The organism is Brevundimonas sp. (assembly GCF_047617075.1).
GTDB lineage: Bacteria > Pseudomonadota > Alphaproteobacteria > Caulobacterales > Caulobacteraceae > Brevundimonas.
This window is the reverse complement of the sequence record NZ_JBLGCI010000003.1, coordinates 1-55,391: the sequence shown is the minus strand read 5'-3', so window position 1 is coordinate 55,391 and position 55,391 is coordinate 1. Positions and strand designations below refer to the sequence as shown.

The following is a 55,391-nucleotide window of genomic DNA, read 5'->3' as shown; positions in this document are numbered from 1 at the left end:
CCGTGCTGTCCGGCCTCGACAAGGCGCTGAACGGACTAGAGGCCCAGGCCCGCTTCGCTCCGCGGGAGGCGCTGGACCGGCGCGTGATGCTGGCGCTGAAACGTCTGGCCGACGGGCGCCTGATCGGTCAGATGCACGACGCCACGGCCCAATATGCGCGAGAAGCGGCCCTGGACGCCGCCCGCGGCGAGGCCGAGGCGCGGGACAAGGGCAAGACCCGCTTCCTGGCCGCCATGAGCCACGAATTGCGCACGCCCCTGAACGCCGTGGTGGGTTTTTCTGACATCATGCGCCAGCGCCTGTTCGGCCCGCTGCCGGACAAGTACGCCGACTACGCCGTCTCCATCCACGAGGCGGGCGGGCACCTGCTGGCGGTCATCAATGACGTGCTGGACGTGTCCAAGATCGAGGCGGACCGATATGAACTGGCGCTGGAGCGGTTCGACGCTCGCGACGCCTTGTCCGAAGCGGTCGCCATGGTTCGCCTGAACGCCGACGAGAAGGGCGTGGATCTGAACAGCGTGCTGCCGCCTGAGGCCCTGACCGTCATGGCCGACCGCCGCGCCCTGAAGCAGATCACCCTGAACCTGCTGGCCAATGCGGTGAAGTTCACTCCGGCCCATGGGTCGGTGACCCTGACTGCCGAGGCGGTGGGGCCCTATCTGGAGATCGTGGTCGCCGACACGGGCGTGGGCATCGCCGCCGAAGACATCGCCCGGCTGGGCCGCCCGTTCGAACAGGCGGGGGACGCGGGCCAGAAAAAGATGGGCACGGGCCTGGGTCTGGCGCTGGTGCGGTCCCTGACCGAATTGCACGGCGGGCGGCTGATGGTGGACAGCACCCTAGGCGAAGGTTCGGCCTTCACCGTGCGCATGCCGGTGGCGGAACTGGCGCCGGCTGAAGGTCCGAAGGTCGAGGTTTAGGCCGACTGGCCTCCGCTCTCCTCCCCACTCAGTGGGGAGGGGGACCGCCCCGGCTGCTTGGCCGGGGTGGTGGAGGGGGTGGCGCTGACTGCAAAGAAATGGCGACCAGACGATAAACACCTGGCCGCCCCCTCCGTCACGGCGCGTATCCGCGCCGCGCCACCTCCCCATCGTTCCGACGGGGAGGAGATATTCAATCTTACTTGGCGCGGGCGCGGCGGGCCGGTTTGCGGCCGCCCTGGCCCAGGCCCATCTGCTTGGCCAGTTCCGAGCGCGCCTTGGCGTAGTTCGGAGCGACCATGGGATAGTCCTTGGGCAGGCCCCACTTGGCCCGATACTCTTCCGGGCTCATGTCATACTTGGTGCGCAGGTGGCGCTTCAGCGACTTGAACTTGCGGCCGTCCTCCAGGCAGATCAGGAAGTCCGGGGTGATCGACTTGCGGATCGAGACGGCGGGCTCCTGCGGCTCGGGCTCGGGCTGGGCGCCGCCGGCCTTGACCACCACCAGGGCGGCATGGACGCTCTGGATCACGCCCGGCAGGGCCTCGGCATCCACATTGTTGTTGCTGAGATAGGCCGACACGATGTCGGCGGTCATTTCGAGAAGTTCAGACGTTTCGTCCATGATCACGCTTCCGGTGTTCTGTTTGCTTTACGGGTCAGAAGCGGGCCGCCGCTCCCCATGCGGACTCGGCAATAAAGTCGTTTCGTTGGTTTATCAACAGCAATACGTCGCCGCGTAATCTACAGCGCTCGTCTTATCTTTACAGGCTGCGATGAGTTCAGCGTCCGAAGTTTTCAGCCAGGGCCAGCATGGCCGCGCGCTCGGGCGCGGAGTATTCGTCCAGCGCCTCTTCATCGCCTTCACGGATCGCCTGCATCAATTGCGGGGTCAGGGCCGAGGACAGGGACCAGTTCCAATAGCGCAGAACCGTCTGGGCCCGGTCGACGGCGAACATGTCATAGGTGATCATCACCCGCTCCCAGACCGGGTGGCAGTTTCCGTCCGGCGTGGTCTCGGGCCGGCGCATGGAGCGCCACAGGGCCTCCAGATAGCTCTTGGACAGGCCGGTCGCCTTGCACAGGATGGCCAGGGGCTCGCCGCCCGCGTCGCCCATGATCTTGGCGCCGGTCAGGGGTTTGATGCCCGACAGATAGGATATTTCCGCCGCGAGCTCGCGGTTCAGACCGCCTTGCGCCGCCACGCTTACGGCGTGCTCCAGGCTGTCATAGGGGCTTTTCTCGATGGCGGCCCGGTTCCGCTGGCGGCGCTCGATGAACTGCAACGCCTTGCGCGACACCGGGTCCTGCCAGCCTTCGGCCGCGGCCATGGCGAAGACGTCCTCCACCACCTCCTGCATCACTTCGCGCGATACGGCGAACCGTTGAAGGATGATGCGCCGCTCATCCGGTCCGGCCCACCAGAACATCACATAGGCCCCCGACGGCCGCATTTCGGGGCGCCGCAGCAGATGCTCGCACAACTGCGGGTGTGTCCGGCTCAGGCTGACCATGGCCTCGACCGCCGTCTGGGACAGGCGCGCGGTGGTGTTGCGCAGCACCGCCTCGATCACCGCCGGCTCATTGTGGACCAGCAAGGCGTCGGTGACCACTTCGGACAGGTTGCGTCGCGCGGCCAGCAGAAAACGGTGCTCCATCCCGGCCTCGGCGGCGCAGGCCATCAGGTCGGAATCCGAAAGGGCGGCGGATTGTTCGATCAGCACGCCCGCGATCTCGGGCTCATCGCGCAGCAGAAGGCGCGCCAGACTGTCGGGTATCTCGCCAAGCGGCGCCAGGCGTACGGCCACCCGGCGGCGGTCCTCGGGCGTGGCCAGACGCAGCATTTCGACCAGGAGATCGCCCACCACAGACCGCTCGAAGGCGTTCACCCGGCTGGCGGGCAAGGACACCACATCGGCCAGGCGCTTCAACAGCGCATGGCGCGCGCGCGGCCCCCGCGAGGGCGCGCCGTCGGCGGATGTGGCCGCTGGCTCGGACATGTCAGGCCAAGACTAGGCCGGAAGCGGTTAATCAGCGGTGATGAACGCGCCTTAAAGCCCCTCGAACAGCGCCGTGGACAGATACCGCTCGGCGAAGCTGGGGATGATGGCGACGATGGTCTTGCCGGCGTTCTCGTCCAGCGCCCCCTGGCGGAAGGCGGCGGTCAGGGCGGCGCCGGAGCTGATGCCCACCGGCAGGCCCTCGGTGCGGGCGGCGCGCCGGGCCATGTCGAAGGCGTCCTCGTTGGAGACCTGCTCTACGCCATCGATCATCGACTGGTCGACGATGGAGGGGATGAAGCCCGCGCCGATGCCCTGGATCTTGTGCGGGCCGGGCGCGCCGCCGGACAGCACCGGGCTGGCGGTGGGCTCAACCGCGATCATGCGCACCGAAGGCTTGCGCTGTTTCAGCGCCTGACCGACGCCGGTGATGGTGCCGCCAGTGCCCACGCCCGCGATGACCATGTCCACGGCGCCGGCGGTGTCGTTCCAGATCTCCTCGGCCGTGGAGACGCGGTGGATGGCGGGATTGGCCAGATTGTCGAACTGCTGCGGCTGCACCGCGCCGGGGGTGGCGGCCAGCAGTTCATTGGCCGTGGCGATAGCGCCCTTCATGCCTTTCTCGGCCGGGGTCAGCACCAGTTCGGCGCCCAGCAGGGCCAGCATCTTGCGCCGTTCGATGGACATGCTCTCGGGCATGACCAGGATCAGCTTGTAGCCCTTGGCGGCGGCCACGAAGGCCAGGGCGATGCCGGTGTTGCCGCTGGTGGGCTCGATGATCACGTCGCCGGGCTTTAGCTTTCCAGCCTGCTCCAGCGCCTCGATCATGGCCACCCCGATGCGGTCCTTCACCGAGGCGATGGGGTTGAAGAACTCCAGCTTGGCCAGCACGGTCGCCTTGGGCTTCAGCTCCGCCGACAGGCGCGGCAACCGGACCAGCGGCGTGTCGCCGATGGTGTCGACGATGGAGTCATAGACCTTGCCGCGCCCGGACTTCCTGTGGCGCGAGGCGTCGTAGGGTGTGTCGGTCATGGGGAAGGCTCCTGTCTGTCTTATCCGCGTGAGGGATAGATAGGCCCTTTGAGCGCGCATCAAAGGCAGAAATGCTGCGGTGGGCCGCCAGATCGGCTCAAACAGGGCGTCTCGGCCAGGCGTTCCTTCACCCCCGATTAACCGTTTCGCAGCATTTATTAACGGGTGAACGGCCGGGGGCTGTTCAGTGCTGAGGGGCAATCTTGCGCAATCTCGTCGCCGCTGTTGAGGCTGTGGATCCGCTGGTCGTGACCGGGAAGGTCGCGGGCGTGTCGGGCCTGCTGATCGAGGCGCGCGGCGGGCTGTCGCGGCTGGCGGTGGGCGCGCGGGCCGAGATCGGGCGCCGGGGCCACGCGGGCCTGCCGGCCGAGGTGGTGGGCTTCCGCGACTCCAAGGCCCTGCTGATGCCCTATGGCCCGGTAGAGGGCGTGGCGCCCGGCGCCGACATCCGCATTCTGGACGTGGCCGCCAGCGTGCGGCCGACCACGGCCTGGCTAGGCCGCATAATCGACGCTTTCGGCGATCCCATTGACGGCAAAGGGCCGCTGCCGCCCGGACCCGCGCCCTATCCCCTGCGCGCTGCGCCGCCCGCCGCCCATTCGCGCGGTCGGGTGGGCGAGCGGCTGGACCTGGGCGTGCGCTCCATGGACGTGTTCACCACCACCTGCCGAGGCCAGCGTCTGGGCATCTTCGCCGGATCGGGCGTGGGCAAGTCGGTGCTGCTGTCCATGCTGGCCCGTCAGGCTACCTGCGACGTAGTGGTGGTGGGGCTGATCGGCGAACGGGGCCGGGAGGTCCGCGAATTCGTCGAGGAGACCCTGGGCGAGGAAGGCCTGCGCCGCGCCGTGGTGGTGGTGGCCACTTCAGACGAGCCGGCCCTTAAGCGCCGTCAGGCCGCCTATATGACCATGGCCGTGGCCGAATATTTCCGGGATCAGGATCTGGAGGTCCTGTGCCTGATGGACTCTGTCACCCGCTTCGCCATGGCCCAGCGCGAGATCGGCCTGGCTGCGGGCGAGCCGCCCACCACCAAGGGCTACACGCCCACGGTCTTTTCTGAACTGCCCAAGCTGCTGGAGCGCGCCGGGCCGGGGCCGATCCGGCCGGACGGGACGCAAGCGGCGCCCATCACCGCCATGTTCACCGTTCTGGTGGACGGGGGCGACCATGACGAGCCCATCGCCGACGCCGTGCGCGGTATTCTGGACGGGCACATTGTCATGGACCGCAAGATCGCCGAGCGCGGCCGTTTCCCCGCCATCGACGTGCTGAAATCGGTCAGCCGGACCCTGCCGGACTGCCAGACCCTGCCCGAGCGCGAGCTGAACCGCCGGGCGCGCCAGTGTCTGAGCGCCTATTCGGACATGGAGGAGCTGATCCGCATCGGCGCCTACCGCGCCGGGGCCGATCCCGTGGTCGACCGGTCCATCGCCCTGAACCCCGCGCTTGAGGCGTTTCTGGGTCAGGACAAGGACGAGGTGACGCGCATGGCCGACTCGTTTGATCGTCTTGAAGCCATTCTGAACCAGGGCATGATCCCGCCGGAGACTAGCCAATGACCAGCTGGGCCCACTCGCTGATCCGCATTTCCAACTATGAGGTGGAGACGCTCCAGAAGCGCCTGGCCGAGATCACCGCGCGGCGCGCCTCCACGGAGATGCGTCTGGCGGTGCTGGACGCCGAGGCCGAGGTGGAGCGCGAGCGCAGCCGCAACGACACCCGGGCCGGCATGCTGCTGAGCGCCTATCTGGCCGGCTGGAAGGCCCGCAAGGCGGTCGCCGAAACCGATCTGGCCGCGCTGGACGCCGAGGAAGCCGGCGCCCGCGACGCCCTGACCTCCGCCTTCGAGGAACTGAAGAAGTTCGAACAGGTGGCCGAAGCCACCCGCCTCAACAAGCTGATCGCCGCCGCCAAGCGCGAGACGGCGGCGTTTGATGAGCTGGGACTGCGGCGGCGCGCAGGCTGAACACACCATACGCTCCCGACCGTGATTTGGGGGCTTTCCAGAAAAAGGCCGCCGGGGTTTCCCCCGACGGCCAGCACCTCCGTCCGGCCCGATCCCCGCGGGGTCGGCGGCGGGTCGCGGGGACCAGCCGGACGGAGTGTCTCGTGAAGCCGGGACCGGACTAGTCGTCCTGACCTTCCTCCGGCTCGGGCAGGCCCAGCATGTCCTCGGCGATCTGTCCGGCGTTGCCGCGCACCGCCTTCTCGATGGAGGCGGCGATGTCGGGGTTCTGCTTCAGGAATTCGCGCACGTTCTCGCGGCCCTGGCCGATGCGCTGGCTGTCATAGCTGAACCAGCTGCCGGACTTCTCGATCACCTCGGCCTTGACGCCCAGATCGATGATCTCGCCGATCTTGGAGATGCCCTCGCCGTACATGATGTCGAAGATCACCTCGCGGAACGGCGGGGCCACCTTGTTCTTGACCACCTTCACCCGGGTGGTGTTGCCCACCACCTCGTCGCGGTTCTTGATGGCGCCGGTGCGGCGGATGTCCAGGCGCACCGAGGCGTAGAATTTCAGGGCGTTGCCGCCGGTTGTGGTCTCGGGCGAGCCGTACATCACCCCGATCTTGTGCCGGATCTGGTTGATGAAGATGACGATGCAGTTGGTGCGCGAGATGGAGGCGGTCAGCTTGCGCAGCGCCTGGCTCATCAGACGCGCCTGAAGGCCCGGCAGGCTGTCGCCCATCTCGCCCTCGATCTCGGCGCGCGGGGTCAGGGCGGCGACGGAATCCACCACCACGATGTCCACGGCGCCTGAGCGCACCAGGGTGTCGGTGATCTCCAGCGCCTGTTCGCCGTTGTCCGGCTGGCTGACCAGCAGGTCGTCCAGATTGACGCCCAGCTTCTGGGCGTAGGTGGGGTCCAGGGCGTGCTCGGCGTCCACGAAGGCCGCAGTGCCGCCCGCCTTCTGGATCTCGGCCACGGTGTGCAGGGCCAGGGTGGTCTTGCCGGAGGATTCAGGGCCGAAGATCTCGATGACCCGCCCATAGGGCAGGCCGCCGATTCCCAGCGCCATGTCCAGGCCCAGCGAGCCGGTCGAGACGCTGGCGATCTCCGCCACCACCCCGCCCTTGCCCAGCTTCATCACCGAGCCCTTGCCGAACGCCCGGTCGATCTGCGCCAGCGCCGCTTCCAGCGCCTTGGTCTTTTCGCCGTCTTCCTTGCCCACCAGTTTCAATGCCGCCTGCGCCATGTTGCGAATCCTCTCCTACTGCCACGATTCCCGTCGCATCCCGGAGAGACCCCGCCTAAGGACCGCCCCCGTTCGACGTCCAGACTATGTGCATGGTTTGTTCTCGTTCGCAATATGTTCTTGTTTCGGAGGGCGACCGATTTTGACGCATGGACGTCAAGTGGCTCAAACAGCTTGGGTTTCGCGTATTTCTTCGCGACCGGCCAAGGCGGCGCCCATGGCTTCGAACAGGCCCGCCAGGGTGATGGGCTTGGCCAGGTGGCCGTCGGCGCCCGCCTCGCGGCCGGCCTGAACGTGCTCATCTAGGGCGTTGGCCGTCAGCATCAGGATCGGGGTCCGGGTCCGGCCCCGCTCCATCTCCAGGGCACGGATCTCACGCGTGGCGGTCAGACCGTCCATGACCGGCATCTGCATGTCCATGAGGACCAGGTCCCAGTCCTCGTCGCCATAGGCCTGCACCGCCTCGGCGCCGTCCACCACCGCCGTCAGCGCCATGGCCGTCTGCGACAGCATCACCTCGATCACCTTGCGGTTGGCGGGATGATCGTCGGCCAGCAGCACTTTCAGGGGCATGGACGCCAGATCGGCGCGTTCCACCGGCGCTGGTGCGGCCTCAGCCGTTTCCGCCTCGGCGGGCGGCAGGGGGATCTCGAACCAGAACACCGACCCTTCGCCCGGCGTGCTGTCGCAGTCCAGCGTCCCGCCCATCAGCCGGGCCAGGTCGCGCGAGATGGCCAGGCCCAGGCCCGTGCCGCCGAACCGGCGGGTGATGGAGCCGTCCGCCTGCTGGAAGCGGGTGAAGATGCGCGCCTTCTGCTCGGCGTCGAAGCCGATGCCGGTGTCGCGCACCTCGAACCGCACCCGGTCGCCTGCCGACGTCGCCACGGTCAGGGTGATGCGGCCATGGCTGGTGAATTTCAGCGCGTTGGAGACGAGATTGGCCAGAATCTGGCGCACCCGCACCGCGTCCCCGTCCACCACCCGGTTCAACGCCGGGTCGATTCGCTCCTCCAGCAGGACGTCCTTTTCCTCGGCGCGCAGCCGCCACAGGGTGGTGATGTCGTGGACCGCCTCACCCAGATGGAACGGCGCGCGCTCCACGGTGATCTGGCCGGACTCGATCTTGGCGCTGTCCAGGATGTCCGACAGCAGCCGTTCCAGCGTCTTGCCCGATGAACGGATGACCTCGGCCATCTCGTGCTCCCGGGGGCGCAGGTCCGCCCGCGCCAGGGCGTCGGCCATGGCCACCACGCCGTTCAGCGGCGTGCGGATCTCGTGGCTCATGTTGGCCAGGAAGGCGGACTTGGCCTGGTTCGCCTCCTGCGCCCGGCGGCGGGATTCGCGCAGTCGTCCGCTCTGACGCACCTGCCAGACCAGAACCACGCCCGCGCAAATCAGGAACACCACCGCGATGCCGACGATCCAGCGCTGTGACTGGATCACGTCGTCCTGAAGTCCGGCGTTGGTCTGGATCATTTCCAGCTGACGGCGGCGTTCGTCCAGCTGCGCCTGCATGTCGCCGGTGACCTGATTGATCCCGGCGGCGAAGCGCACGGCCGTGGCCGTTTCGTTGTTCAGGAAGTGGTCGCGCAGGACGCGGTAGGCCTCGGCGTCGCGGCCCTGTGCGAACAGCAGTTCGGCGCGGGCCAGGGGAACGCGCGAGACGCCTTCCTCGCGGAACTCGCCCGCCGCCTGCAGCCGCTCGATCCGCGCCAGGTCCCGCGCCGCACCCTCGGCCATGCCCAGCCGCGCCCGGGCGATGGCGCGCCGGGGCAGCATCTGCGCCGCCAGGAAATCGGCGGCGCCCAGGGTCTCTCCATAAGGCTCCAGACACGCCAGCACGTCACGCCACGCCCGGCGCGCCTCGGCCGTCATGGCGCACAGATTGGCGTCATAGACGATCAGGCTCTGCATGCCGGTGCGCTCTGCCAGACGATTGTGGGCCAGATAGAGGGCGTGGGCGGTTTCGGTCTGGCCGATCTGGGTCGACAGGCGGGCCAGATTGTACAGGCTGTCGAAATCAGGCCGCGGATAGTCGGGCTTGTTGTAGTCGATCTCGAAGCGGCCGAAGGCGGCCGTGGCGCCGGCCACGTCGTTCAGCTTCATCAGCCCGATGCCGGTCATCTCCCAAAGGCCGCCGTGAGCCGTGCGGGCATAGGGCGCATCATCCGGAACGCGGCTGTCCATGTCGGCCAGCAGCTCCAGGCCCTCGCCGATGCGGTCCTGATCCATGAGGGCCAGGGCGTAGATGCGCACCGCGTGCGTCTGGACGAACCAGTCCTCGGCCGTCTGCGAGATGCGTTCCATTTCGGCGGCTGCGGCTGTGTCACCCTCGTCATAGCGGATGGTCAGGGCGTTCAGGTTGGCGATCGCCTGATAGCGTTCGTCGCCGAGCCTGTTCGCGGCCTCGGCCAGCCGGCCGTTCCACAGCCGCGCCTGTTCGAACTCGCCCTGGTTCAGGCTGATCCATGTCACGTGATAAAGGCGGTTCAGGCCCTCGCGGTCATTCCGCGTCATGGCCTCGCGGCCGAAGGCGTACAGCGCGTCGAAGCTGGTCGCGCCCGCTCGCGCCTCCACCGCCTCAGCCAGCTCCATGGCTGTGCGAGCCGGCGTTTCGGCCCTGGTGGGGAAAGCGCCCGTGACGATCAGAATGAGGGCCGCAATAAACGCGGCGCGTACAACATGCATGCTACTAACCGTCCTGGGACGTTTCGCAGTATGCCCATCAATCCTTGATAAAGGGCTAGCGAAGTCGCCGCGGGGTCAAAAAACGTCGCGCGTCACTTGACGCTTGTCGCCCTTGCGAGCACATTGCCGGGGTGGAGATCAAAAGCGTCCGGCATAAGGCTCTGCGATCCTTCGCCGAGACCGGCAAGGCCAAGGGCCTGCCCGGCGATCTGGTCGAGCGTGTACGCAATATGCTGGCCTATCTGGATGCCGCCGCCTCAGCCGAGGAACTGCTGATCCCGCCTAATTACGGCGCCCACCGGCTAACGGGCGACCGGGCCGGGGTCTGGGCGCTGACCCTGACCCGAAACTGGCGCATGACGTTCCGGATCACCGATGATCGCGTGATCGAGGACATGGATCTGGAGGATTATCACTGATGGCCATTCGTCTTCACGGCTCCTTCGCGGTTCATCCGGGCTCCTGGCTGAAGACCGAGATTGTTACGCCGGCAGGCCTCAACGTCACCCAGTTGGCCCATGCCCTCGGCGTCACCCGCCAGGCGACCAGCACACTGCTGAACGGTCACACCGGGCTGTCGGCGGAAATGGCCATTCGCTTCGAAAAGCTGTTCGGGATCAGCGCCGACACCCTGGTCCGCATGCAGGCCGCCCATGACCTGGCCCAGGCCCGGACGGGAGAACGGTCCATCAAGGTGCATCCGCTGGCCGCATAGGCCTATGCGGCGAACGCCTGTTCCAGCGCCTGAAGCATCGGCTTGGGCCGGCCCAGCCAGTCGAACATCAGGGGCTCGTCGCGGCCGTCGTCCCAGTCGCCGCGGCGCAGCACGCTGTCCCGGTCGCGCAGGCCCCAGACGGTGAAGGCGAAGCGCTGACGCTCGGGCAGGGCCATGAAGGCGTCGGCCACCTCGCGCACCCGCTCGGCCTGCAACTCGCGGCGTCGCTCGATACGGGTCATGTCGGTGCGCGAGCGGCCCATGGACATGTCCAGCTCGGACACATGGATTGGCAGGCCGAACTGGGCCATCTCGCGGATGAACGCCGCCGTGCGGCCCGGCTCGATGTCGTAGTCGATGTGAGACTGGGTCCCCAGACCGCCGATGGGCGCGCCCTGGCTCAGGAGACGTTCCACCATCCGCAGGAAGGTGGCGCCCTTTCGGGGGTTATGCTCCAGATTGTAGTCGTTGATGAACAGAACCGCGTCCGGATCCGCCTCCGCCGCCACCTCGAAGGCGCGGCGGATGTAGCCGTCTTGCCCGAACCGCGCCGACCAGTGACAGTCGCGCAGGCCGTTTCCGTCCTCGGCCACCGCCTCATTGACCACGTCCCAGCCGGTCACCCGGCCCCGGTAGCGGCCCATGACCTCGCGGATGTAGCGGTCGTGTTCGGCGGCGAAGCGGGTCTCGTCCAGACCCTCGAAATACGAACGGCCCTGCGAGTACCAGATCAGGGCGTGGCCAAAGAGGCTCATGCCGTGCTGCTGCGCGAAGTCGGCGATGGCGTCGGGCGCGTCGAAGCGCAGGCGCCCGCCCGGCCCCAGGATGTATTCCATCTTCATCTCCCACTCGGGCGTGAGCTGGGAGAAGTGGGTGGAGGCCAGCTGGGTCCACTGGGGATCGCGGAAATGGTCGGTCATGGCGGCGACCCCGACAGGGAAGGACGCCACATCCCGCAGCGGCCGGATCGGCCCCTCAATCCCCTGCGACGCCGCTGGGCGCCCGTCACAGGCGGCCAGCGCCAGGGTGGAGGCCAGAAGCGTGCGGCGGTTGAACAGGGGCTGGGTCATGGCCGGTGCGGTGCAAGGAGCGGGCCAGCGTCCGCGGCGGTGGGAATGCGGTCTCAGCCCGCCAGTTCGGCCTTTTTCTCTTCCAGTTCCAGCCATTCGGTTTCGGCGGCGTCGAGCTGGTCGCGCAGGGCCTGCAGTTCGCCCGTGAGGCGCTGGAAGGCGGCGGGGTCGCGAGAGTAGAGGTCCGGGTCCGCCAACTTCGCCTCCGCGGCGGTTATGGCGGCGGGCGCCTCCGCCATGAGGCGCTCGACTTCCTCCAGCCGCCGGGCGTCCTTGTAGGACAGCTTGCGGGCCGGCGCGGAGGGGGCCGGTTTGGCGGCCGCAGCTTTCACCGGAGAGGAAGGCGCTGCGGCCGATGCCTTGTCCTCGGTCAGGAACCCCGGGTTCTGGCGCACGAAGTCGGTCCAGCCGCCCGGCGTCTCCACCACGTCGCCGCGGCCGTTCAGGGCGATGGTGGAGGTGGCGAGACGGTCCACGAAATCCCGGTCGTGGCTGACCAGGATCAGGGTGCCGTCATAGCTGTCCAGCAGATCCTCCAGCCGGTCCAGGGTGTCCATGTCCAGGTCGTTGGTGGGCTCGTCCAGAATCAGCAGATTGGCGGGCTGGGCCAGGGCCCGGGCCAGCAGCAGCCGATTGCGCTCGCCGCCCGACAGGGTCGAGACCGGCTGGCGCAGCTGGGCCTCGGTGAACAGGAAGTCCTTGGCGTAGGCGGCCACGTGCTTCGGCGTCCCGCGCACCATGATGGAGTCGCCGCCGCCGGGCGTCAGGGCGTCGCGCAGGGTCATGTCGCCGGTCAGCTCGGCCCGGGCCTGATCCAGATAGACCGGCTCCAGCCCCACGCCCAGCTTGACTGAACCGGCGTCCGGCTCCAGCTCGCCCAGCATGATCTTGACCAGGGTGGTCTTGCCCGCGCCATTGGGGCCGACGATGGCGATGCGGTCGCCGCGCAGCACGCGGGTGGTGAACGGCTTCACGATGATCCGCTCGCCGAACGCCTTGGTCACGCCGCGAAGCTCGGCCACCCGCTTGCCCGAATGACCGCCGGAATCCACGTCCAGCGACAGCTCGCGCGGCTGGTCGCGCAGGCGCTCGGACCGGTCGGCGCGCATGGCGCGCAGCTGGCGGGCGCGGCCTTCGTTGCGGGTCCGGCGACCGGTGATGGAGCGATAGAAGGCGTGGGTCTCGGACTCGATGGCCTTGCTGAGGCGGCGCAGGGATTCCGCCTCCTCCGCCGTGACCTGATCGGCCCAGGCGTCGAAATGTTCGAAGCCCCGGTTCAGGGTGCGGACCTGACGCCCCTCCAGCCAGTAGCAGGTGTTGGTGACCTTGTTCAGAAAGGCGCGGTCGTGGCTGACGGTCAGCACGGCCATGCGGGACGCGGCCAGCTCCTGCTCCAGCCGCTCGATGGCCAGGATGTCCAGGTGGTTGGTGGGCTCGTCCAGCAGCAGGACGTCAGGCTCCTCGGCAAAGGCCCTGGCCAGGGCGGCGCGACGGATTTCGCCGCCGGACAGGCCCTTCGCCGGTTTGGCCGGGGACAGGCCGAAGGTCTCCAGCCAGCTTTCAGCCGTCCACGGCTGGGCGCCGCCGGCTACGGCGTAGTCCAGCAGGGTCTCGCCGGTGATGACCGGCTCCTGCGGCACATAGGCGAAGCGGGCGCCCGTCTGGACCGTGCGGTCGCCGGAGTCCGGCTCGATCATGCCCATGACCATGCGCATCAGTGTGGACTTGCCCGCCCCGTTGCGACCCACCAGACAGCCGCGCATGCGCGGCTCGATGGCCAGATCCACCCCCTCGAACAGGGGGCGGGGTCCGTCCTGCAGGCGGATGTCCTTGAGCGCGATGAGGGGCGGGCGAGCAGCCATGATGTTCCGTCAGATGGGGAGGCGCGCCCTATACGTCATCCGGGGCGGCCATGGCCACCGTCGCGACGGGTTGAGACCAGACCGTCCAGCCGGTATGGAGGTTCATGATTCCCGTTCCCCGCCGCACCGCCGAACAGACCCGCCAGCTGATCCTGGACACCGCCATCGCCGTGGCCGCCGAGGGCGGGTCGCTGGCCCTGACGCTGGATGCCGTGGTCGAGCGTCTGCCTGTCAGCAAGGGGGCCCTGCTGCATCACTTCCCCACCAAGGCCGCGCTGCTGGAAGGCATGATCGACGAACTGGCCCGCCAGCATGTGGACGAAGTGCGGGCCGAAGCGGCGAAAGACCCGGAGCCCTACAACCGCAACGCCCGCGCCGCCATGCGGGTCAGCGTCAACAATCCGGGAGACCAGAAGGATCTGGTGCTGGGCCGCGCGGCGCTGGTGGCCTGCGCCATCGACCCGTCGCTGGCGCGGCGCTGGCGGGCGGGCACGGACGTGCTGGCCGAGGATGACCCGGCCGATCCGGCAGGGCGGGACGACGCCCTGATGCTGCGCCTGCTGGCCAACGGGCTGTGGATGTCGGACCTGTTCGGCCTGTTCGATGTGACGCCGGAACAGCGCCGGGCCATCGGCGCCCTGCTGACCGGGCCGGACGCCCCATGAGTCCGATCACCTGGCTGGCGCTGGGCGCCGCGATCCTGCTGGAGGTGGTCGGCACCAGCCTTTTGCAGGCGTCGCAGCAGTTCACCCGGCCTGTGCCGACCGTCGGCATGGCGGCGTGCTATCTGGCCGCGTTCTACCTGTTGTCCGTGGCGCTCAGGGAGATTCCCGTGGGCCTGGCCTACGCCATCTGGAGCGGCATGGGCGTGGTGCTGATCGCCACCATCGGCTGGGTGGTGTTCAAGCAGCGGCTGGACGCCCCGGCCATCCTCGGCCTGGCCATGATCGTCGGCGGCGTCGTCGTCATCAATGTCTTCTCGAAGACCGTCAGCCACTGAGGCCCGGGGTCACCGGGTGTAGGACGGCCCCCGGAACACGGCGTTCAGGAACAGCACGTCCAGACCCCGCATGAAGCCGCGCGCGGTGGGATCGTGGGCGAAGCCGATCAACTGGCCCCCGCCCAGCGACTGGGCGACCACGGCGGGCTTGTAGGCCAGCTGGGCCCGGTTCTCGTCCCAGATATAGCCGGCGGCCAGCAGGTCGTCCGGTCCGGCGAAGCTGACCACGTTCGCGCCCTGGTCCAGCCGCAGGGGGGCGTAGATGTCCGCGCCAGAGACCAGAATGCTCAGCTCGGGCGCCACCCCGGCGGATAGCCAGTGGTCGCTGTTGGTGGCGGCGCGCAGCAGCACGCCGGGGATCGAGTCCGGCGATCCCCCGGCGGGGCGGATGGCGTCCCGCAGGGCGGCCGGGTCGGTGATGATCGCGCCGGGCACGGTGGACTCGCCCTCGGCCGGTTCGGCGGGGGCGCTGGCTTCTTCCGTCACGGCGCCGCCCTCGCGGCGGACGGCCAGCAGGTTCGAGGACGGCTCAGCCATGAAGCGCATGGCGCCGCCCAGGCCGATCAGCACGCCGCCGCGCCGGGTCCAGTCGCGCAGGGCCGTGACGCCGCCCTGGCCCAGCACGCCGCCATAGCCGCCGCCGTCGGGCAGGATGATGACGTCATAGGCGGACAGGTCGGCGCCGCCCAGATCGCGGGTGCGGATGATGGTGACCGGATAGCCGTAGGCCCGCTCGATCAGCCAGCGGACGCCGCCGGCGGAGGTGGGGCTGGTGGGCGTGTCCCAGGCCAGGACGATGCGCGGGGCCCGGGCGGGGGCGGCGCGGTCCGAGCCGAGGCTGGGCCCGGCGGTGACCCAGGTGTCGGTGACGCCCTGAACGGTCGCGCCGGTATCGGCGGCGATGCGGGCGATGCGGGCCGAAGCGTCATCGGGATTGGCGCCGCGCGTCAACACCAGCGACCCGGCGGGCCAGTCGCGGCCGTCCAGGGTGAAGGGGGCCTCGAGGCTGCGCACGTTCAGGCCGTCGCGCAGGGCGGCGGTCAGGAAGCGCATGCCGGACAGGCCGGGCCGCACGATCCAGGCGGCGGCGCTCTGGCCGTCGATGACGCCGCCGGTCAGCGGAGTGTCGCCGGACAGGGGCGTGACGGCCACGCCGGGGCGCGATCCGCACTGGATCGCCGGGGTGTTGTAGGCCAGCGGCAGGGCCCAGGCGGCGATGTCATACAGCTGGTGATCCAGCCCTTGCGCGCGCCGGCGCTCCTGCTCGGCGGTGAATTCTTCGGGCAGGCTGAGGTCCGGATCCATGAGCACGCGGGCCAGGCGCCCGGCGGGTTGGGCCAGGTCGATCACATAGGTTCCGGCGCCGTGCGATCCGCAGGCCGAGAAGCCGTCCTGCGCCACGCCCACCTCGATGCCCTGCGAGGCCAGGGAGCGGGCCAGACGGTCGGCCGCGCCGGGGTCGAACCCGGTGCGCGGCAGGATGATGGCGCCCAGACGGCGGCCCTCCTCGATGGCCGAGGCGTGATAGGCATGGAAATCGCTCATCAGCTGCTGCCGGTTCACGGCGGCGGCGTCGATGGTGGACAGCGAGATCAGGAACTGGCTGCGCACCGTCTCGAACAGGGTCAGCAGACTGCCGTCCGAGCGGCGGCGCACGTCGCCCCGGGCCGAGCCCTGTTCGTAGGTCATGGCGATGGCGCCGGAATAGCCGGGCCAGTTGTCGCCGTAGCCGGGATAGAAGGCGTCGAAATACTCGCGGGTGAAATAGTCGATGCCCGCCTGATCGAAGACCTGGCCGTGGGCCCGGCCGATGACCTCGCGCATGGCCAGCTGGCTGGGGGTGAACAGGGGATTGAAGGGGTCGGCTTCCGGCGGGAAGAAATAGGTCTGGTCGGTGCCCATCTCATGGATGTCGGCCACCACCTGGGGTTTCCACTGCATCTGCAGGGCGGCATGGCCCACGGTCTCAGGCTGGGTCTGGGCGAACCAGTCGCGGTTCAGGTCGAACAGATAGTGGTTGAACCTCCCGCTGGGCCACGGCTCGTCCCCCTGCACCGACTGGGGGTCGGGGTCGGACACCAGCCCCTGACCAGCGCGGTAGGTGGTGATGAAGCGGTCGCGGCCGTCGGGATTCTGGGTAGGAATCAGCACCACCACGGTGTTTTCCAGCATGCGCTGGATGCGGGGGTCGCCCCGGGCCGCCAGCACGTGGCGGGCCACGGCCATGGAGGCCTCGGCCGGCCCGACCTCGTTGCCGTGGACCGAGTAGCCCAGCCAGACGATGGCGGGGGTCTCGGCGATCAGCCTTTGGGCCGTGGCGGCGTCGGTGCTGCGCGGGTCAGCCAGGGCGCGGGAAGCGGCGCGGATCTGGTCCAGCCGGGCGATGTTCTCCGGCGAGGAGATGGCCGCCCAGATCAGGCGGCGTCCCTGCCACGTGCGGCCGTACTCGCCGGTGACCATGCGGTCCGGCGCCGCCTCGGCCAGGGTCTCAAGATAGCGGTGGATGTCGGACACCGGCGTCAGGCGCTCGCCCACCGGATGGCCGATGACGCTCTCCGGCGCGGGGATGGCGGCGTCCAGATTCGCGCCGGGGAACAGGTCCTGCGCCTGAGCAGCCGGGGCCAGAAACAGGCCGCAGACCAGCGCGACGACAGACAGCAGACGGATCATGAAACAGCCCCCGGAGAACAGCCTGACAGGCTTAGCGGAAAGGAGGCGCGCGACAAGGGCGAACGAAGCGGCTAGAAGCCGCGCCCATGCGACCCTTCTGGGAAACCAAGTCTCTGGAGCAGATGACCGCCGCTGAGTGGGAGAGCCTGTGCGACGGGTGCGGGCTGTGCTGTCTGGTGCGGTTCGAGGACGAGGACAGCGGGGAGGTGATCCCCACGCGGGTGCACTGCAAGCTGTTCGACGGAGCGGCGTGCGCCTGTTCGGACTATGCGAACCGGCAGGCGCAGGTGCCGGACTGTGTGAAGCTGAGCCCCGGCAACATCGGGGGGCTGAAGTGGATTCCGAAGTCGTGCGCCTATCGGCGGCTGCACGAGGGGCGGCGGCTGGCGGACTGGCATCCGCTGATCTCGGGGGATTCGGAGAGCGTGCACCGGGCGGGGGTGTCGATCCGTGGACAGACCGTCAACGAGATGACGCTGGACGAGCCGGAGGACGCGCTGGACTTCGAGGCGCCCGAGTGGATGGCCGAGCGCGGCCTGCCGGGACGGAAAAACGCCGGTCGCTAACGAAGCCTTTGTCTAATTGAAGCACCGTTCGCCCCAAGGGGAGGACGACGCTTGTCGGACGCAGAAAACAACAGGGCGGCGGCGGACGAGACCTCGCCGTTCGACCAGCTGACCAGCCTGGCGGCGACGCTGTTCGAGGCGCCGGCGGCGCTGGTGTCCATCACCGAGGGTGAGCGCCAATTGATCCGGTCGCGCCTGGGCATCGGCGTGGTGGAGGTGGATCGCGAGAACGCCTTCACACCCCATGCCGTGGCGCTGGGCGAGGGCGGCGTGCTGGTGGTGGAGGACGCCAGCGCGGACCCGCGGTTCAGGGACAGCCTGTATGTGGCCGGCGAGGCCCATATCCGCTTCTACGCCGGGGCGGTCATCACGACGCGTGACGGACGCGATGTGGGCGCGCTGTGCGTCCTGGACCAGAAGGCGCGCCCCCGGCCGGACGAGGCGAAACTGGAAACCCTGAAAAGCATGGCGCGGCTGGCGGCCGACATGCTGGAGAAGCGGCGGGAGGCGGCGTCCGCGCGCGAGAGTCTGGAAATGCTGGATCTGGCCGAGGCCATGTCCGGCGTCGGCCATTGGCGGGTGGATGCTCTGAGCGGGGCGCTGACCTGGTCCGAGCAGGTCTATCACGTACACGGGGTGGACCCGGACAGCTTCGAGCTGACCGTGGAGAACGCTCTGGATCTCTATCACCCGGACGACCGGGCCGAGGTGGAGGCGAAGGTCCGCGGGAGCCTGGAAAGCGGTGAGCCCTACGCCTTCAAGCTGAGGATCGTGCGACCGGACGGCGAGGTGCGGCTGGTGCAGTCCCAGGCCGTCACCCAGTCGGATACGCAAGGGCGAGTGACGGCCTTGTTCGGTGTCTATCAGGATATCACCGACAGGGATTCGGCGTTGCGGCGGGCGCAGAAGAACGAGCAGAGATACCGCCTGCTGGCCGACAACATCAGCGACGTGATCACCCGGGTGAAGCCGGACGGCGGCAGCAACTACATCTCCCCGGCGGTAGAGCGGGTGATCGGCTGGAAGCCCGAGGACATGGCGGGAAAGAAGGCTGAGGACTTCCTGCTGGAGGAGGACCGGCCGATCCTGCAGCGGGCCATGGCCAGGGTGCTGGAGACCGGAGAGCCGCAACGGGTTCAGTACCGCGCAGTGCATCGCAACGGCGACATCCGCTGGGCCGAGAACAGCATGCAGCGGGTGGAGAACAGTCGGGGCGGTTACGAGGTGGTCTGCTGCATTCGCAATATCGACGACCGCAAGGCGCTGGAGGCCGAGTTGGTCGAGACGCTGGAGAAGAGCCGCCGCCAGAGCCGCCGCTATCGCCTGCTGGCCGAGAACATGGCGGACGTGATCTGCCGCATCCGGCCGGACGGATCGTGCCCCTACATTTCGCCCGCCGCCGAGCAAATCCTGGGCATGAGCCGCGAGGACATGGCGGGGCAAAAGGCCATGGACTTCCTGGTGGAAGCCGACCGTTCGCGCCTGATGGAGGTCATGCAGCGGGTGCACAGGACCGGCGAGAGCGCCACCCTGGAGTACCGGGTGCAGCCCAAGGATGGAGACCCGGTCTGGGTTGAGGGCAGTTTCCGCAAGGTGGCGGACGAGGACCCCGAAGGCGAGCTGATCGCGGTGATCCGGGAGATCGGTGCGCGCAAGGCCATGGAGGCCGAGCTGACCGCCGCCAAGGAACGGGCGGAGGCCGCCGCCAGCGCCAAGAGCGAGTTCCTGGCCAATATGAGCCATGAGCTGCGCACGCCCCTGACCAGCGTGGTCGGGTTCGCGGGGCTGCTGGGCCAGAGCCGGACGCTGGGCGACGAGGAGCGACGCTATGTGGAGCGGATCGCGGCGGGCAGCGAGGCCCTGCTGGCGGTCATCAACGACATTCTGGATTACTCCAAGCTGGAGGCGGGGGCGGTGGAGCTGGATCCGCACCGTTTCGATCCGCTGGCGCTGGCCCAGGCGGGCGTGGAGCTGATGGAGGGGCAGTGCCGGGCCAAGGGGCTGGAGCTGCGGCTGGAGGCCGACCCGGACATGCCGGCGGGGCTGATCGGGGATTCGGCGAGGTTGCGTCAGGTTCTGCTGAATTTCCTGTCCAATGCGGTGAAGTTCACGGCTGAGGGCGCGGTGACGGTGAACGCATCGTGTGAGCCGGGGACGGACGGGCGGGTGTGGCTGTCCCTGTCGGTGAAGGACACCGGGGTGGGCGTTTCGGACGCGCAGGTGGAACAGCTGTTTGACCGGTTCACCCAGGCGGACGCCTCGACCACGCGGACGTTTGGCGGCACAGGCCTGGGGTTGGCCATCTCGCGCCAGCTGGTGGAGATGATGGGCGGCGAGATCGGCGCGTTCGGAACGCCGGGGAAGGGGTCGACCTTCTGGTTCCAGGTTCCGTTGCCGCTAGCGGATGGGGCGGAGGATCAGGCCGAAGGCGAGGTGGCGCAGGCCATCGGCGCGGCCCGCATCCTGATGGCTGATGACGCCCCGGCGAACCGGGAGCTGGTCAGCGTGCTGCTGGGCGGCATGGGGCTGACCGTGGACACGGTGGAGAACGGCGCAGAGGCCGTGGAGGCGGTGCGCCACGAGGCCTATGACCTGGTGCTGATGGACGTGCACATGCCGGTGATGGACGGGCTGGACGCGGCGCGGGCCATACGGGCGCTGGGCGGGGCGGTGGGGAACATTCCCATAATCGCCCTGACCGCCAATGTGGGTCGGGATCAGGTGCAGGCCTGTCTGGAGGCCGGGATGAACGGCCACCTGGCCAAGCCCATCGACGTGAGCCAGATGGCGCGGACCCTGTCGGACTGGCTGAACGCGGACGAGGGGGCGCAGGCGACGGGGTAGGGAGTCCAAGCCCGGAGCCGGCGCCCCCTCCACCACGCCCTTGAGGGCGCGGTCCCCCTCCCCCGGCGGGGGAGGATAGGGGCGATAGGCGTCGGTTCGTCCCGCATTTTTCAGAGCCAATGCCAAGGCGGACAAGGGATGGGCGATTAGTTTTGTCCGTTTTCGCGACCGTGGACGCTGGTCCCGTACACTTTGGGCATGACGGGAAAAAGCGAAGAGCGCGGGGCGGACGGGGCCGGGTGGCTGGCGGCCGTTCAGGCGCGATTGATCCAGGAAGTCGAGGCGGTGGTCGGGGCTTTGTGCGAGGCGCGCCCGAAGACGGGCGCCGACAGCGCGGCGCTGGACCGCCATGCGCGCGCGATCGTCAATGTGGCGCGGGCCGCCAGTGCGGCGGCCGGACTGACGGAGACGCCGGGGCGCGGACGCTCCAAGGCCGATGGAGAGGACATGAGCAAGAAAGCCGATGACTTCAGTCCAGAGCGAATACAGCGCGTCTGCGAGGACATTATCGCGAGCAGCGGTCGCCTGCTGGACGCATATGAGCGCAAGCGAGTTGCAGACGGCGTATTCGCCGGAGGTGCTGCTGGAGATGGACGCGGCGCTGAAACGGACGCCGGAGCAGGGGCAGATTGAGCCGCAGATTCCCTGGACCACCTGGCTGATGCTGGGCGGGCGGGGGTCGGGGAAGACCTTCGCCGGGGCGTGGTGGATCAATGAACTGGCGCGAGCCAATGACGGGGTGACCCTGGCGCTGGTGGGACCGGCGCTGCACGACGTGCGCGAGGTGATGGTCGAGGGGCCGTCGGGCATCAAATCCCTGAACGGGCCGGGCGACCGGCCACGGTGGGAGGCGGGACGGCGAAGGCTGGTCTGGGAGAACGACAGCGTGGCCTACGCCTTTTCGGCGGAGGATCCGGAGAGCCTGCGCGGACCGCAGTTTCACGGCGCCTGGGCGGATGAATTCTGCGCCTGGCGCGAGCCGGACAAGGTGCTGTCGAACCTGCGGATGGGATTGCGGTTGGGCGATGCGCCCAAGCTGATGGTGACGACCACGCCCCGGCCGATTCCGGCCCTGAGGCGGCTGATGACCGAGGCGGTGACGGTGCGGCGCGGCACGGCGGAGAACGCGGCCAATCTGTCGCCCGGATTTCTGGAGCATCTGACGGCGCTTTACGGCGGCACGCGGCTGGCGGCGCAGGAGCTGGAGGGTCTGGTCACGGAGGGCGAGGGCGCCCTGTTCCGGGCCGAGGATCTGGCCCGGGCGCGGGCGGCGTTCACCGGCGAAGTTCCAGAGCGGTTCGAGCGGGTGGTGGTGGCGGTGGACCCGCCGATCACCACCGGCGGCGACGCCTGCGGGATCGTGGCGGCCGGGCGGCTGGAGCAGCGTGTGTATGTGCTGGCGGACCGGTCCGTGCGGGGGCTGACGCCGGGCGGATGGGCGGCGCGCGTGGCGGAGACGGCGCGGGCGTTCGGGGCCGACCGGGTGCTGGCCGAGGCCAACCAGGGCGGGGAGATGGTGTCCGCCGTGCTGAAGCAGGCGGGGTGTCCGGTGCGGGTGGAGCTGGTGCACGCCAGCCGGGCCAAGCGGGCGCGGGCCGAGCCCGCAGCCATGCTCTACGAACAGGGCCGGGCGGTCCACTGCGGCGTCTTCACCGAGCTGGAGGAAGAGCTGATGGCGCTGGGGTCCGAGGAAGGGACGAAACACTCGCCGGATCGGGCCGATGCGCTGGTCTGGGCGGTGACGGATCTGATGCTGAGAGAGCGGGCGAAGGGGCCGAGGGTGCGGGTGGTTTGAAACCGGCCGACGGCGGCCCCCTCACCCTGGTCGCGAGAAGCGATCCGCCGAGCGGATCGCTGCGACTCAGGCCTCTCCCACAAGGGGAGAGGCGAAAGGAGAATGATGTTCGGATTTCTGAAACGGCGGGCGCCGGAGGTGAAGGACTCGGGCGTGGGGCGGGTGATCGCCTGGACGCAGCAGGGGCGGGCGGTGTGGACGCCGCGGGATTATGAGAGCCTGGCGCGGGAGGGGTTCGGCAAGAACCCGGTGGCTTACCGGTGTGTGCGGATGATCGCCGAGGCGGCGGCGTCGGTGCCGCTGACGGTGTTCCGCGGCGGCGAGCGGGCGGGGGCGGATCATCCGCTGGTCCGCGTGCTGGCGCGGCCCAATCCGGAGCAGGGACGGGCCGAACTTTTCGAGGCGCTGTATGCGAACCTGCAGACGGCGGGCAACGCCTATCTGGAGGCGGCGGGAGACGGCATCGAGGAGGTGTACGGCCTGCGCCCGGATCGGGTGAAGGTGGTTCCGGGGCCGAGCGGGTGGCCGGCGGCCTATGACTACACCGTGGCGGGGCGGACCGTGCGGCTGGGCCGGGCGGCGGACGGGTTTTCGCCGGTGCTGCATCTGAAGCTGCATAATCCGGTGGACGACTGGTACGGGTTTTCGCCGCTGGAGGCGGCGGCCTTCGCCATCGATGTGCACAATGCCTCGGGCGCCTGGAACAAGGCGCTGCTGGACAACGGGGCGCGGCCGTCGGGGGCGCTGGTTTACGGCGCCAAGGACGGCGAGCGGCTGACCGACGAGCAGTTCGCGGCGCTGAAGGCGGAGCTGGGCGAGCGGCATCAGGGGGCGGCGAACGCCGGGCGGCCGCTGTTGCTGGAAGGCGGGCTGGAGTGGAAGCCCATGTCGTGGACGCCGGCGGACATGGACTTCATCGCCGGCAAGCACGCGGCGGCGCGGGAGATCGCCCTGGCGTTCGGGGTTCCGCCGCAGCTGCTGGGGATTCCCGGGGACGCCACCTATTCCAACTATCGCGAGGCCAACGCCGCGTTCTGGCGCGGGACGGTGGTTCCGCTGGTCACCAAGACGGCGGGGGCCATGACGGCCTGGCTGGCGCCCCGGTTCGCGGACTGCCGCATCGAGGCGGATCTGGATCATGTGCCGGCGTTGCAGCCGGAGCGCGACGCCCTGTGGGCGCGGCTGGAGGCGGCGAGCTTCTTGAGCGAGGACGAGCGGCGGGAGATGGCTGGCGTGGGCCGATGAGCGAACGGAAAATGCCCTGGGCCGTGATCGCAGCGGTGGCGGTGCAGACGGCGGCGGGGCTGATCTGGGCCGGGGGCGCGGCGGCGCGGATCGAGACGCTGGAGAGTCGGGTGGCGGAGCAGCGTCTGGTGGCCGAGCGGCTGGCGCGACTGGAGGAGCAGGCCGTGGCGACAAGGGCGTCGCTGGAGCGGATTGAGGCGGGGCTGGAGATGCGGCGGTGAGGGATGATGTTGAGACCGAGGCGCGGACAGACCCCCTCCCCCGAGGGGGTAGGATTGGCCGTGTCTGGCTATGCGTCGTTGTGGGGCGTGGCGGATCTGAACGGGGACGTGGTGGCGAAGGGGGCGTTCGCGGAGAGCCTCGCGCGCGGCGGCGCGGCAGGGGTGAAGATGCTGCACCAGCATGAGGCGCGGGCGCTGGTGGGCGTTTGGGATGAAGTGGCGGAGGACGCGCGCGGGCTGTTCGTGGCCGGGCGCATCCTGGACTGGTCGCCGGAGGCGCGCTTCGCCGGGGCCCTGGCGCGGGCCGGGGCGCTGGACGGGCTGTCCATCGGGTTTCGTGCGGTGCGGGCGCGCAAGGACGGGCGCCTGCGGGTGCTGAGCGAGGTGGACCTGTGGGAGGTGTCGCTGGTGACGTTCCCGATGCTGCCGGGGGCGCGGTTCGCTACAACTGGGACGGCGTCGTTCGTTCGACCGTGACGCTGAGGGGTTTGCGGAGGCGGTAGAGGGCGGCTCCGGCCGTGGCGAAGGCGCCGAAGATCACGGCCTGGAGGGCGAAGATGATCGGAAGGAGGATGAGCAGGGGCAGCATGGCGACCAGGACCGATCCACGTCCCTGCACCATATCGCCATTCACCACCATCGACCCGGACGCCACACCGATCAGAAGCAACAGCAGGAACAGACCGCCGAACACGACGACGCCGAAACACAGCCAGCTGATAGCAACCAGCTTGAAAACGCTGCCGAGGGTGAGCTGGCCGTCGCGAATCGTGAGGTTCATTGCATGGCTCCGCTAGCTGAAGCGCAACCATGCTTGGCTGTGGTCGCGCTGGCAATCGCGAATAGCCGGCCAGTCAGCCGTCGGCCACGGCCTTGGCGCGGCGCAGGAGCGACCAGCGCAGCAGGGTGAGGCTGAGCATGACCGCGACGAGGATGGCGATGGCGAAATCCGTGCTCAGGCCGGAGAGCGCCGTGGCGAGGATCGGGACCTGTTCGTGCAGGCCGAGGAAGAAGGCGACGAAGGCGCCGACCACGGCGAACTCCAGGACCATCAGCAGGATGTGCAGGGGGAAGGGCAGGCGCTCGTTTTGGAGGCGCTCCAGTTCCGCTGACGAATAACGCTCGCCCCATGGGTGGGCGAAGAAGTCCTTCGGTCGGTAAGGCTCAGGTTCGGGCGGCAACGGATAGGTTTCCTGCTGGATGCGGTGCAAGGGACTTTGTGCCCGAAGGGCCGCCGACGGAGGCGTGATCGCGACGGACTCGCCCTCGGGCGTGATTCGGAACAGGCCGCTGAAGGGCGCGGTGGTGAAGTCGATGGCGGAGGCGTCATGGCCGTAGGTTTCGGTTTCGAGGGCGCTCAGGCGGCCGTGCTCGATGACGGCGCGGAAGCCGACGGGATCGGCGAGGCCGGCGATGTCGGCGTGGATGGTGCCCAGATGTGCGGGGGCGGACTCGATGGGCGCGGTGCGGGCGGGATCGATCTGGATGTGGGTGATGAAGCCCGAGGCTGTGTGGGTGCGGTCCACGACGCGGGCGTCGGCGATCTGGCCCGGCAGCTCGGGCGCCTGATCGGTGGTCTCGTCGGCGATGGCGTCGAGGACCGCCAGTTCGAGTTTTGTGAAATCCGACACGGGCGCCCCCAAAGCGTCTGAACGGGACCGGCGGCGAGCCGGATGACGAGGGTGCGGCGAAGCCGGCCCGTTTTCAACTGGAGACATGATGAGAGAGACCAAACAGGCCGCCGCCTCGCCTGAGGCGCGGGCGGCGATGCATGAGCTGATGGCGGCGTTCGAGGCGTTCAAGGGCGCCAATGACGCGCGGCTGGCGGAGATCGAGAAGAAGGCGAGCGCCGACACGCTGCTGGAGGAGAAGGTGGCGCGGATCGACGCGGCGGTGGCGGGCGCCCAGGCGCGGCTGGACCGGGTGGTGAGCGAGGCGCGGCGGCCGGCGATGGAGGGCGCCGTGGTCGCTGCGCCGGAGGCGAAGGCGGCGTGGGACGCGTATCTGAGGAGCGGAACGACCCCCTCCACCACTTCGTGGTCCCCCTCCCCCAGAGGGGGAGGATTGGTGGTGAAGGCCGGGCTGGACAGCGGGTCGGGGTCGGGCGGGCTGATCGCGCCGGCGGAGACGGAGCGTCTGGTGGAGCGGCGCCTGATGGCGGCCTCGCCCATGCGCGAGATCGCCACGGTGCGGACGGTGGCCTCGGGCGTGTTCAGGAAGCCGGTGTCCACCGATGGGATCGAGGCCGGTTGGGCGGCCGAGACGGCGGTCCGGCCCGAAACCGAGGGCGCGAACCTGAGCCTGCTGGAGTTCCCGTCGGCGGAACTGTACGCCAGTCCGGCGGCGACCCAGACCCTGCTGGACGATGCGTTCATGAGCCTGGACGAATGGCTGGCGGGGGAGATCGAGGACGCCTTCGCGGCGCAGGAGACGGAAGCCTTCGTCAACGGCGACGGGACCAATAAGCCGAGGGGCTTCCTGACCTACCCGACCGCCGCCGACAATGCATGGGGCCAGATCGGCCATGTGCTGACCGGCGCGGACGGCGCGTTCGGGGAGGCGCCGGTGGATCGGCTGATCGACCTGATCTATGCGCCGAAGGCCAAGTACCGGGCGAACGGGCGCTTCGTCATGAACCGCCGCACGGCCAGCGCGATCAGGAAGTTCAAGGATGCGGACGGCAACTATGTCTGGAGCCCGGCGACCCAGCCGGGGGCCACGTCCAGCCTGCTGGGCTACCCCGTCACCGAGATCGAGGAGACGCCGAACATCGGTGCGGACGCCCTGGCGGTGGCGTTCGGGGACTTCCGGCGCGGCTATCTGATCGTGGACCGGGCGGGGCTGAGCGTGCTGCGCGATCCGTATTCAGCCAAGCCCTATGTGCTGTTCTACACCACCAAGCGCGTGGGCGGCGGGGTGCAGGACTTTGATGCGATCAAGGTGCTGAAGTTCGCGGAGAGCTGACGCTGACGGCGGGCGCCTCTCCCCTTGTGGGAGAGGCCTGAGTCGCAGTGATGCGCGTCAGCGCATCGCTCCTTGCGACCAGGGTGAGGGGAATGCCAGAGAGGCTTGCCCCCTCACCCTCCGCGCGCAGGACGGCCGCTTTCGGCTATGGGTAGCAAACACACCTTGACAACCGAGACCGTGGGAACCCCTGCCTTTATGGTGAGGGCATGGCAAGTTCGATCATCCCTTTCGGCACCGAGCATTCTGTCGCCCTTCACACCCTGGTCCGCAAACGCGCCGAGCTGGACGGTGAGTTGGAGCAACATCAAGGGCTCATCCGCGACCTTCAGAAGACGATCCAAAACCTGGACGCGGTCCTTGTCCTGCTCAAACCGGACATCGACATCGGTGAAATCGCGCCGAAGCGAGCCCGGCCAATTTACGCTGCTGCGCCGGGAGAGATCACCAGCATCGTCGTTGATTGCTTGAGAGAAGCCGAAGGACCGCTCACGTCGAGAGGGCTGGCGCAGGCGGTCGTCGAGAGGCGAGAGCTCGATCCCGCAGACGTCGAGCTGGAAATCACGATGGCCAAGCGGGTTCGAGCCTGTCTGAGGCCCTTGCGACTGGCCGGACGAGTGCGCGCTGTGCCGATGGCGTCGGGACCGCAGGGCTGGGTTCTGGCGACTAAGCACCTCCAGCAGCCTGGTGCTGTCTCGCTGGAGCTGGCTCGATGAGCAGCTTGTCCTTCTTCCACGGAAGCCAGCTCTGCCAGGTCACGCCTGAGCGCGATGGCCGAGGCTTCATTGGACTGCGAAACGGCCGAATTGTCGCGACCGCGCCTGATCGCGCCAGTGTGGCTCGGGCGCTGATCAAGGCGGCGCGTTGGCGAAAGGACCTGACGGATGAAGCGGTGGGCGCGCCTAGAACGTGAATCGCCAAACGCGGAGCAAAGACGTCGCGAACGCCATAGGCTGTAGCGTCGGCGCTCGCGTTGCGACCTACCGTCCGTTGCTGTTGCCGCAAACCGTGCTAAAGGGCGGCATGGTCCGATCAGAGAACAGACACGGCATCATGGCGGCGCTCTTGGCGCTGTTCGTCGCTGTGTTCGTTCTGATCCCGACTGTCGATGCTGCGGCCTGTGCTGTGGAACTGGAACCCGCTCATGCGGCGGCGTCAGTCGCCGACGACGGTGGCGATCTGCCGTCTGATCCCGACGACCATGCGATCTGCTCGCACGGCCACTGTCACCATGGCGGTGCCGTGGTGGTCGGCAACGGTGACGTGTCCCCGGCGACTGCGTCTGGAGAGCCGAGGGTTCTGCTGCCCAGCGAACCGCTGGCGTCCCGCACGCCGGCCGGACCGGAACGCCCTCCCCGAGGCTGACGGGATCGCGCGCATCCGCGCGCCCTCCACGTCAACCACTCGGGAAATGAAACATGTCACCCCCCTATCGTCGCCGTCCGCCCCTCGTGGCGGGCTGCGCGCTGGTCGCGATAGCGGCCGGCTTTCTCGGCGGACCCGCCTGGGCCGACCCTGCTCCCTCATTCGAGGTCCTGCTCGCTCGCCTGGGCGAAACGCCCGCGACCATGGAAGCCGACGCGCTTCTTGAAGCCGCCGAGGCGCGCGTCCGGCAGGCGCGCGTCCGGCCCAATCCGGAGTTGGGGCTGGAGGCCGAGAACGCCTTCGGCACCGGCCCCTTCCAGGGCTACGACAACGCCGAGACCACCCTCTCCCTAAGTCAGGACCTCGAACTGTGGGGCCGCCGCAGCGCTCGTGTCGGCGTCGCCCACGCCGAAGTCGGGACCGCCGCCCTGCGTCGGGACCTCGCCGACGTCGAGGCGGCGAGCCGACTGGCGCTCGTCTACGCCGAGGCCGAAGCGGCCGAGCGCCGGTTCCAACTGGCCGAAGAGGCGCTGACCGTCACCATCGCCGACACCCGCGCCGCCCTAATCCTCGTAGAGGAAGGACGCGAGCCGCTTCTGCGCGGCATCCAGGGCGAGACGGAAGCGGCGGCGGCGCGCGCGACGCTGGACGAGGCGCAGGCGGAACGGGACGCGGCCTTCGCCCGTCTGACCGTCGTGGCCATGCTGCCGACGCCGGTCACCTCGATCGATGCGAGTCTGCTGGATAGAACCCCGGCCGGCGTGACCGCCGCCGTCGTGGCGGCTCCCGAGGTGCTGGTCGCCGAGGCGGAACGCGCTGCCGCAGAGAGCCGCATCGAGGTCGAACGGGTTCGCGCCCGCCCCGATATCACCGCCTCGGTGGGCATCCGGCGCTACGAAGCTGAGGACGCTACGGCCCTGACCTTTGGCGTCAGCATGCCGTTGCCGCTGTTCGACCGGAACCGGGGCGCCATCGATGCGGCCCGCGCCGAGTTCCGGGCCGCCGAGGCCCGGCTGATCGGCGCGCGTCAGGAGGCCGAGGCAGACCGCAACGCCGCCGAGGCCCGACTTCGGGCTTCGGCCAGCCGGGTCGCCGCCGCCGATGCGGGGATCAGGGCGGCTGAGGAAGCCTACCGCCTTTCCCGGATCGGCTTCGAGGCCGGCCGCATCTCACAGCTTGAACTGCGATCGTCGCGGGCCGCCCTCATCAATGCCCGCAGCGCCGCCGTGGATGCCCGCCTCGCCCGCGTCCGCGCTGAAATCGATCTCGCGCGTCTGCAAGGCCGCGCCCCTTTTGGAATATCGCAATGAACCGATTCACACAGATCAACCGGACCTGGCTGATGGCCGGGGCCGCCGTTCTGGTCGTCCTCGGTGCGGGTGGCATATACGCACTGACGCGAACCCCTTCTGAGCCGCCCGCCGACACTCATGCCGAAGGCGCGCCGGCCGACGACCACACGGCTGAAGCTGAAGGCGCTCACGTCACGCTGGCGCCGGCCCAGATCGAGGCGGCGGGCATCACAATCGTGGGCGTAACGGGCGGAGGCGGTGGGGAAACGCGCCTGTCGGGACGTGTCGAGCCCATGATCGACGCCAGGGCCGCCGTGGCGACGAGCGTTGGGGGCCGTGTTGAGCGCGTGCTGGTGGCCTCAGGCCAATCCGTTCGCGCCGGCCAGCCTCTGGCCGTTTTGGTCAGCGGCGACGCAGCAAGTTTGCGCGCGGACGTCGAAGCCGCTGAAGCCAATGCAGTGGCTGCGCAGCAGGCGCACCGACGCGAGGAAAGTCTCGCCGATCAGGGCGTGGTCGCGCGACGCGATGCGGAGGTCGCCCACGCGGAGGCGTTGAGCGCGGAGGCCGCTGCCGACGCGGCCCGGGCTCGGGCCGCCGCAGCAGGCTCCCCCAGCACTGCCGGCCGGGTGAACGTGACCAGTCCCATTCAGGGGGTGGTCACCAACGTCCTCGTCGGCCCAGGCGGCTATGCGCCTCAAGGCGGCGTCATCGCCGAGGTGACCAATCCGGCGCGGGTCGAGATCGTGTTCAACGCCCCGCCGGCGCTTGCCTCGCAGGTGCGTGCGGGAACGCCGGTCCGCGTCCAGGGACCGGGCGGTGAGTTCGACGTGGTCGTCACTGGCGTGGCCGCAGGCGCAGGAGCGGAAACCGGCGCGACAGTGATCCGCGCCCGACCGACAGGCGGAAATCTTCCGCCGGCGGGATCAGCCGTGACGGGCGCTGTGGTCACTGGCGAGTCCTCTGGAGGTCTGACCGTGCCGTCCGAGGCCGTCCAGACCGTGGAAGGTAGGAGTGTGGTCTTCGTGCGCACTGAAGACGGCTTTGCGCCCGTGCGGGTGCTGGTTGGCCGCCAGGCCGGTGGTCGCACCGAAATCCTGCAAGGCCTCAGCGGATCAGAACGCATCGCCGGCGCCAACGCCTTCCTTCTGAAAGCCGAACTCGCCAAGGGCGAGGCCGAGCACGGTCACTAGGGGCGACGCACATGTTCAACACCATCATTTCCGCCTCTGTCCGCTTCCGCTGGTTCGTCGTGATCGCCGTCGTGATCGTCGCCGGTTTCGGGCTGTATCAGTTGACCAGACTGCCGATCGACGCGGTCCCTGACATCACCAACCGACAGGTGCAGATCACCACGGTCGCGCCCGCGCTGGCCCCGGAGCAGATCGAGCGACAGGTCACCTATCCGCTGGAGACCGCCCTGGCGGGCATCCCCGGCCTGACCAGCACACGCTCGCTCTCGCGCAACGGCTTCAGCCAGATCACGGCCATCTTCACGGACAGCACCGACATCTACTTCGCCCGACAGCAGGTCTCCGAGCGACTTGCGGCTGCCCGTGAAGGGTTGCCGGACGGCGTGGAGCCGGCGATGTCGCCGGTCACCACGGGTCTCGGCGAGGTGCTGATGTGGACGGTCGACTACGTCCCCTTCAATGCCCAGACATTGTCCGAGCCCGGGCAGCCGGGGTGGCAGGCCGGGGGCGTTTATCTGACGCCGGAGGGCGAGAGACTGACTACGCCGGAGCAGCAGGCGACCTATCTTCGGACGGTTCAGGACTGGATTATCGCACCGCAGATGCGCGGTGCGGACGGTCTCGCCGGGGTCGATACCGTCGGCGGCTACGTCAAGGAATACGCCGTGCGCCCCGACATCGCACGGCTCTCCAGCTATGGGCTGAGCCTGGGCGATCTGGTCGAGGCCCTAGAACGCGCCAACACCCAGGCCGGGGCCGGATACATCCAACGGGCCGGCGAGGCGCTAGTCGTCCGCACCGACGCCCTGGCGAGCACGGTCGAGGATCTGGCGCAGGCGCCTGTGGTCAACCAGAACGGTCTGGTCGTGCGCGTCGCCGACGTCGCCACTGTCGAGATCGGTCACGCGCCACGCCTCGGCGGGGCCAGCCGGGACGGCCACGAGGCCGTTCTGGGCACCGCCCTGATGATCGCCGGCGGCAACAGCCGCACTGTGGCTCAGTCGGCTGCTGACCGCCTGGCTGAAGTGGATGACAGCCTGCCGCCCGGCATCGTCGCCACGACGGTCCTGAACCGGAGCGAACTCGTCAATTCGACCATCGCCACAGTGGCCCGCAATCTCACCGAAGGCGCCTTGCTGGTGATCGTGGTGCTGTTCCTGCTGCTGGGCAACATCAGGGCCGCTACGATCACGGCGCTAATGATCCCGCTCAGCTTTCTGTTCGCCGTTATCGGCATGAACCGTTTCGGCATCAGCGGCAATCTGATGAGCCTGGGCGCCCTGGACTTCGGCCTGATGGTCGATGGCGGGGTTGTGGTGATCGAAAACACCCTGTTCCAGCTGACGCAGCGCCGCGCTCAGCTCGGCAGGATGCTCACCCGCCACGAACGTCTGGGCGTCGCTGTCCAATCCGCACGCCAGATGGTCAAGCCGGCGGCGTTCGGGCAGTTGATCATTCTGCTGGTGTTCGCGCCTCTGTTGATGCTCGAAGGGGTGGAGGGCAAGACGTTCCAGCCGATGGGCGCCACGGTGATGCTGGCGCTGGTGGGCGCATTCATCTTCTCCTTCACCTTCGTGCCGGCGATGACCGCCCTGCTGGTGCGTGACCCCAAGACCGTTCCGATCGGGCCGGACGGCCGCGTCGCCGAGCACGAGACGCGCATCCTGCGCTTCGCCCGTCGCTACATCGAGCCGGCGATCAAGGCGGCTGTGGCCCGTCCGAAGTTCGTGCTCGCCTCGGCGCTGGCGGCGCTCGCCGTCGGAGCGGTCTCCTTCACCGCCTTGGGGCGGGAGTTCATTCCCACCCTCGACGAGGGCGACGTCGCCATGCAGGCGCTGCGCGTGCCGTCCGCCTCACTGGAACAGTCGCTGGCCATGCAGATGGCGCTGGAGCGGGCCATTACGGCCCAGCCGGAAGTAGAGACCATGTTCTCGCGCACCGGCACCGCCGAGGCGGCCGTTGATCCCATGCCGCCGAACATCTCGGACAGCGTCATCGTCCTGAAGGACCGCCGCGATTGGCCCGACCCCAGCCTGGAGAAGGAGGTGTTGATCGAGCGCATCGAAGAGGTCGCGAGTCAGCAGATCGGCAACAATTTTGAGTTCAGCCAGCCCATCGAACTCCGCTTCAACGAACTCATCTCCGGCGTGCGGACCGATCTGGCCGTCATGGTCTACGGCGATGATTTCGACACACTCCAACGGGTCGCAGAACAGGTCGCGGGCGAACTGCGCGAGACGACCGGATCGGCCGACGTGCGGGTGGAACAGGCCTCCGGCCTGCCGACCCTGACCGTCACCGTCGATCGCATCGCTGCGGCCAGCTATGGCCTGACCGCCGCCGACGTCAGCGAAGCGGTATCGACCGGTATTGGCGGCACGGAGGCCGGAGTCATATTCGAAGGCGATCGCCGTTTCGACGTGGTGGTGCGCCTGCCCAATGCGGATCGGAATGATCCGGCGGCGCTGGCGGCCTTGCCCGTCGTATCGGAAACAGGGGCTGTCGTGCCCTTGTCCTCGGTCGCTCGAATCCAGACCGCAGAAGGACCCAACCAGATCAGCCGCGAGAACGGCAGCCGCCGTATGGTGGTCCAGGCCAATGTTCGCGGCCGCGATCTGGGCGGCTTCGTCGATGCCGCCCAGGACCGGGTGGCGGAGATCGAACTGCCCGCCGGCGTCTATCTGGACTGGGGCGGGCAGTTCGAAAATCTGAAGCGCGCCGAACAGCGGTTCAGTCTCGTCATTCCGGTCGTCTTCGTGCTGATCGGGGTGCTGCTGTTCCTGGCTCTGGGTTCGTTCGCCGAGGCCGGGCTGGTGTTCGTCTGTGTGCCTCTCGCTCTCGTCGGCGGCGCGCTTGCTCTGTTGCTGAGGGGGATGCCTTTCTCGGTCTCGGCCGCCGTCGGCTTCATCGCGGTTTCAGGCGTCGCGACCCTGAACGGTCTGGTCCTGATGCAAGCCATCCGGCAGAGGCTCACCGAGGGACTGCCGCCCATTCAGGCCGCTGTCGAAGGCGCCGCCAGCCGGCTCCGCGCAGTGCTGACCACGGCCCTGGTCGCCATTGTCGGCTTCATCCCCATGGCGCTGGCGCACGGCGCCGGGGCGGAGGTGCAGAAACCGCTCGCAACCGTCGTCATCGGAGGGCTGTTGACGGCGACGGCGCTGACTCTGCTTGTGCTGCCGACCTTCGCCGCCAGGGCCGTCCGCCACCGTGTTTCGGAAGGATTGGAAGATTGACCAAACTGACCTCTGCGAACGATCAGCAGCGGCGCACGCTGCTGATCGTCCTGATCCTCAACGCCCTGCTGTTTCTGGGGCTCGGTGCGGGCGGCATTCTCGCCGATTCCAGCGCTCTGCTGGCCAACGCCGTCGACAACGCCTCGGACTCAGTCGTCTATCTGATCAGCTTCGTGGCGATTGGCCGCGCCGCCTCGTGGAAACGCGGCGCGGCGCGCCTGTCGGGCATCCTGTTGCTGGTGTTCGCAGCGGGGGTGCTGATCGACGTCGGCCGACGCTGGTGGTTCGGCACCGAGCCGGTCGGCTGGACGATGATGGGTCTGGCGCTCGTCGCTGCGATTGTGAACCTCGTCTGCCTGATGCTCTTGCGGCGGGACACTTCCGGCGACGTCAACATGGAAGCGGCGGAGACATTCAGTCTCAACGATTTCGCGTCCAATGGCGGCATCCTCGTCGCCGGCGCCCTGGTTATGTGGCTGGACCAGTCATGGCCCGACTTGGTCGTGGGCATGCTGGTCGCGGCGATCGCCGTGAAGGGCGGTATCGAAATCCTGCGCAGCGCGTCTGACGAAGGCAAGGACGGGTCGCCGTGACGATGGTCTCGCCACCGCAGCACCTCCAGAAGCAGCGGCTACCTACCGACCTGGCGGAAGTGGGGGCGTGAAGGTCTGGCTCTACTACAGCCTGGCCGCTGTCGCCGAGATCGCCGGCTGCTTCACGTTCTGGATGTGGCTGCGGCAGGACCGCTCGATCTGGTGGCTGGCGCCGGGGCTGCTCTGTTTGGCCGCCTTCGCCTTCTTCCTCACCCGCGTGGACGTCGATGCCGCCGGCCGCACCTACGCCATCTACGGCGGCGTCTACATAGCCGCGTCGCTTCTCTGGCTGTGGCTGGTCGAGCGCCAACCGCCCGACCGCTGGGACCTGCTGGGGGCGGTCGTGTGCTTGGTGGGCTCCGGGATTATTCTGTTCTCGCACCGCCCGGCATAAAGGGTGTCGGGGCAACAGAGAACGCCGACTCGATGACCTCCAGCTGGTCACGCGGTTCGCCGAAGGCCCATCGGTCCGTTGGTAGGTCTCTGGCGAAGGCTGCACGGATTGCATCCGGCGGAAACCGCCGAAACATGGGTCAACCCTTCTTTGTAGCTCCCACCAAGGCTGCGATCAGCTCCGGCGTCATTCGAGTCTGCGGAAGATTGCCGAGCAGCTCGGGCGGCAGCGTGAATTCCCCGGTCAACTGAGGCTTGAAGGGGATCAGGTCGATCCCAAGCACGTGCATGAATTGCAGCATGAAGGTCGCCGGGAATGTCCCTCGGCTGATCTTGTTGCGGACGCTGACCTCAGTTTCTTCGATCCCTATGGCCTGCATGCGCTCGGCGATGTCGGCGTAGGTGAGATTCTGGCGACGCTGCTCGACCCGCAAAAGCGTTCGCGCCTTCTCCCGCCAAGCGTTTTCGGGATCATCAACATCGGTGGGGGTTCCGGCGCGCTTAGCCATGACCGTTCATGCCACCACTTCGCCGGGTGATCAACCGACGCGACGTATCGCTCGCTGAAGCGATAAAACGCGCACATATGCGACAAACTTCTTGACACGCTACGACGCGATCAGTATCGCACATACGCGATAAACCTCCCGTATGTGCGTTGACATCATTGGCTCTCCTACAAGGCCCGGCACATGCCGCGACGCCAACCGAGGTCGCCGAACTCTCGGAGGAAGAGGCGCGTGCTCTGTTTCGCCGTTATCGATTCGCTGAAAATGGTGGGGAGCCGTTCTGCAACCGCTGTGGATGCCCGGCGGCGTGGGCCTACCAAGATGGCAAGCTCTTCAAGTGCAAGCAGTGCTTGAAGCAGTTCACCCTGACCACCAACACGCCGTTCGCTTCTCACAAGCTGCCCTTCAAGACGATCCTGCTGATCATCGCGCAGTTCAATCTCGCGTATCAGGGACGCAGCGCCTCGGAGATCAAACGCGACCTCCGCGCCAAGGTGAAGAACTACAAGACGATCTTCGTCTGGCTCCACAAAATCAGATGCGCAATGCAAGCCTTCGAGCGACGCACGATCCTGCGCGACGAGATCGAAATCGACGGCAAGGAGCTCAAAGGCTACATCCGCCCCAAGAACGTGCGTGGTGACAAGGACCACTACCGTTTCCCATATGGGGCGCCGGACCGGACGTTGCGGGTGACGCTGGCCCGCCAGCGCGGTGGTCCCGCCCGCGCGTGGGTCGCCAAGCAGGAGCATCACCCGATCCCGCCGTTTATCGACGCGGTCGACCCGAACGCTGTCGTATTCGCTGACGGCGGACATTGGGGCCAGATTCGCGAGCATTGCGCGCTGAAGCGGGTCATCCACGACCACCACTTCTACACGCCGGAGGGCTGCACCAACTGGGCCGAGAGCGGGTTCCGCGTCCTTGAGGGCATGCGGATGATCTATCGTCGCATCCTCGGCAACTACCTGGACCTCTACACCGCTCAGCTCACCTGGCGGTTGAGCCACACCGCCAGCGGTCCGGACGACAGCTTCGCGGCGCTCCTGGAAACGATGATGACCCCAGGCCGCTCGCCGATGGCGGGCTATTTCCTCAAGAAGAAAGCGGGCGGTTCCAAGCGCCGCTGCGAGATCATCAACCAGGACGGCGCGCCGATCGAGTGGAGTCCGCCGAGCGCCGAGGAGCGGCGGCGGGCGCGCAAGGAGGCGAAGCGCGCCAGCGGAGAAGCTGAGACGCCGCGCGTCGCCGACGCCCGATCCGCTAAGCGTTGGCGTAAGGGCTTCGAGTTCATGTCGGCGGGCGAGTTCATGGACGATCCCAAGCGGATGCCCCTGAGCCCGGGTGTTTACGGCTTGTTCCTGCGGAGTGGCGAACGGCTCTTTAACCTTGCGGGCTATTTCCCTGATCCGCAGTTTCCGGCGTGGGACCATGGGGTGTGGCGCAACGGCTACATCGGCGAAAGCTATTCTCTACGCGAAAGGCTCACCGCTCACCTGCTCGGAAGCATGGGGGAGTCGCCGTTCCGTCAATCGATCTTCGCCACCCACTGGGTGGCGGGGACCGGCGAACTGGGCGACCTGAAGAGCCGTCAGGCGAGCGAAGCGGCCCTGAGCGAGTGGCTGCGTGGCGAAGTGGTGATCGGTTACAAGGTCTGCGGTTACCACAAGACGGTGGAGAAGGAGATGCTGAAGCGCACCGCCGCGCCGTTGAACATCCGGGATCGCGATCCATCGCCGTTCAGTCGCCTGCTTTCGAGCCTGCGCCAACGCTTCCGCGAGGCTGTGGTCGCCGCGTGGGAGCCGCCGCCGCCTAGCAGTCGTCCTCGCCAGCGACGCTAGCCGGCTCATTGCGGCGCTGTCGCGATTCAAGCGCCCATCGCGGCGGTTGCCCCCCGTCGTTCACCAATCCGCGCTGCGCGCGCTGCAACGCCGCGTTGATGGCGCCGTATGCCTGAACATAGGCGGGACCGTCATCCACGCTGAGGTCGTGGCGCTCGACCACGCGGTCCAGCATCTCCCGCACCGTCAGCCAGTCGCCGTTCTCTCGCAACACGTCGTAGGCCGCGTCCGCCCATCCATGCGGCGGACGGTTCGGCCCCCGGCGTAGCGGCCTGATCAGCTTTTCTTGGTCGGGGTCCCATTCCGGATCGAACATCTGGACCACGTAAACGATGTGCGGAAGCGCCTCCCTGATCTCTTCAGCCCTCGTTTCGCGCTCGGCGGCCTCGGCTGCGAACGCCTCGCCGCCCCGCCACTTCTTCTGCCTCAGCTTCGGCGGGTTCTCTATCCAGCGCAGTTCGCCGCCCAGCCGGCCATAAAGGCGCTTCAGATGGCTGGTCAGTTGCTTCCCGCTGTTCTTTCGCCCCAGCGCCACGTAAGCCCCCCAAAACGACGAGCTAACGACTTATTCGAGCGTAGGTGTGTTTGCTACCCATAGCCGGCCGCTTTGCGCCCGTGCGCGGAGCCGCCCTCTCCCACAAGGGGAGAGGGGATTTTTTGGAGAATTTGAAGATGACCGCACCCGTTTCCATGGCGGAGGCGAAGGCGTTTTTGCGCGTCACGCACGACGCGGAGGACGATCTGATCGCCCTGCTGATCGATGCGGCCCGCAGGCGGGTGGAGGGGGAGGTGGGCGTGAGCCTGACCTCCACCTCGCCGGCGGCCCTGAGGCTGGCGGTGCTGATGCTGACGCTGCGGGCCTATGAGCGCGGCGAGGAGGAGATGCCCATCGCGCCCGTGGAGGGCTGGATCGCGCCGTACCGGCAGGTGCGGCTGTGAGGAAGCTGGCGGAGCTGCTGGAGCGGGTCGAGGGCGTGACGCCCCAGGGCGGACGGGCGGTGAGTTACGCGCCGCTGGGCTTCGTCTGGATCGCGCCGGGAGCCGTGCGGCGGGGCGTGCGCACGGGCGGAGAGGGCGTGGCGGAGGCCCTGACCCTGACCGCCGAATGCCGGGCCGACGGGCGGCTGACCGACGGACGGCTGCTGCGGTGGGACGGGGCGGACTGGCGCATCGCGCTGGTGGACGAGGGGACGCCGGGACGGGCGCGCCTGATGCTGGAGCGGGATCGATGATCAATCATGAAGCGGCGCTGCAGGCGGCGCTGATCGCGCGCCTGCGCGCCGACGACGCGCTGGATGCGCTGACAGGCGGGCGGATCTGGGACGGGGAGCCGGCGAAGCGTGTGTTTCCCTATGTGACCGTGACGCGGGTTGAGAGCCGGCCGGTGCGGGCGGACGGCGGCGGGGCGGAGCAGGTGCTGACCCTGACCGGCCATTCGCGGTTCGAAGGGCTGGAGGAGGCGCGGGCGATCTCGGCCGCGATCCGGGCGGCCCTGCATGAGGCGGATCTGACGGCGGAGGGGGTGCGGGTGGTCAATCCGCGCGTGACCTTCGCCGATGTGTTCGGAAGCCCGGAAGGGCGGCGCAGCCACGCGGTGGTGCGGGTGCGGGCGGTGACGGAGGAGATCGAGGCATGAGCGTGCAGGCGGGCAAGGACATACTGCTGAAGATCGGCGATGGCGGGGCGCCGGAGGGGTTCACGACGGTGGCGGGGCTGAGGGCGCGGACCATCGCGCTGAACGCGCGCACGGTGGATGTGACCGACGGGGACAGCGCCGGGCGCTGGCGCGAGCTGCTGGCGGGGGCGGGGGTGCGCTCGGCGGCGGTGAGCGGGCAGGGGATCTTTCGGGACGCCGCATCGGACGCGGCGATCCGGGAGGCGTTCTTTGACCAGAGCGCGCGGACCTGGCGGTTGATCGTGCCGGACTTCGGGGTGCTGGAGGGGCCATTCCTGGTGGCGGCGCTGGAGTACGCCGGCGAGCACGAGGGCGAGGCCAGCTTTGCGCTGAGCCTGGCCAGCGCGGGCGAAGTGACGTTCGAGGCGGTTTGATGGGTGGCGATCAGACCTTCTCCCGATGGGAGAAGGGGGAACCCGCGCACCGGAGCGATAGCGGAGGTTCTGGCGCGGGGGATGAGGGGCGTATGGCGAGACCCGACCCTCACCCTGCGCGCGAAGAACGGATGCATGCGCATCCGTGCGCGCAGCCCTCTCCCACCGGGAGAGGGAGCAACGCCGCGCGTGGCGAGGTGACGGCCGAGCTGGCCGGGGCGCCGCGTCGGCTGTGCCTGACGCTGGGGGCGCTGGCGGAGATGGAGGGCGCGCTGCGAGTCGAGGGCATCGAGGCGCTGGCCGCGCGGATGCGGGCGCTGTCGGCTGGGGACCTGATGGCGGTGCTGGCGGCGCTGCTGCGCGGCGGGGGCGAGCATGAGCTGGCGGAGGGGCTGAGCGCGGCGCGGGTGGATGCACGGGCGGCCGCCGAGGCGGTGGCGGCGGCGTTCGCGGCGGCGGTGTGATGTGGGCGCCGATGCTGCGCGCTGCGCTGGCGATGGGAATTCCGCCGGGCGCGTTCTGGCGCTTGTCGCTGAAGGAGTGGCGGATGCTGACGGCGGTGGAGCGCGGGCCGGCGCCGATGGGGCGCGGACGGCTGGATGAGCTGATGGCGCGGTGGCCGGATGGGGAACCGGCCGGCGATTGACCCCTCACCCTGGTCGCAAGGAGCGGTCTGCTGCGCAGCCCGCTGCGACTCAGGCCTCTCCCACAAGGGGAGAGGCGGATGTGGAGACGATTTTGGAAGAGCAGGGATTGGGCGGGTTGCCTGAGCAGGCCGCCGAGGCGGGCGAGGCGCTGGAGGCGCTGAGAGAGCCGGCGGAGCGGGCGGCGGCGTCCATCGAGGACGCGTTCGGGCGCGCGGGCGAGGGCATGGCGCGGTCGCTGGCCCGGGCGGCGGCGGACGGGGAGGTGAGCCTGGCCGAGCTGGCGCGGGCGGTGCTGGCGGCGGTGAACGCGGCCGCGGGCGCCGGGCGAGGGTCGCTGGGCGACGTGCTGGCGGCGGCGGTGGGCGGGCTGTTCGGCGGCTCGCGGGCCGACGGCGGGCCGGTGACGCCGGGCGCGGCCTATGTGGTGGGCGAGCGGGGGCCGGAGGTGTTCCGGCCGTCCGGTTCCGGGGTGATCGAGCCCATGGCGGGGGCGCCGGGCGTGACGGTCAATGTACGGGTGGATGGCGGCGCGCAGGGCCTGTTGCGGTCCGAGGCGCAGATCGTCCAGGCCCTGACGCGGGCGGTGAGACTGGGGGCGCGGCGGGGATGAATTTTCACGAAGTCAGATTGCCTTCGCGCCTGGCGTTCGGGTCGACGGGCGGGGTGGAGCGGCGGACCGAGGTGGTGACGCTGGCGTCCGGTCACGAGCGGCGGTCGACGCCGTGGGCGCATGGGCGGCGGCGGTATCTGATCGGGGCGGGGCTGCGGTCGCTGGACGACATGGCGGCGCTGACGGCGTTCTTCGAGGCGCGGCGGGGGCGGCTGTACGGGTTCCGGTTCCGGGACTTCGCGGACTTCAAGTCGTGCGCGCCGGGGACGGCGGTTTCGGCAGGCGATCAGGTGATCGGGACGGGGGACGGCGAGGCGACGGTGTTCCAGCTGGTCAAAGATTACGGCGGGCTGGGGCGCGAGATCCGCAAGCCCGTGGCGGGGTCGGTGCGGCTGTCGGTGGACGGCGTGGAGGTCGGGTTCGCGGTGGATGAGGCGACGGGGGTGGTGACGCTGGAGGCGGCGCCGGGCGCGGGGGCTGTCGTGACGGCGGGGTTCGAGTTCGACACGCCGGTGCGCTTCGACGCGGACCGGATCGAGGTGACGCTGGAGACCTTCGAGGCCGGGCGCATGGCGGCCCTGCCGCTGGTGGAGGTGAGGGTCTAGGGAGCCGGAGCGCCCCCTCACCCTGGTCGCGAGGAGCGATCCGCATGCGCGGCTCGCTGCGACTCAGGCCTCTCCCGCGAGGGGAGAGGCGGGAGGATTGATGAGACACATTCCAAGCGAACTGGCCGACCGCATCGAGGGCGGGGCGGCGACGATGTGCCATGCCTGGGTGCTGGCGCGGGCGGACGGGGTCCGGCTGGGCTTCACGGACCATGACCGGGATCTGGCCGTGGACGGCGTGGTCTGCCGGGCGGCTAGCGGATGGACGGCGGGGGCGGCAGAGGGGGTCGCGGGGTTGACGGCCGGGTCGGCGGCGGCGTCGGGCGCGCTGGACGACGACGCCATCACGGAGGGGGACATCGCGGCGGGGCTCTATGACGGGGCGCGGCTCGAGCTGTGGCGCGTGGACTGGGCGCGGCCGGACCTGAGGGTGCGGCTGTGGACCGGGCGGATCAGCCGGATGGTGCGTGAGGGGGATGCGTTCACGGCGGAGCTGGACGGGCCGCTGGCGACGCTGGAGCGGGTCGTGGGACGGACCTATGGGCGCGCCTGCGACGCGGTGCTGGGGGATGCGCGGTGCGGGGTCGAGCTGGCGGAGCATCCGGGCGGGACTTGCGACAAACGGTGGGCGACGTGTGTCAGCGTGTTCGGCAACGGGGCGCGGTTCCGGGGCTTTCCGGACATTCCGGGGGACGACTTCCTGACGGCCTATCCGGCCGAGGGCGGGCGCCATGACGGCGGGAGCCGGCGGTGAGGGGGGTGTACGGCGGCGCCGAAGCCGTCCCCACCCGGCCGTCGCTGCGCGCCGACCGCCCTCCCCGGGGCGGGGAGGGAGAACGACAGCAGGCGCTTGTCGAAGCGCGCGCGTGGATCGGGACGCCGTATCGGCACCGGACCAGCGTGAAGGGAGAGGGCTGCGACTGCCTGGGGCTGGTGCGTGGGGTGTGGCGGGGGCTGTACGGCGCCGAGCCGGAGGGGCTGCCGCCCTATTCGCCGGACTGGGCCGAGCGGGGCGGGGACGAGACGCTGCTGACGGCGGCGCGTAGGTGGATGGTCCAGATCCCGGTGCGTGAGGCGCGGGCGGGGGACGTGCTGCTGTTCCGCATGAGCGCGGGAGTTCCGGTGAAGCACTGCGGGATCATCGGCAGTGACGAAGGGCCGGAGCGGACCCTGATTCATGCCTATTGGGGTCGGGCGGTGATCGAGAGCTGGATGGGCGGCTGGTGGATGCGGCGCGTGGCGGCGGCGTTCGCTTGGCCTGAAACGGGTGAGGGGGCGGAGGGGCGGAGAGACCCCCTCCACCATGCTTTGCATGGTCCCCCTCCCCCAGAGGGGGAGGATTCATGGCGCAGGTGATCTTGGGCGGGATCGGTGGGGCGGTCGGGGGCGCCTTCGGGCGTGCGCTGGGCGCCTTTGCGGGGGCGTCGCTGGACCGTCTTGCGGTGTCTTCGCTGGCCGAGCCGCGCCAGCGGGGGCCGCGGCTGGAGACGCTGAAGGTGCAGTCCTCGGCGGACGGGGCGCCCATGGCCTGCGTATTCGGGCGGGCGCGGGTGACCGGCCAGGTGATCTGGGCCGCGCGGTTTCTGGAGAAGCGCAACGAGCAGGGCGGCGGCAAGGGCGGGCCGCGCACGGTGGACTATGCGTACTCCCTGAGCTTCGCGGTGGCTCTGTGCGAAGGGCCCATCGACGGGGTGGGGCGGGTGTGGGCGGACGGACGGCCGCTGGACCTGTCGGGCGTGGTGATGCGGGTGCACCGGGGGACGGAGGACCAGAACCCTGATCCGCTGATCCATGCGGTGGAAGGCGGCGCGCCGGCGTACCGGGGCACGGCCTATGTGGTGTTCGAGGATCTGCCGCTGGGGCCGTTCGGCAACCGGGCGCCGCAGTTGAGTTTTGAGGTTTTTCGCAGGCCGCGCGGCGGCGCGCCGGGGCTGGAGGATCGGCTGGAGGGCGTGTGCCTGATCCCCGGGGCGGGGGAGTTCTGTCTGGCGACCACGCCGGTGATGCGGCGCGAGGGGCTGACGCGGACCACGGCGGAGAACCTGAACAATCTGCAGGGACAGGCGGACCTGATGGTCTCGCTGGACCAGCTGGAGGCGCAGCTGCCGAACGTGCGGCGGGTCAACCTGGTGGTGGGCTGGTTCGGCGACGACCTTCGAATGAGCCACTGCCGTATTCGGCCCGGTGTGGAGCGGGCGGTGAAGCCGACCGAGCCGGTCGCCTGGTCCGTGGCGGGGGTCACGCGGGACGAGGCGTTCGTGGTGTCCGAGGCGGATGGCGGACCGGCCTATGGCGGCACGCCGTCGGACCAGACGGTGATCGACGCCGTGCGCGAGCTGAAGGCGCGGGGGATGGCGGTGACCCTGTATCCGTTCGTGTTCATGGACATTCCGCCGGGCGGCGACCAGCCGGCCTATCCCTGGCGCGGGCGGATCACGGGCGAGGGCGGGGCGGCGGCGGACGCCGAGGTCGCAGCCTTCTTCGGCGGGGCGGACGACTGGGGCCTGAGGCGCATGGCGCGGCACTATGCGGCGCTGGCGGCGGAGGCCAGGGCGCACGGCCTGATCATCGGATCGGAGCTGCGCGGGGTGACGACGCTGAGGGACGCGGAGGGCGGCTATCCGGCGGTGGCGGAACTGCGGGCGCTGGCGGCGGATTGCCGGGCGATCGTCGGGCCGGGGGTGGAGATTTCCTATGCGGCGGACTGGTCGGAGTATTTCGGCCACCATCCGGGCGGCGGGGAGGCGGTGTTTCATCTGGACCCGCTGTGGGCCGACCCGAACATCGATTATGTGGCCATCGACTGGTACCCGCCGGTCGGCGACTGGCGCGAGGGCGACGGGCATCTGGACGCGCAGGCGGGATATGCGGGGCCGGCGGACGCGGACTATCTGGCGACCAAGGTGGCGGGCGGGGAGAATTTCGACTGGTTCTATGCCTCGGACGTGGACCGGGCGGCGCAGGTGCGCACGGCGATCACGGACGGCGCTTACGGCGAGCCGTGGGTGTGGCGGTCCAAGGATCTGAAAAGCTGGTGGTCGAACGCCCACCATGACCGGCCGGGCGGGGTGAGGAGCGCGACGCCGACTGCCTGGGCGCCGGGCATGAAGCCGATCCGGCTGACCGAGTTCGGCTGCGCCGCGGTGGACAAGGGCGGCAACGGGCCGAACCTTTTCAGCGATCCGAAGAGCAGCGAGAGTTTCCTGCCGCCGTTCTCGACGGGCGCGCGGGACGACCTGATGCAGCGGCGGGCCATGGAAGCGTGGCTGAGCCACTTCGCGGCGGATGCGAACAATCCCGTTTCGGCGGTCTATGACGGTCGGATGGTGCAGGGGCTGGACGCCTGGTGCTGGGACGCGCGGCCTTATCCTGACTTTCCGGCGCGAGCGGGGGTGTGGGCCGATGCGGGCAACTGGCGCGCGGGGCACTGGCTGAACGGACGGCTGGCGGGTGAGGGGCGCGATCTGATCGCGGCGATCCTGAAGCGCGGCGGGCTGGACGAGACGGACTTCGCCATCACGGGCGTGGATGGAGCGGTGGCGGGCTATGTGATCGACCGGCCCATGCGGACGCGCGATGCGCTGGAGCCGCTGTTGTTCGCCTTTGGCGCGGAGGGCGGAGAGCGGGACGGGCGCGTGGCGGTGACCGGGCGGCGCGAGGATGTGGCGGTGTTGGCGGCGGATGCGCTGGCCATGCCGGAGGACGGGGCGCCGGTGTCTGCGGCGCGGGTGCTGGAGACGGCGCCGGACACGGTCAGGGTGCGCTTCATCGATGAGGCGGCGGATTATCAGGCCGGGTCGGTGGTGGTGCGCGGGCCGGACACGGGCGGCGGCGGGCTGGACATGGATCTGCCGGCGGCCTGTTCGGCGGGGTTGGCGCGGGAGGTCGCGGGACGGGCGCTGGCGTCGTCAGCGGAGACCCTGACCGCGCAGCTGGGGCCGTTGGAGTCGCTGCGGCTGGAACCGGGGGATGCGGTGGCGGTGGAGGGCCGGGCGGGCGTGTGGCGTGTGGTGCGGCTCGAGCTGGACGAGGAGCCGCGCGCGGTGCTGACGCCGTGGGTGGAGACGGGGGCGATCGATGAGGCGGTGGACTGGCGGGTGGAGGCGCCGGGCGGCGGCGTGGGCGCGCCGTTCCTGGCACTGCTGGACCTGCCGCCTCTGCCGGGCGCGGAGGATGACGGGCGGCCGCTGTCGGCGGTGGCGGCGGAGCCCTGGCGCGCCATGCAGGTGCATGGGGGCGTGGATGCCGACGGGTTGACGGCGCGGGCGAGCGTGGCGGCGCCGGCGACGGTGGGGCGGCTTGTGAAGGCTTTGCCGCCCGGGGTGATCGGGCGGTGGGACGAGGCAAATGCGCTGACGGTCGCGGTGGAGGGCCGGGCGCCGGAGACGCGCAGCGCGGGCGCGGTGCTGAACGGAGCCAATGGAGTGGCGGTGCGCGGCGAAGACGGCTGGGAGATCGTGCAGTACCGGGACGCCGAACTGCTGGGCGGCGGCGTCTGGCGGTTGAGCGGCCTGCTGCGGGGGCAGCAGGGCACGGAAGGGGAGATGGACGCGGGAGCCGGTGCAGTGGCGGTGTTTCTGGATGAGGCGCCAGCGCGGCTGGAGGTTCAGGCGGGCGAACGGGGGCTGCCCATGCTGTGGCGTGCGGGGCCGGCGGGGGCGCCGCCGGGCGGGGACGGGTTCAGCGAGGCGGCCCTCACCTGGCGCGGGGTCCATGACCGGCCCTGGGCGCCGGCGCATCTGGGACTGACGGCGGAGGACGGCGGACTGAGGCTGCGCTGGATCGCGCGCACGCGGCAGGACGGGGACCGCTGGGATGGGGACGCACAGGCGAGCGATCCGCTGCGGTTCCGGGTGCGGGTGCTGGACGGAGCGGCGGTGGTGCGAATGTTCGAGGTGGAGGCCGAGACGGCGCTTTATGCGGCGGCCGATGTGGCGGCGGATTTTCCGGACGGCCTGAACGAGGACGCACGCGTGGCGGTGAGCCAGTGGAGCCCGGTGTTCGGGTGGGGCGTGGAGGCGTTGGCGGTGCTTGGTTGATGTCTCCTCCCCTATGCACGTATGGGGGAGGAGATTGCGGCTTACCCTTTGCGCTTGGGCCCGCATGGCTTAACTGACGGCTTTGGCTTTTACGGAGCAGGGTCGGACGTGGCGGGTGATCCCTACAAGGAACTGGGTGTGGCGCGGGGCGCCAGTCAGGACGACATCCGCAAGGCGTTCCGGAAGCTGGCCAAGGAATTCCATCCGGACAAGAACCCCGGCGACACGGCGGCCGAGGACCGGTTCAAGCGCATCACCGCCGCCTTCGATATTCTGGGCGACGAAGAGAAGCGCAGGAAGTTCGACCGGGGCGAGATCGATGCGGACGGGCGCGAGCAGTTTCGCGGCTTCGGCGGCGGCGGCGGGGCGCGCCCGGGCGGCGGCTTCGGCCAGGGTGGTTTCGGTCAGGGCCCCGGCGCGGGCGGCGCCAAGGCCGGGTTCGAGGGCATCGATCTGGACGAACTGTTCGGCATGTTCGGCGGCGGCGCGGGCGCGCGTCAGGCCGGCGGCGGGCGCGGGTTCTCGTCGCGCGGGCAGGACCTGAAGGCGACGCTGGACATCAGCTTGGAGGACGCCATCACCGGGGCGACCCGGCGCATCCAGTTCTCGGACGGGCGGACCCTGGACGTGACCATTCCCAAGGGCGCAGGCGACGGACAGACCATCCGCCTGCGCGGGCAGGGCATGCCGGGGCGCGGCGGCGAGGCGGGCGACGCCCTGATCGAGCTGAAGGTTCAGCCGCACCCCCTGTATCGCCGCGAGGGCGCCGATCTGCATATGGACCTGCCGGTGTCGGTTCCAGACGCGGTGCTGGGCGGCAAGGTGACGGTGAAGACGCCGGACGGCGCGGTCAGCATGACCATTCCCAAGGCGTCCAACTCGGGCCATGTGTTGCGGCTGAAGGGCAAGGGCGCGTTTGCGGGCGGCAAGCGCGGGGACCTGCTGGCGAAGCTGGTGGTGACCCTGCCGGAGTATCAGGACCACAACCTGGTGAAGTTCGCCGAGAAGTGGCGGGCGGACCGGCCCTATTCGCCGGGGAAGGCGTGATGACGCGGGGGGCGAAGCCATCCGTGAAGCCTGAGCGGCCATGGTTCTCCGCCGGGCCGACGGCCAAGCGGCCGGGATGGTCGCTGGCGGGCCTGCCCACGGACCTGCTGGGCCGGGGCATCCGGGCGCCGGAGGTGGTGGAACGGTTCGCCTATGCCCTGAGGCTGACGCGCGAGGTGCTGCAGGTCCCGGAGGACTATGTGGCCTGCTACCTGCCGGCGTCGGATACGGGGGCGGTGGAGGCGGCGCTGTGGGCCATGCTGGGACAGCGGCCGGTGCAGGTGGTCGCCTTTGAGAATTTCGGTCTGACCTGGGCCGCAGACGTGCGCGACCATCTGAAGCTGGACCCGGAGGTGATCGAGGCGCCATGGGGCGAGCTGCCGGACCTGTCGCGGGTGGATCCGGCGAAGGACGTGGTGTTTCCGTGGAACGGGACCACCTCGGGCGTGCGGGTTCCGAATGCGGACTTCATCAGCGATGACCGGGAGGGGCTGAGCATCTGCGACGCCACCTCGGCGGCGTTCGCCATGCCGCTGGACTGGCCGAAGCTGGATGTGACGACCTTCTCGTTCCAGAAGGCGCTGGGCGGCGAGGCCGGGATCGGGGTGGCGGTGCTGTCGCCCCGGGCGGTGGCGCGGCTGGATACGTACCGGGCGCCCTGGCCGATCCCGAAGGTGCTGAGGCTGCAAGGCGCTGACGGATTTGATCGGGCGCTGGCGACGGGGACCATGATCAACACCTTCTCGGTGGTGACCATCGAGGACTGGATCGACGCCCTGGAGTGGGCCAAGGGCATCGGCGGGCTGGACACCCTGATCGCGCGGACGGATGCGAACTTCGCAGCGCTGTCGGACTGGGTGGAGCGGACCGACTGGATCGATTTTCTGGCCGCGCGGCCGGAGACGCGGTCGACGACGTCGGTGTGCCTGAAGTTCACCGACGGGCGGGTGACGGGTCTGCCGGAGGCGGACCAGCGCGCCTTCGTGAAGCGGTTCAAGGATTTGCTGGAAAGCGAAGGCGCGGTGTTCGACATGGAGCCGCACCGCAATGCGCCGCCGGGGCTGAGGCTATGGTGCGGCTGCACGGTGGAGACGGCGGACGTTGAGGCGGCGACGCCGTGGCTGGACTGGGCGTTTGGGGAAGCGCTGCGCTGATCTCGCGTCGAGGGCGCTAGTCGCTCACGAAATAGGCGGGAGAGGGGGACACGGAGCGATTCCCTCGGTATAGCCTGCTCCCGCAATTCCAGCGGAGTGTAATGTCTTGGCGAACGTCGCGGTGGTCGGCGCCCAGTGGGGCGACGAGGGCAAGGGCAAGATCGTCGACTGGCTGTCGAACCGGGCCGATGTGGTGGTGCGGTTCCAGGGCGGTCACAACGCCGGCCATACGCTGGTGGTGGGCGACAAGGTCTACAAACTGAGCCTGCTGCCCTCGGGCGTGGTGCAACAGAAGCCCTCGGTGATCGGCAACGGCGTGGTGGTGGATCCCTGGGCCCTGCTGGACGAGATCGGCCGCATCGAGGCGCAGGGGGTGTCGATCACCCCCGAGATCCTGAGCCTGGCGGACAACGCCTGCCTGATCCTGCCGCTGCACAAGGACCTGGATCAGGCGCGCGAGGCGCAGGCCGGCAAGACCAAGATCGGCACCACCGGGCGCGGCATCGGCCCGGCCTATGAGGACAAGGCGGGACGGCGCGCGATCCGCGTGGGCGATCTGGCCGATCCCGATGCGCTGGACGCCAAGATCGAGCGGCTGCTGGCCCACCACAACGCCCTGCGGAAGGGTCTGGACCTGCCGGAAGTGGATGTGGCCGGGCTTAAAGCTGCGTTGCTGGAGGTGGCGCCCAAGGTGCTGGTCTATGCGGGCCAGCCGGTGTGGCGGACGCTGGACAAGTTTTACCGCGAGGGCCGGCGCATCCTGTTCGAGGGCGCCCAGGGCACCCTGCTGGACGTGGACCACGGCACCTATCCCTATGTGACCTCGTCGAACACGGTGGCGGGGCAGGCGGCGGCGGGCTCGGGCCTGGGGCCGCGCTCGGTCGGCTATGTGCTGGGCATCGTGAAGGCCTACACCACCCGTGTTGGCGAGGGGCCGTTCCCGACGGAGCTGTTCGACGCGGTGGGCGAGCGTATCGCCGATCGGGGCCGCGAGTTCGGCACGGTGACGGGCCGGGCGCGGCGCTGCGGCTGGTTCGATGCGGTGCTGGTGCGCCAGTCCATCGCCGTGAACGGCATCCACGGCATCGCGCTTACCAAGCTGGACGTGCTGGACGGCTTCGACGAGCTGAAGATCTGCACCGGCTACCGGATCGGCGACCGGGAGCTGGATTATCTGCCGGCCGGCATGAAGGATCAGGCGGGCGTGCAGCCGGTCTATGAGACGCTGGAGGGCTGGAGCGAGAGCACCCAGGGCGCGCGGTCGTGGAAGGACCTGCCCGCCGCGGCGATCAAATATGTGCGCCGGATCGAGGAATTGATCGAGGCGCCGGTGGCCCTGCTGTCCACCAGCCCGGAGCGGGACGACACGATTTTGATGCGCGATCCGTTCGAGGGGTGACGCCCAATGGGGCTGACGTGTTGGCGGGACGACTGCCTATTCGGATCTAGTGATCGTCCCTGCCGTGGGTTTCGCTCAGGACTGGCGGCGCCGGCGTCTGCACTTCACAGTCAAAACGATCACAGACAAGACGTCGCAGCTCGGCTGAGAACGCTTCTTGTGCTCTGTAATGTTCAGCCCACGCTGGGCCCCACTCGGTAAGCTGATCGAGAATGGCATCTTCGTCAGACATGGCGAGTAGGATCAGTTCTTCCCGGGTCCTGGTTCTCGCTATGGCCAAGGCGAACGTTTCGACCATGTGAGGTCTATGGTTCTGTTCAACTTGTTGAATCAGTTCCAGAACTTCGTCTCTATGATCTGCGCTCACATCGACGAGGTATTCATCGTCGTTGCGTGGTTCGATGAGGGCGGCGACCTGCCGCGCGAGCGCCATCTCCTCCTCGCCAGGCATTGGTCCCTCGTACGGGGGAAAAGTGACGCTTTCGCGGGAAACCTGAAGGTTCAAGGGGATCCGCACTTGGAGCCCTCCGATCACCTCACCGTTCTGGGTTCCCGGACGCAGCACGCTTCTTGAAAGGGCTCTCAGGGCGGCCTGTTCAAAACCGATGCCTGCCGGAGAGGTGTTCACGGCGCAGTCTTCTGGCGGGCCTTCGCGCCAGATTCGGCAAACAGCTATCCCTTTGGCGTCAATTCCAAGGAGCATCAGAAGCGGAGAATAATCCACCTGTCCGTCGGACCGGGGGGCAATGGGAGACACCCAGTCGGGATCTGTTTGTTCGGACTGAGCCTCAGCAAGGCCGGGACACGCCATCGCGACCATCAGTGCGACTATCGCAGTGATGACCCTGGGCAAGTCCGATCTAAAAATATGCATAGCCCCCCCCCACGACACCTTCCTCCTATCCTGAGCCTAGACCCCAGAACCTAACACCTCGCTCCAGCGTCAAGGCGATCTTTACCCACACTCGCTAACCAAGGGCGTTCGCCGGAGTCGCCCGTGTTCACCATAGACGCAAAAAGTCTGGCCAGGATGGCCCCCACGCTGAAGCGTGTGCTGATTGTCGATCCCAACGGGACGGCGGCCAAGCTGCTGGCGGAGAGCCTGAAGGGGCTGGGCGTGGGCGAGGTGGTTCACCGGGCCGAGGGGCGCGCCGCGCTGGATGCGTGCCGCGAGTTCGAGCCCACCCTGATCTTCACCGAGTACAAGGGGCCGCACCTGGACGGGGAAGCCTTCGCCAAGGCGGTGAGGCGCTCGAATCTCATGTGTCGAAAAGTCCCCATCATCATGGTCACGGCCGAGGCGACCGCCGCCAGTATTCTGGGCGCGCGGGACTCCGGCGTGCACGAGTTCCTGAGAAAACCCTTCACCTCCGGCGATCTGACCAAGCGGGTCGAGGTGGTGTCCCTGAAGCCGCGCAACTGGATCGAGGCCGTGGGCTACGTCGGTCCGGATCGGCGGCGTTTCAACTCCGGGGAATACAGCGGGCCCAAGAAGCGCAAGGCGGACGCGCCGACCAAGGGGCCGGCCGCCGATGCCGCCGCCAAGGATCAGGCCATGCGCATTCTGGCCTCGGCTCACAAGCAGTTCGACACGGATCCGATGCAGGCCCTGCGCGCGATCCGCGAACAGGCGTCGACCCTCAAGGCCATGGCCATGAAGACGTCTGATACGTCGCTGGTGATCGCAATCTCGGGGCTGGAGAGGGTTCTGGCGGGCGGCCAGCCGACAAAGGCGACGCTGGCGGAACCGGTCCGGGCGGTTGTGGCGCTGGCCGCGCCTGAGACCCGAGCCGAATTGGCGGCCTGACGAGGGCGCGGAGCCCGCGATCCGGGCGGCCGGAACAGCGACCTGGATCATTTCACATGATCCCGGTTCACGGCGTCACGAATGAGCGCTCATAGGCCACCCCAGAAAGGCCGAAGGCCCCGCGGTTTCCCGCGAGGCCTTCGATGGTGGAGCTAAGCGGAGTCGAACCGCTGACCTCTTGAATGCCATTCAAGCGCTCTACCAACTGAGCTATAGCCCCGAGATTTTCGGGTTGGTCCTCGCCGCGCCCATCGGGATGGGGTCGGCGAAGGCGGCGGAACCTATGTCAGGCCGTGAGGGCGATCAAGCCCTTCCGCCGCCTATTTTTTCATCCCGATTCAGTCGTCGTCTTTCTTGGCGCCCTTGGTGATTTCTTCATCGATGGAATCGTCGTCCTCGTCCTCGATGAAGGGCACGGAATCGTCGTCGTCATCGGAGATGTCGTCGTCATCATCATCGCCGTCGCTGACCTTGAGGCCGGCGTCGTCGCTGGTGTCGTCGTCGTCATCGTCGTCCGGCGTCAGAATGGGCTCATCGCCGCCCTGGTCGATCTCGGGGGCGGTGACTTCCTCGTCCTCGTCCTCGTCCGCATCGGCGGGCTTGGCCTTGACCTGATCCTCCTCGGTGTCGTCGGCGAAGGGCGCGCGGCCCTTGCCGCGTCGGGCCTTGACGGCTTCTTCCGGATCGAATTCGGTGTCGCACTTGGGGCAGTGGGCCGGACGACGGTTCAGGTCGTAGAACTTCGCCTGGCAGTTCGGGCAGACTTGCTTCGCGCCCAGTTCGGGATTGGCCAAGGTTCGAGCCTTACGGTTGGCGTTTTGATTTCGGGCGGCTCCCTTGCCACCACAGAAGGCCGCTGTCAAAAGCGGATTCCGCGCCAGGCGCATCTGTTTGAAATTCGACCCACGGAATCGCGGGTGACATTCCCTGAAATCCTGACCGCGCGCCGCTCGGGCGCGCTGACCGGCGCCGTGCGCGCGCCGGGCGACAAGTCCATGTCCCACCGCGCCCTGATGCTGGGCGGCCTGGCCCATGGCGTGACCACAATCGAAGGCCTGCTGGAGGGCGACGACATCCTGGCCACGGCCCGGGCGGTCGAAGCGTTCGGCGCCAAGGTGCAGCGGACAGGCGACGGCGCCTGGCGGGTCGAGGGGCAGGGCGGCTACCGGACGCCGTCCGGCGTCATCGACTGCGGCAACGCCGGGACCGGGGTGCGCCTGTTGATGGGCGCGGCGGCCGGGTTCGATCTCTCGGTCACCTTCGACGGCGACTCCTCGCTGCGAAAGCGGCCCATGAAGCGGGTCACCGGCCCCCTGTCGGACATGGGCGCGCGCTTCGACTGGAGCGGGGCGGAGGATCGGCTGCCCCTGACGCTGCATGGCGGGAACCTGAAAGGCATGACCTATCGCCAGACCGTGGCGTCGGCCCAAGTAAAGTCGGCTATCCTGCTGGCGGGGCTGAACGCGGCGGGCGAGACGGCGGTGATCGAGCCGGAGCCCAGCCGCGACCATACCGAGCGGATGCTGCGGGCCTTTGGGGCGGTGGTTGACGTGTCCGAGACTGATGAGGGGCGCGTGGCCCGTCTGCAAGGCGGCCAGAGACTGAGCGGAACTCACGTGGCGGTGCCGGGCGATCCGTCCTCGGCCGCCTTCCCGCTGGCGGCGGGGCTGATCGTTCCCGGATCGGAGGTGACGGTGGAGGGGGTGATGCTGAATACCCTGCGCACCGGCCTGTTCCAGACCTGGATCGAGATGGGTGCGGATCTGACCATCGCGGGCCGCCGCATGGCGGGGGGTGAAGAGGTGGGCGACATCACCGTCCGGCATTCGGCACTGAAGGGAGTCGTGGTCCCGCCGGAGCGGGCCGCCTCCATGATCGACGAATATCCGATCCTGTCGGCCACCGCCGCCTATGCGGACGGCGAGACGGTGATGCGCGGCATTGGCGAGATGCGGGTCAAGGAAAGCGACCGGATTTCGCTAATGACGGCCGGGCTGGCCGCGTGCGGGGTCAAGGTGGAGGAGGAGCCGGAGGGATTCATCGTCACCGGCAGTCCGCGCGTGCCCGGCGGCGCCACCGTGCGCACGGCCCACGATCACCGCATCGCCATGAGCCACCTGGTGCTGGGGCTGGCCGCAGAGGAGCCGGTCGCGGTGGATGATCCGGGGATGATCGCCACCAGCTTTCCGGGGTTCGTGGAGCTGATGGCTGGGCTGGGCGCGGAGATTCATGAGGCCTGAGCCTTCCCTCGGAACTCCACAATTATCCCGTCGAGCTTTTTTGACGACGGGAGGAAGCATGGTCGGGTTCGGCGCGCTGATGCTTGGCGCGGGCATATTTGACGCTTCGGATGGCGTCGTGCGGTCGGCGGGGCGCAGGGGACGCCGGAGGCTCGTCCGCTGGAAAGACGATCCGAGGGCCTTTCGAGGCGCCCTGATCCTCCGCTATGGGCTGTACACGATATTACCTGCTGTCTTCGGCCTGGCTTTCCTGGCGGCGGGACTGGCCATGCGAAAGGACCGGATGCCGCGCACCCTCATCATCGCCGTCGACGGCCCGGCCGCCTCGGGCAAGGGCTCCATCGCCTCGCGTCTGGCGGCCCATTACGGCCTGCCGCATCTGGACACGGGGCTGTTGTACAGGGCGACCGGGTTGAAGGTCCTGGCGGCCGGCGCCGACCTGGGCGACGCCGAGGCGGCCGCGCGGGCGGCCGAGAGCGTCACGCCGGACGACCTGATCGACGAAACCGCCCTGACCAGTCGGGGCGCGGGGGAGGCGGCCAGCCGGGTGGCCTCGCACCCCGGCGTGCGCGCGGCGCTGCTGAAGCTGCAGCAGGATTTCGCCCGGCAGGCGGGTGGGGCGGTTCTGGACGGGCGCGACATCGGCACGGTGATCGCCCCGGACGCGCCGGTGAAGCTGTTCGTAACGGCCACGGCCGAAACCCGCGCGCGCCGCCGCTGGCTGCAACTGACCGGGCGGGGCGAGACCATCGCCTTCGACGACATGCTGGCCGACATCATCCGGCGGGACGAGCGGGACGCCGGCCGCGGGGCGGCCCCCATGGTCATGGCGGACGACGCGGCCTTGCTGGACACCACCGAAATGGATATAGAGACCGCCTTCGATGCGGCCCGCCGTATCGTCGAGGCGGCGCGCGTCCGGCACGGGTTCTGAACCCGCGGACAAATCCAACGCTCCGGTCCCTCGATAGCCGCGGGCGTTCAGGCCGGTTTCCATGCCGCCCGCACCGTCACTGCCTGACATATCCGTTCAACCGCCGCGCGGACTCCGTTCGTGCGCCAACCTCTTTAGAAACAACATCAACCCTATGACCGACACCCTCTCCCCCACCCGCGACGATTTCGCCGCCCTTCTGGACGAACAGCTTTCCGGCCGTGATCTCGGCGAAGGCCAGGTCGTCCATGGCCGCGTCGTCGGCATCGAAAAGGACATCGTCATCGTTGATGTCGGCCTGAAGACCGAAGGCCGCATCGCCATGCGCGAGTTCGGTCAGGGCGACGGCGCCGCCCTGCCCAAGGTGGGCGACAACGTCGAAGTCTATCTGGAGCGTGTGGAGAACGCGCTGGGCGAAGCGGTCATCAGCCGCGACAAGGCTCGCCGCGAGGAAGCCTGGACCCGTCTGGAAGGCGTGTTCGCCGATGAGCAGCCGGTCATGGGCGCCATCGTCGGCCGCGTGAAGGGCGGCTTCACCGTCGATCTGGGCGGCGCCTCGGCGTTCTTGCCCGGTTCGCAGGTGGACATCCGTCCGGTGCGCGACGTCGGCCCGCTGATGGGCAAGGAACAGCCCTTCGCCATCCTGAAA

55 protein-coding genes, 1 tRNA gene and 1 pseudogene (1 of these 57 running past the window's edge) are annotated in these 55,391 nt (G+C 68.8%); 42 read left to right on the top strand and 15 right to left on the bottom strand.

The genetic code is table 11. The features are described 5' to 3' along the window. Window positions 1-923: the 3' portion of a sensor histidine kinase gene (locus ACI8U3_RS03780; protein WP_415013529.1), read on the top strand. The gene continues 718 nt to the left of window position 1, outside the view; the window shows 923 of its 1,641 coding nt (coding positions 719-1,641); its start codon lies off the left edge, out of view; it ends in the stop codon at window positions 921-923. Between the two features lie 199 nt (window positions 924-1,122). Here ACI8U3_RS03780 and ACI8U3_RS03775 read toward each other — a convergent pair whose 3' ends face one another. The 3 genes from ACI8U3_RS03775 to cysK form a co-directional block, all read right to left on the bottom strand. After that, entirely contained in the window at window positions 1,123-1,548 is a 426-nt protein-coding gene (locus tag ACI8U3_RS03775; RefSeq protein WP_415013528.1) for a MucR family transcriptional regulator, read from the bottom strand. A 157-nt stretch (window positions 1,549-1,705) separates the two neighbouring features. Next, a complete protein-coding gene (locus tag ACI8U3_RS03770) occupies window positions 1,706-2,923 on the bottom strand; it encodes a DUF2336 domain-containing protein (RefSeq protein WP_415013527.1) in 1,218 nt (405 codons plus the stop codon). 51 nt (window positions 2,924-2,974) lie between these two features. Continuing rightward, entirely contained in the window at window positions 2,975-3,955 is a 981-nt protein-coding gene (gene cysK, locus ACI8U3_RS03765) for a cysteine synthase A (protein WP_415013526.1), read from the bottom strand. Between the two features lie 203 nt (window positions 3,956-4,158). Between cysK and fliI the strand changes: the two genes are divergently transcribed. Then, window positions 4,159-5,514 (top strand): flagellar protein export ATPase FliI, encoded by a 1,356-nt coding sequence (fliI, locus tag ACI8U3_RS03760; protein WP_415013525.1) that lies wholly within the window; start codon window positions 4,159-4,161, stop codon window positions 5,512-5,514. Continuing rightward, the gene (locus ACI8U3_RS03755) at window positions 5,511-5,921 is read left to right on the top strand and encodes a flagellar export protein FliJ (RefSeq protein WP_415013524.1); all 411 of its coding nucleotides are present in this window, start codon (window positions 5,511-5,513) and stop codon (window positions 5,919-5,921) included. The genes fliI and ACI8U3_RS03755 overlap by 4 nt, the downstream gene beginning before the upstream one ends. A 160-nt stretch (window positions 5,922-6,081) precedes the next feature. Here ACI8U3_RS03755 and recA read toward each other — a convergent pair whose 3' ends face one another. Together recA and ACI8U3_RS03745 are read right to left on the bottom strand one after the other, a co-directional pair. Next, the gene (recA, locus tag ACI8U3_RS03750; RefSeq protein WP_415013523.1) at window positions 6,082-7,155 is read right to left on the bottom strand and encodes a recombinase RecA; all 1,074 of its coding nucleotides are present in this window, start codon (window positions 7,153-7,155) and stop codon (window positions 6,082-6,084) included. 165 nt (window positions 7,156-7,320) lie between these two features. Continuing rightward, the gene (locus tag ACI8U3_RS03745; RefSeq protein ID WP_415013522.1) at window positions 7,321-9,843 is read right to left on the bottom strand and encodes an ATP-binding protein; all 2,523 of its coding nucleotides are present in this window, start codon (window positions 9,841-9,843) and stop codon (window positions 7,321-7,323) included. Window positions 9,844-9,974: 131 nt separating this feature from the next. On the opposite strand from ACI8U3_RS03745, the gene ACI8U3_RS03740 reads away from it, so the two are divergent. Both ACI8U3_RS03740 and ACI8U3_RS03735 read left to right on the top strand, forming a co-directional pair. Beyond that, window positions 9,975-10,262: a type II toxin-antitoxin system RelE/ParE family toxin gene (locus ACI8U3_RS03740; protein WP_415013521.1), complete on the top strand. Its 288-nt coding sequence runs from the start codon at window positions 9,975-9,977 to the stop codon at window positions 10,260-10,262. Further along, window positions 10,262-10,558, top strand: a complete 297-nt coding sequence (locus tag ACI8U3_RS03735; protein ID WP_415013520.1) for a HigA family addiction module antitoxin — start codon at window positions 10,262-10,264, stop codon at window positions 10,556-10,558. The genes ACI8U3_RS03740 and ACI8U3_RS03735 overlap by 1 nt, the downstream gene beginning before the upstream one ends. Before the next feature lie 2 nt (window positions 10,559-10,560). On the opposite strand, the gene ACI8U3_RS03730 is transcribed toward ACI8U3_RS03735, so the two are convergent. Continuing rightward, window positions 10,561-11,628, bottom strand: a complete 1,068-nt coding sequence (locus ACI8U3_RS03730; protein ID WP_415013519.1) for an endo-1,4-beta-xylanase — start codon at window positions 11,626-11,628, stop codon at window positions 10,561-10,563. A gap of 53 nt (window positions 11,629-11,681) precedes the next feature. Then, complete coding sequence (locus tag ACI8U3_RS03725; protein ID WP_415013518.1) at window positions 11,682-13,490, bottom strand: ABC-F family ATP-binding cassette domain-containing protein; 1,809 nt, start codon at window positions 13,488-13,490, stop codon at window positions 11,682-11,684. Window positions 13,491-13,594: 104 nt separating this feature from the next. On the opposite strand from ACI8U3_RS03725, the gene ACI8U3_RS03720 reads away from it, so the two are divergent. Continuing rightward, window positions 13,595-14,155: a TetR/AcrR family transcriptional regulator gene (locus tag ACI8U3_RS03720; protein WP_415013517.1), complete on the top strand. Its 561-nt coding sequence runs from the start codon at window positions 13,595-13,597 to the stop codon at window positions 14,153-14,155. Next, window positions 14,152-14,490, top strand: a complete 339-nt coding sequence (locus ACI8U3_RS03715) for a DMT family transporter (protein ID WP_415013516.1) — start codon at window positions 14,152-14,154, stop codon at window positions 14,488-14,490. Before ACI8U3_RS03720 ends, ACI8U3_RS03715 begins: the two co-directional genes overlap by 4 nt. Window positions 14,491-14,499: 9 nt before the next feature. Here ACI8U3_RS03715 and ACI8U3_RS03710 read toward each other — a convergent pair whose 3' ends face one another. After that, window positions 14,500-17,160, bottom strand: a complete 2,661-nt coding sequence (locus ACI8U3_RS03710) for a M14 family metallopeptidase (protein ID WP_415013515.1) — start codon at window positions 17,158-17,160, stop codon at window positions 14,500-14,502. A gap of 86 nt (window positions 17,161-17,246) precedes the next feature. Here ACI8U3_RS03710 and ACI8U3_RS03705 point away from each other — a divergent pair, with 86 nt between their 5' ends. The 7 genes from ACI8U3_RS03705 to ACI8U3_RS03675 all read left to right on the top strand — a co-directional run bounded on the left by ACI8U3_RS03705 (window position 17,247) and on the right by ACI8U3_RS03675 (window position 24,308). Further along, on the top strand, window positions 17,247-17,726 hold the full coding sequence (locus tag ACI8U3_RS03705; RefSeq protein ID WP_415013514.1) for a YcgN family cysteine cluster protein: 480 nt from the start codon (window positions 17,247-17,249) through the stop codon (window positions 17,724-17,726). A gap of 51 nt (window positions 17,727-17,777) precedes the next feature. Next, entirely contained in the window at window positions 17,778-20,570 is a 2,793-nt protein-coding gene (locus ACI8U3_RS03700; RefSeq protein WP_415013513.1) for a PAS domain S-box protein, read from the top strand. A 198-nt stretch (window positions 20,571-20,768) separates the two neighbouring features. Further along, the gene (locus tag ACI8U3_RS03695) at window positions 20,769-21,203 is read left to right on the top strand and encodes a hypothetical protein (protein WP_415013512.1); all 435 of its coding nucleotides are present in this window, start codon (window positions 20,769-20,771) and stop codon (window positions 21,201-21,203) included. After that, window positions 21,109-22,365 carry a DNA-packaging protein gene (locus ACI8U3_RS03690; protein ID WP_415013511.1) on the top strand — a complete coding sequence of 419 codons (1,257 nt, stop codon included), beginning with the start codon at window positions 21,109-21,111 and terminating at the stop codon, window positions 22,363-22,365. Before ACI8U3_RS03695 ends, ACI8U3_RS03690 begins: the two co-directional genes overlap by 95 nt. A 102-nt stretch (window positions 22,366-22,467) precedes the next feature. Continuing rightward, the gene (locus tag ACI8U3_RS03685; protein WP_415013510.1) at window positions 22,468-23,610 is read left to right on the top strand and encodes a phage portal protein; all 1,143 of its coding nucleotides are present in this window, start codon (window positions 22,468-22,470) and stop codon (window positions 23,608-23,610) included. Then, window positions 23,607-23,831, top strand: coding sequence for a hypothetical protein (locus ACI8U3_RS03680; protein ID WP_415013509.1), 225 nt, complete (start codon window positions 23,607-23,609; stop codon window positions 23,829-23,831). The genes ACI8U3_RS03685 and ACI8U3_RS03680 overlap by 4 nt, the downstream gene beginning before the upstream one ends. Window positions 23,832-23,837: 6 nt before the next feature. Then, window positions 23,838-24,308: an HK97 family phage prohead protease gene (locus tag ACI8U3_RS03675; protein ID WP_415013508.1), complete on the top strand. Its 471-nt coding sequence runs from the start codon at window positions 23,838-23,840 to the stop codon at window positions 24,306-24,308. Here ACI8U3_RS03675 and ACI8U3_RS03670 read toward each other — a convergent pair. Beyond that, window positions 24,274-24,612 carry a hypothetical protein gene (locus ACI8U3_RS03670; protein WP_415013507.1) on the bottom strand — a complete coding sequence of 113 codons (339 nt, stop codon included), beginning with the start codon at window positions 24,610-24,612 and terminating at the stop codon, window positions 24,274-24,276. The two genes, ACI8U3_RS03675 and ACI8U3_RS03670, sit on opposite strands and share 35 nt — an antisense overlap. A 73-nt stretch (window positions 24,613-24,685) precedes the next feature. After that, the gene (locus ACI8U3_RS03665) at window positions 24,686-25,462 is read right to left on the bottom strand and encodes a hypothetical protein (RefSeq protein WP_415013506.1); all 777 of its coding nucleotides are present in this window, start codon (window positions 25,460-25,462) and stop codon (window positions 24,686-24,688) included. 88 nt (window positions 25,463-25,550) lie between these two features. Here ACI8U3_RS03665 and ACI8U3_RS03660 point away from each other — a divergent pair, with 88 nt between their 5' ends. From ACI8U3_RS03660 to ACI8U3_RS03625, 8 genes are all read left to right on the top strand, one after another. Then, complete coding sequence (locus tag ACI8U3_RS03660) at window positions 25,551-26,795, top strand: phage major capsid protein (RefSeq protein ID WP_415013505.1); 1,245 nt, start codon at window positions 25,551-25,553, stop codon at window positions 26,793-26,795. A 209-nt stretch (window positions 26,796-27,004) separates the two neighbouring features. Further along, window positions 27,005-27,511 (top strand): hypothetical protein, encoded by a 507-nt coding sequence (locus ACI8U3_RS03655; RefSeq protein ID WP_196838230.1) that lies wholly within the window; start codon window positions 27,005-27,007, stop codon window positions 27,509-27,511. Window positions 27,512-27,818: 307 nt separating this feature from the next. Continuing rightward, complete coding sequence (locus ACI8U3_RS03650; protein ID WP_415013504.1) at window positions 27,819-28,160, top strand: hypothetical protein; 342 nt, start codon at window positions 27,819-27,821, stop codon at window positions 28,158-28,160. Between the two features lie 53 nt (window positions 28,161-28,213). Then, window positions 28,214-29,470: a TolC family protein gene (locus tag ACI8U3_RS03645; protein ID WP_415013503.1), complete on the top strand. Its 1,257-nt coding sequence runs from the start codon at window positions 28,214-28,216 to the stop codon at window positions 29,468-29,470. Beyond that, window positions 29,467-30,642: an efflux RND transporter periplasmic adaptor subunit gene (locus ACI8U3_RS03640; protein ID WP_196838233.1), complete on the top strand. Its 1,176-nt coding sequence runs from the start codon at window positions 29,467-29,469 to the stop codon at window positions 30,640-30,642. The genes ACI8U3_RS03645 and ACI8U3_RS03640 overlap by 4 nt, the downstream gene beginning before the upstream one ends. An 11-nt stretch (window positions 30,643-30,653) precedes the next feature. After that, on the top strand, window positions 30,654-33,875 hold the full coding sequence (locus ACI8U3_RS03635) for an efflux RND transporter permease subunit (RefSeq protein WP_196838234.1): 3,222 nt from the start codon (window positions 30,654-30,656) through the stop codon (window positions 33,873-33,875). Between the two features lie 5 nt (window positions 33,876-33,880). After that, window positions 33,881-34,468 carry a cation transporter gene (locus ACI8U3_RS03630; RefSeq protein ID WP_231378764.1) on the top strand — a complete coding sequence of 196 codons (588 nt, stop codon included), beginning with the start codon at window positions 33,881-33,883 and terminating at the stop codon, window positions 34,466-34,468. Between the two features lie 67 nt (window positions 34,469-34,535). Beyond that, window positions 34,536-34,862 carry a YnfA family protein gene (locus ACI8U3_RS03625; RefSeq protein ID WP_415013502.1) on the top strand — a complete coding sequence of 109 codons (327 nt, stop codon included), beginning with the start codon at window positions 34,536-34,538 and terminating at the stop codon, window positions 34,860-34,862. Between the two features lie 139 nt (window positions 34,863-35,001). Here the strand turns inward: ACI8U3_RS03625 and ACI8U3_RS03620 are convergent, their stop codons facing one another. Next, window positions 35,002-35,370, bottom strand: a complete 369-nt coding sequence (locus ACI8U3_RS03620) for a DUF6471 domain-containing protein (protein WP_196838236.1) — start codon at window positions 35,368-35,370, stop codon at window positions 35,002-35,004. Between the two features lie 149 nt (window positions 35,371-35,519). On the opposite strand from ACI8U3_RS03620, the pseudogene ACI8U3_RS03615 reads away from it, so the two are divergent. After that, a pseudogene (locus ACI8U3_RS03615) lies at window positions 35,520-35,717 on the top strand (transposase); the annotation flags it as partial. Between the two features lie 3 nt (window positions 35,718-35,720). After that, the gene (locus ACI8U3_RS03610) at window positions 35,721-37,211 is read left to right on the top strand and encodes a transposase (RefSeq protein ID WP_231378756.1); all 1,491 of its coding nucleotides are present in this window, start codon (window positions 35,721-35,723) and stop codon (window positions 37,209-37,211) included. Here ACI8U3_RS03610 and ACI8U3_RS03605 read toward each other — a convergent pair. Beyond that, window positions 37,183-37,746: a hypothetical protein gene (locus tag ACI8U3_RS03605; protein ID WP_196838238.1), complete on the bottom strand. Its 564-nt coding sequence runs from the start codon at window positions 37,744-37,746 to the stop codon at window positions 37,183-37,185. The genes ACI8U3_RS03610 and ACI8U3_RS03605 overlap by 29 nt on opposite strands. Window positions 37,747-37,883: 137 nt before the next feature. On the opposite strand from ACI8U3_RS03605, the gene ACI8U3_RS03600 reads away from it, so the two are divergent. The 14 genes from ACI8U3_RS03600 (at window position 37,884) to ACI8U3_RS03535 (ending at window position 49,761) form a co-directional block, all read left to right on the top strand. Then, a complete protein-coding gene (locus ACI8U3_RS03600) occupies window positions 37,884-38,150 on the top strand; it encodes a head-tail connector protein (protein ID WP_415013501.1) in 267 nt (88 codons plus the stop codon). Next, window positions 38,147-38,443 carry a phage head-tail adapter protein gene (locus ACI8U3_RS03595; RefSeq protein WP_415013500.1) on the top strand — a complete coding sequence of 99 codons (297 nt, stop codon included), beginning with the start codon at window positions 38,147-38,149 and terminating at the stop codon, window positions 38,441-38,443. The genes ACI8U3_RS03600 and ACI8U3_RS03595 overlap by 4 nt, the downstream gene beginning before the upstream one ends. Beyond that, entirely contained in the window at window positions 38,440-38,847 is a 408-nt protein-coding gene (locus tag ACI8U3_RS03590; protein ID WP_415013499.1) for a DUF3168 domain-containing protein, read from the top strand. Before ACI8U3_RS03595 ends, ACI8U3_RS03590 begins: the two co-directional genes overlap by 4 nt. Further along, window positions 38,844-39,260: a phage major tail protein, TP901-1 family gene (locus ACI8U3_RS03585; RefSeq protein ID WP_415013498.1), complete on the top strand. Its 417-nt coding sequence runs from the start codon at window positions 38,844-38,846 to the stop codon at window positions 39,258-39,260. The genes ACI8U3_RS03590 and ACI8U3_RS03585 overlap by 4 nt, the downstream gene beginning before the upstream one ends. Before the next feature lie 131 nt (window positions 39,261-39,391). After that, window positions 39,392-39,724 carry a GTA-gp10 family protein gene (locus tag ACI8U3_RS03580; protein WP_415013780.1) on the top strand — a complete coding sequence of 111 codons (333 nt, stop codon included), beginning with the start codon at window positions 39,392-39,394 and terminating at the stop codon, window positions 39,722-39,724. 11 nt (window positions 39,725-39,735) lie between these two features. Next, the gene (locus ACI8U3_RS03575; RefSeq protein WP_415013497.1) at window positions 39,736-39,906 is read left to right on the top strand and encodes a phage tail assembly chaperone; all 171 of its coding nucleotides are present in this window, start codon (window positions 39,736-39,738) and stop codon (window positions 39,904-39,906) included. An 80-nt stretch (window positions 39,907-39,986) separates the two neighbouring features. Next, a complete protein-coding gene (locus ACI8U3_RS03570) occupies window positions 39,987-40,517 on the top strand; it encodes a phage tail tape measure C-terminal domain-containing protein (protein WP_415013496.1) in 531 nt (176 codons plus the stop codon). Continuing rightward, window positions 40,514-41,122: a TIGR02217 family protein gene (locus tag ACI8U3_RS03565; protein ID WP_415013495.1), complete on the top strand. Its 609-nt coding sequence runs from the start codon at window positions 40,514-40,516 to the stop codon at window positions 41,120-41,122. Before ACI8U3_RS03570 ends, ACI8U3_RS03565 begins: the two co-directional genes overlap by 4 nt. Before the next feature lie 100 nt (window positions 41,123-41,222). Then, window positions 41,223-41,876: a baseplate hub protein gene (locus tag ACI8U3_RS03560; protein WP_415013494.1), complete on the top strand. Its 654-nt coding sequence runs from the start codon at window positions 41,223-41,225 to the stop codon at window positions 41,874-41,876. 44 nt (window positions 41,877-41,920) lie between these two features. Beyond that, window positions 41,921-42,478 carry a peptidase P60 gene (locus ACI8U3_RS03555; RefSeq protein WP_415013779.1) on the top strand — a complete coding sequence of 186 codons (558 nt, stop codon included), beginning with the start codon at window positions 41,921-41,923 and terminating at the stop codon, window positions 42,476-42,478. Beyond that, window positions 42,466-46,161, top strand: coding sequence for a baseplate multidomain protein megatron (locus ACI8U3_RS03550; protein ID WP_415013493.1), 3,696 nt, complete (start codon window positions 42,466-42,468; stop codon window positions 46,159-46,161). The genes ACI8U3_RS03555 and ACI8U3_RS03550 overlap by 13 nt, the downstream gene beginning before the upstream one ends. Before the next feature lie 108 nt (window positions 46,162-46,269). Beyond that, window positions 46,270-47,208, top strand: a complete 939-nt coding sequence (locus ACI8U3_RS03545; RefSeq protein WP_415013492.1) for a J domain-containing protein — start codon at window positions 46,270-46,272, stop codon at window positions 47,206-47,208. After that, complete coding sequence (locus ACI8U3_RS03540) at window positions 47,208-48,362, top strand: phosphoserine transaminase (protein WP_415013491.1); 1,155 nt, start codon at window positions 47,208-47,210, stop codon at window positions 48,360-48,362. Before ACI8U3_RS03545 ends, ACI8U3_RS03540 begins: the two co-directional genes overlap by 1 nt. Before the next feature lie 106 nt (window positions 48,363-48,468). Further along, window positions 48,469-49,761: an adenylosuccinate synthase gene (locus ACI8U3_RS03535; RefSeq protein ID WP_415013490.1), complete on the top strand. Its 1,293-nt coding sequence runs from the start codon at window positions 48,469-48,471 to the stop codon at window positions 49,759-49,761. Window positions 49,762-49,807: 46 nt separating this feature from the next. On the opposite strand, the gene ACI8U3_RS03530 is transcribed toward ACI8U3_RS03535, so the two are convergent. Further along, complete coding sequence (locus ACI8U3_RS03530; RefSeq protein WP_415013489.1) at window positions 49,808-50,614, bottom strand: hypothetical protein; 807 nt, start codon at window positions 50,612-50,614, stop codon at window positions 49,808-49,810. A gap of 144 nt (window positions 50,615-50,758) precedes the next feature. Here ACI8U3_RS03530 and ACI8U3_RS03525 point away from each other — a divergent pair, with 144 nt between their 5' ends. Continuing rightward, the gene (locus tag ACI8U3_RS03525) at window positions 50,759-51,568 is read left to right on the top strand and encodes a response regulator (protein ID WP_415013488.1); all 810 of its coding nucleotides are present in this window, start codon (window positions 50,759-50,761) and stop codon (window positions 51,566-51,568) included. Between the two features lie 144 nt (window positions 51,569-51,712). Here the strand turns inward: ACI8U3_RS03525 and ACI8U3_RS03520 are convergent. Together ACI8U3_RS03520 and ACI8U3_RS03515 are read right to left on the bottom strand one after the other, a co-directional pair. Further along, window positions 51,713-51,788, bottom strand: a tRNA-Ala gene (locus tag ACI8U3_RS03520). Between the two features lie 118 nt (window positions 51,789-51,906). Next, window positions 51,907-52,362 carry a TIGR02300 family protein gene (locus ACI8U3_RS03515; RefSeq protein ID WP_415013487.1) on the bottom strand — a complete coding sequence of 152 codons (456 nt, stop codon included), beginning with the start codon at window positions 52,360-52,362 and terminating at the stop codon, window positions 51,907-51,909. A 141-nt stretch (window positions 52,363-52,503) separates the two neighbouring features. Between ACI8U3_RS03515 and aroA the strand changes: the two genes are divergently transcribed. The 3 genes from aroA to ACI8U3_RS03500 form a co-directional block, all read left to right on the top strand. Further along, on the top strand, window positions 52,504-53,808 hold the full coding sequence (gene aroA, locus ACI8U3_RS03510; protein WP_415013778.1) for a 3-phosphoshikimate 1-carboxyvinyltransferase: 1,305 nt from the start codon (window positions 52,504-52,506) through the stop codon (window positions 53,806-53,808). 283 nt (window positions 53,809-54,091) lie between these two features. After that, entirely contained in the window at window positions 54,092-54,742 is a 651-nt protein-coding gene (gene cmk / locus ACI8U3_RS03505) for a (d)CMP kinase (protein ID WP_415013777.1), read from the top strand. Window positions 54,743-54,896: 154 nt separating this feature from the next. Continuing rightward, window positions 54,897-55,391, top strand: a 495-nt coding sequence (locus tag ACI8U3_RS03500; protein WP_415013486.1) for a S1 RNA-binding domain-containing protein, incomplete at its 3' end; no start/stop codon positions are given.

What these genes read in the sequence shown, in the direction of transcription:
- ACI8U3_RS03710 (WP_415013515.1), bottom strand. Translation starts at nt 17,160, where the DNA reads ATGATCCGTCTGCTGTCTGTCGTCGCGCTGGTCTGCGGCCTGTTTCTG.
- ACI8U3_RS03670 (WP_415013507.1), bottom strand. Translation starts at nt 24,612, where the DNA reads ATGAACCTCACGATTCGCGACGGCCAGCTCACCCTCGGCAGCGTTTTC.
- ACI8U3_RS03705 (WP_415013514.1), top strand. Translation starts at nt 17,247, where the DNA reads ATGCGACCCTTCTGGGAAACCAAGTCTCTGGAGCAGATGACCGCCGCT.
- ACI8U3_RS03580 (WP_415013780.1), top strand. Translation starts at nt 39,392, where the DNA reads ATGCATGCGCATCCGTGCGCGCAGCCCTCTCCCACCGGGAGAGGGAGC.
- ACI8U3_RS03745 (WP_415013522.1), bottom strand. Translation starts at nt 9,843, where the DNA reads ATGCATGTTGTACGCGCCGCGTTTATTGCGGCCCTCATTCTGATCGTC.
- ACI8U3_RS03550 (WP_415013493.1), top strand. Translation starts at nt 42,466, where the DNA reads ATGGCGCAGGTGATCTTGGGCGGGATCGGTGGGGCGGTCGGGGGCGCC.
- ACI8U3_RS03540 (WP_415013491.1), top strand. Translation starts at nt 47,208, where the DNA reads ATGACGCGGGGGGCGAAGCCATCCGTGAAGCCTGAGCGGCCATGGTTC.
- ACI8U3_RS03695 (WP_415013512.1), top strand. Translation starts at nt 20,769, where the DNA reads ATGACGGGAAAAAGCGAAGAGCGCGGGGCGGACGGGGCCGGGTGGCTG.
- ACI8U3_RS03770 (WP_415013527.1), bottom strand. Translation starts at nt 2,923, where the DNA reads ATGTCCGAGCCAGCGGCCACATCCGCCGACGGCGCGCCCTCGCGGGGG.
- ACI8U3_RS03660 (WP_415013505.1), top strand. Translation starts at nt 25,551, where the DNA reads ATGAGAGAGACCAAACAGGCCGCCGCCTCGCCTGAGGCGCGGGCGGCG.
- ACI8U3_RS03775 (WP_415013528.1), bottom strand. Translation starts at nt 1,548, where the DNA reads ATGGACGAAACGTCTGAACTTCTCGAAATGACCGCCGACATCGTGTCG.
- cysK (WP_415013526.1), bottom strand. Translation starts at nt 3,955, where the DNA reads ATGACCGACACACCCTACGACGCCTCGCGCCACAGGAAGTCCGGGCGC.
- ACI8U3_RS03715 (WP_415013516.1), top strand. Translation starts at nt 14,152, where the DNA reads ATGAGTCCGATCACCTGGCTGGCGCTGGGCGCCGCGATCCTGCTGGAG.
- ACI8U3_RS03735 (WP_415013520.1), top strand. Translation starts at nt 10,262, where the DNA reads ATGGCCATTCGTCTTCACGGCTCCTTCGCGGTTCATCCGGGCTCCTGG.
- ACI8U3_RS03600 (WP_415013501.1), top strand. Translation starts at nt 37,884, where the DNA reads ATGACCGCACCCGTTTCCATGGCGGAGGCGAAGGCGTTTTTGCGCGTC.
- ACI8U3_RS03575 (WP_415013497.1), top strand. Translation starts at nt 39,736, where the DNA reads ATGCTGCGCGCTGCGCTGGCGATGGGAATTCCGCCGGGCGCGTTCTGG.
- ACI8U3_RS03755 (WP_415013524.1), top strand. Translation starts at nt 5,511, where the DNA reads ATGACCAGCTGGGCCCACTCGCTGATCCGCATTTCCAACTATGAGGTG.
- ACI8U3_RS03560 (WP_415013494.1), top strand. Translation starts at nt 41,223, where the DNA reads ATGAGACACATTCCAAGCGAACTGGCCGACCGCATCGAGGGCGGGGCG.
- ACI8U3_RS03680 (WP_415013509.1), top strand. Translation starts at nt 23,607, where the DNA reads ATGAGCGAACGGAAAATGCCCTGGGCCGTGATCGCAGCGGTGGCGGTG.
- ACI8U3_RS03585 (WP_415013498.1), top strand. Translation starts at nt 38,844, where the DNA reads ATGAGCGTGCAGGCGGGCAAGGACATACTGCTGAAGATCGGCGATGGC.
- ACI8U3_RS03635 (WP_196838234.1), top strand. Translation starts at nt 30,654, where the DNA reads ATGTTCAACACCATCATTTCCGCCTCTGTCCGCTTCCGCTGGTTCGTC.
- ACI8U3_RS03720 (WP_415013517.1), top strand. Translation starts at nt 13,595, where the DNA reads ATGATTCCCGTTCCCCGCCGCACCGCCGAACAGACCCGCCAGCTGATC.
- ACI8U3_RS03650 (WP_415013504.1), top strand. Translation starts at nt 27,819, where the DNA reads ATGGTCCGATCAGAGAACAGACACGGCATCATGGCGGCGCTCTTGGCG.
- recA (WP_415013523.1), bottom strand. Translation starts at nt 7,155, where the DNA reads ATGGCGCAGGCGGCATTGAAACTGGTGGGCAAGGAAGACGGCGAAAAG.
- ACI8U3_RS03725 (WP_415013518.1), bottom strand. Translation starts at nt 13,490, where the DNA reads ATGGCTGCTCGCCCGCCCCTCATCGCGCTCAAGGACATCCGCCTGCAG.
- ACI8U3_RS03675 (WP_415013508.1), top strand. Translation starts at nt 23,838, where the DNA reads ATGTTGAGACCGAGGCGCGGACAGACCCCCTCCCCCGAGGGGGTAGGA.
- ACI8U3_RS03730 (WP_415013519.1), bottom strand. Translation starts at nt 11,628, where the DNA reads ATGACCCAGCCCCTGTTCAACCGCCGCACGCTTCTGGCCTCCACCCTG.
- ACI8U3_RS03655 (WP_196838230.1), top strand. Translation starts at nt 27,005, where the DNA reads ATGGCAAGTTCGATCATCCCTTTCGGCACCGAGCATTCTGTCGCCCTT.
- ACI8U3_RS03565 (WP_415013495.1), top strand. Translation starts at nt 40,514, where the DNA reads ATGAATTTTCACGAAGTCAGATTGCCTTCGCGCCTGGCGTTCGGGTCG.
- ACI8U3_RS03690 (WP_415013511.1), top strand. Translation starts at nt 21,109, where the DNA reads ATGAGCGCAAGCGAGTTGCAGACGGCGTATTCGCCGGAGGTGCTGCTG.
- ACI8U3_RS03620 (WP_196838236.1), bottom strand. Translation starts at nt 35,370, where the DNA reads ATGGCTAAGCGCGCCGGAACCCCCACCGATGTTGATGATCCCGAAAAC.
- ACI8U3_RS03685 (WP_415013510.1), top strand. Translation starts at nt 22,468, where the DNA reads ATGATGTTCGGATTTCTGAAACGGCGGGCGCCGGAGGTGAAGGACTCG.
- ACI8U3_RS03590 (WP_415013499.1), top strand. Translation starts at nt 38,440, where the DNA reads ATGATCAATCATGAAGCGGCGCTGCAGGCGGCGCTGATCGCGCGCCTG.
- ACI8U3_RS03645 (WP_415013503.1), top strand. Translation starts at nt 28,214, where the DNA reads ATGTCACCCCCCTATCGTCGCCGTCCGCCCCTCGTGGCGGGCTGCGCG.
- ACI8U3_RS03640 (WP_196838233.1), top strand. Translation starts at nt 29,467, where the DNA reads ATGAACCGATTCACACAGATCAACCGGACCTGGCTGATGGCCGGGGCC.
- cmk (WP_415013777.1), top strand. Translation starts at nt 54,092, where the DNA reads ATGCCGCGCACCCTCATCATCGCCGTCGACGGCCCGGCCGCCTCGGGC.